Below are 46,525 nucleotides of genomic sequence, written 5' to 3' on the forward strand. Positions count from 1 at the left end.
CAGCGCCTCCACCCCGCTGTACTTCGCCCAGGCCATCGGGCGGTTCGTGCGTTCGCGGCGCCCGGGGGAGACCGCCTCGGTGTTCCTGCCGTCGGTGCCTGTGTTGCTGAAGCTCGCCTCGGAGATGGAGGCCCAGCGCGATCACGTGCTGGGTAAGCCGCATCGGGAGGAGGGGCTGGAGGACCAGCTGCTCGCCCAGGCGAACCAACAGCAGGACGAGAACACGGAGGACGAAGAGGACCGCGGCTACATCTCCCTGGGCGCGGACGCCGAGCTCGACCAGATCGTGTACGAGGGGTCTTCGTACGGCACCGCGACATTCGCCGGCAGTGAGGAGGAGGCCGACTACATCGGGCTCCCCGGCCTGCTGGGAGCGGACGACGTGAAGGCCCTTCTGCGGCAGCGGGAGAAGGAGCAGTTGAGGGATCGTTCCTCCGCGCAGGCCTCCGGGCCCGGGGCGGTGTCCGTGGTGGGCGCCGACCCCGCCGTGTCGGGAGCGACTCTGCCGGGCAACGCCGCGGGCCCCGGCGCCCACGCCGGCGCCGCCGCCGAGCGGGTCGCCTCGGCCGCCGAGCTCAAGGATCTGCGGCGCCAGCTCAACACCCTGGTCTCCGTGTACTCGGGCCGCCTGGGCAAGTCCCACGGGGCGATCCACTCCCAGCTGCGCAACGCCTGCGGTGGTCCGCCCGTGCCGATGGCCTCGACCGAGCAGATCCGCGAGAGGATCTCGACCCTGCGCAGCTGGTAGGTCCGCCGACCGGCCTCACCAAATCCAAGAAATCCGCTACTCGGATGCCCGATCCGCTACCTGCCTGCGGGTAGCGGATCGTGCGGGGGAGTAGCGGATCTCTCCGGGGCGGGTCAGTCCAGGTAGTCGCGCAGGACCTGCGAGCGCGACGGGTGCCGCAGCTTCGACATGGTCTTCGACTCGATCTGGCGGATCCGCTCGCGGGTCACGCCGTAGACCTGGCCGATCTCGTCGAGGGTCCGGGGGAGGCCGTCGGTGAGGCCGAAGCGAAGCCGGACCACGCCGGCCTCACGCTCGGAGAGCGTGTCGAGCACGGACCGCAGCTGGTCCTGCAGAAGCGTGAAGCTCACCGCGTCCACCGCGACCACGGCCTCGGAGTCCTCGATGAAGTCGCCGAGCTGCGAGTCACCCTCGTCGCCGATGGTCTGGTCGAGCGAGATGGGCTCCCGGGCGTACTGCTGGATCTCCAGCACCTTCTCCGGGGTGATGTCCATCTCCTTGGCGAGCTCCTCCGGGGTGGGCTCGCGGCCCAGATCCTGGAGCAGCTCACGCTGGATGCGACCGAGCTTGTTGATGACCTCGACCATGTGCACCGGGATACGGATAGTGCGGGCCTGGTCGGCCATGGCGCGGGTGATGGCCTGGCGGATCCACCAGGTGGCGTATGTGGAGAACTTGTAGCCCTTGGTGTAGTCGAACTTCTCGACCGCGCGGATCAGACCGAGGTTGCCCTCCTGGATGAGGTCCAGGAACGCCATGCCACGCCCGGTGTAGCGCTTGGCCAGGGAGACGACCAGCCGGAGGTTGGCCTCGAGCAGATGGTTCTTCGCGCGGACGCCGTCCCGCTCGATCCACTTGTAGTCGCGCCGCTGAGCGGTGGTGAGCTTCTCGCCGCGCTCGGCGACCTGCGCCATCCACCACGTGGAGTACAGGCCCGCCTCGATGCGCTTGGCGAGCTCCACCTCCTCCTCGGCGTTGAGGAGGGCGACCTTGCCGATCTGCTTGAGGTAGGCACGCACGGAGTCCGCGGACGCGGTGAGCTCGGCGTCCTTGCGGGCCTGCCGCAGAGCCTCGGACTCATCCTCGTCCCAGACGAAGTCACCGGAGGCCTTGTCCTTGGCGGAGGGCTCCTCCTTGGTTTCCTCGTCGGCCTCTTCGTCGTCCTCGACATCCTCGACCTCGACGTCTTCCAGCTCGGAGGTGTCGGGCTCGGCCTCGAGGTTCTCCGCCGACTCGTCGATCTGATCCTCGTCGACCTCGGACGTCGCCGGGGAGGTGGTCTTCTTGGCCGCCGTCTTCTTGGCGGCGGTCTTCTTCGCCGCCGTCTTTTTTGCCGCGGTCTTCTTGGCGGGGGCCTTCCTGGCCGCGGCCTTCTTCGCGGGCGCCTTCTTGGCGGCGGTCTTCTTGGCGGGGGCTGCGCCCGTGACCTCGGTGCCTGACGGATCGCCGCTCTCTGCGGGATCCGAACTGGTGGTCTTCGTGGCTGCCACAAACGCCCCTTCACAACCGGTTGCTAGATAGGAATCGGGGATCGGTGCCGCGTGCTCTGCAGACACTCGAGCCGTCCGCCTTGCGGTACCGGGCCCGTCCCCGGCCGGTACATGAGTCCGGCCTGCGCCATTGTAACGAGGAACCGGCGCGAGGGTCGCATCCGGCGGGGTTAACCGGGTCGGTCCTCGGTGACGGAGAGCGCCTCTCCGAGGTCGATGGCGCCGGAGTGCGCCGCGGCATAGAGGGCGGCACCGATGATCCCGGCGTCGTTGAGACGCACGGCCGCGCGAACGGGGGTGCGGTTCTCCAGAAGCGGGAACCACTCGTCGGCGGCCTCGCTGACCCCGCCCCCCAGCACGAATGCACGAGGCCACAGCAGGTCCTCGATCGCGCGAAGCACGTTGGACAGGTGCGGGGCCCATTCGGCGAAGGACATCTCCTCGCGCGCCCGGACGGCGCCCGACGCGAGGTGTTCGGCCTCATCGAAGCCCCGGCCGGCGATGTCCTCAATCATCAGATGGCCGAACTCGCTGTTGGGGATGAGCCGCCCGTTCATGAGCAGCGCGGAGCCGATCCCGGTTCCGATCGTGAGAAGGATCACGAGCCCGTCGACGCCCTCGCCCGCCCCGTAGTGCACTTCGGTCAGCCCGGCGGCATCGGCGTCGTTGAGCATGACAACCGTGCGCCCGGGCAGATGGCGGTCGAACAGGTCCACCACGTCGCAACCGATCCACGACTCGTCGATGTTGGGCGCGATCCTTGCGATCCCCTCGTGGATGACGGTCGGGACGGCCACCCCCACCGACCCGTCCCAGTCGAAATCGTCGACCATCTCCCGGATCGTCGCGGCGATCGCGTCGGGGGTGGCAGGCTGCGGGGTCGGCCTGAGCAGCCGGTCGCCGATCAACTCGCCGTCGGTCAGGTTCACCCGCCCGACCTTGATGCCGGTGCCGCCCACGTCCACCCCCAGGCCGACGGGGGCGGTGTCGGAGGAGTCAGAGGTGGTGTCGGCCAAGGAGGGCTCCCGGGTACGGGCCGCGATACACGGCGGGGATGGATCCGGCCCCGCGGGACGGGGCACGATGGGCGGTGGTCGCCCGCCCGACAGGCTATCCGCGGGGCCGGTCGGAGCGGGCCGATTGGACGACGACAACGACGACGAGGATGAGGATCGCATGACTGGAGACACGGCATCGGCGAGGTCGGACGACGGTCGTCCCGGGTTCATCGACGAGTTGCGGGAGCTGGCTGACCGGCTGGCTACCTCCGGGGGCGAGGTGGCGCGGCGGATGCTCGCCGAATTCGAGGGCCAGGGGCTGGGTGCTCGGTCAAAGAGTTCGGCGACGGACCCGGTCACGGTCATCGACACGTCGGTGGAGAGTCACCTACGCGGGGAGATCACCGCGCACCGGCCCGGCGACGCGGTGTTGGGTGAGGAGACCGGCGAGGCCCCCGGCTCGGGTGCAGCCAGCCGGGTGCGGTGGGTGGTCGACCCGGTGGACGGGACGGTGAACCTGCTCTACGGCATCCCGTTCACCGCGGTATCGGTCGCGGCTGAACTCGACGGTGTCGTCGTCGTCGGCGCCGTTCACAACATCGTCACCCGGGAGACCTGGACGGCCGCGCTCGACCGCGGGGCCACCCTCCGGGCAGCGGACGGTCAGGTCACCACGCTCGGTGTATCCGGCTGCGACGACCTGTCTCTCGCCCTGGTCGGCACCGGGTTCTCCTACGACGCGAAGCTGCGGGCCGAACAGGGCAGAGCGGTCGCGGCACTCCTGCCCGCGGTCCGCGACATCCGACGGTGCGGATCCGCGGCGCTCGACCTGTGCATGCTCGCCACCGGCCGTCTCGACGCCTATTACGAGCGCTGCCTCAAGCCCTGGGACTATGCGGCAGGGGGCCTCATCGCGGCGGAGTCTGGAGCGATCGTCTCGACCTCCCGCGACGACGCCGTGCCCACCGTCGCCGCGGGCCCGGGCGTCTCGGAGGCGTTCCGGCAGGCGCTACGGGATTGCGGGGCCCTCTAGGGTCGTCGGGCCGGCCGGAGACCAACCGGCGGCTTCAGACCCCGGAAGGGGTCAGCAGCTGACGGAACGGGCGGCCGCGAGCTCGGTGGAGATCGGCTGGCGCCCCACCTTCAGCTCGTCGAGCGCCCCCACCGAGGACACCGAATCGGACAGTCTCGAGAAGGTGGTGCCCAGCACGAGATCCACGGACGCGTCGTCCCGGCCATCGGTGACCAGCTGCATGCACGGCGCCGTCAGGGAGAGCGAACGGGCATTGGCCTCGCCCGCCTCGCCGTAGCGGATCTGCCCGTGGCACTCGAGCGCCTGGCCGTAGATCGGGTCGTTGCCGGTCGCGTCGGTGCCCGCGGGTTGGAAACCGCTCTCCGCGAGCTGAGCGGCGACGGCGCCCGCCTGACCGCTCTGCCCGTTGGCGTTGAGCACCCGCACACGGGTGTCGTCCAGGAACGCCGGCTCGACCTCGTCCAGAGCGTTGGCCGACTGCGACTCCAGGCCGGCCCCCTCCGCAGCCTCCGGGATCGGACAGGCGACGGCCTGGGTCGCGGCGTCATTTCCACGGAGCGCGAACGCCCACACGAGGCCTCCGAGGACCAGCACCGCGACCACGAACAGCACGTAGGGGGCCCGCAGGCGCGCCATCCCCCGAGCGGGGGACGGGGTCGGAGTGCTCTGTGTGCTCAGGTGGGCGACCATCGATGGCCTTCCTGCAGGTGGGCGGCGTGACGGCCCGGCAGGGCCCTTCGGCAACACTGTAAACGCCGACGCAGTCGCGCCGCCGCCGGGACACGGAAGGAACCCGTGGATGAAATTCCGTGGGGATTCCGTTAATATGCGTGCGCCGGTCGGACCACGACCGATGCGCGAACCCCTCGACTCGGACCCGCAGAAAAGAGACTCATGGCAACCGACTACGACGCACCCCGCCGGACAGAGGCGGACGAGCTCGCCGGCGATTCGCTGGAAGAGCTCAAGGCCCGACGCGCCGAGGGCGCCACGGGCGAGGTCGACGTGGACGAGACCGACACCGCCGAATCCTATGAACTGCCGGGCGCAGATCTCTCCGGTGAGGAACTGACGGTCCGTGTGGTGCCGGAGCAGGACAACGAGTTCACGTGCGGCGAGTGCTTCCTCGTTCATCACCGGAGCCGCTTCGCCGAGGAGCGCGACGGCCTGCAGATCTGCGTGGACTGCGCGGGCTGAGACACCGCTGACCGGCCACCGGGTGATCCCGGCGGCCGGTCGGGCGATGCCCCTGCAGAGCACTGATCCCGGGCCCGACGGGCCCGGGATCAGCGCATCAGGTGTGGTGTCAGCAGTAGTGGTTGTCCGGCAGCGCCGCGGCGAGTCCCTCCGGGTCCCGGGTGCTGATCAGCCAGTACGGCGTGGGATCCAGCGGGTCGTCCAACACCACGATCACCATCGTGGGGATGTAGCCGCGATGAACCACGAAGGCCTCGGGATCCAGCTGCCGGCCCATGGCGGCCTGCTTGGCGGTGGCGGGGACCACGGCCGTGCGGGAGATGGCGTCGAAGGGAAGCCGGGCGCGGCCAGCGTAGAGGGTCCCGCCGCCCTGCCCGTCCGACTCGACCTCGATCTTCTCGCGGCTGACAGTGACGAAAAGCCAGGCCATGAGCGCCGGGATGACCACGATCAGCAGCCACATCCACCATCGGGCCCCGAGCGCGGCCGCCAGGGCCGCTGCTGCAGCGGTGATGGCGACCAGGGCGATCCACCACCACACGGGCACCCGGAGAGACTCCGAGTGAACCGGACGAGGAGCACGGTCGCGGGGTGGGCGGAGATCGTCTTCGGTCACGTGAACCAGACTAGCTACTATCCGGCGCGACGCCGTAGGAGGGCACAGACACCATGAACTACGACCATGACACGAGCGGATCGGGTCAGATGCTCCGTCTGCAGCGACTCGATGCCGGTCTTCCGCTGCCGGTACGGGCCCACCCGACCGATGCCGGAATCGATCTCCACGCCGCGCACGAGTGCGAGTTGGCGCCCGGTCATCGATCCCTGGTCGGTACGGGCGTCGCGATCGCCCTGCCGGCGGGCTACGTGGGGCTCGTGCACCCCCGCTCGGGACTGGCCGCGCGCGCGGGGCTGTCCATCGTCAACGCCCCCGGCACCGTGGACGCCGGTTACCGGGGCGAGATCAAGGTGAACCTGATCAACCTGGACCCCGCCGAGACGGTGCACATCGTCCGCGGTGACCGGATCGCTCAGCTGATCATCCAGCAGGTCGAATTGTGGGATGTGGTGGAGGTCGAGACCCTCGAGGACTCCGAACGAGGTGCCGGTGGCCACGGATCCACGGGTGGGCACGCCCGCCTGACCTGACCGGGGAGGCGGCTGTTGGGTAGCGTCGACCGAGACGGTCCTGTCCGGGACCGGGGCGCACGGGGAGAGGATTTCCACCATGTTCGGACGTAAGAAGGCGGCGACCGGGGCCCGCGAGTCCGCGGCAGCGGACGCGGCCGCTGCCTCGACCCCGCCGGCCGAGGGGCCCCACGACCGTTCGTTCATCGGTGATGTCCGCGAGTACTACACCGACCTCGGTTACGGGCATATCGACCTCGGCTCCCTGGTCATCGGTGTCCCGCCGGGTCGTGACCTGAACGTCGCCCTGGACCCCAACGGGCAGCCCGAGTTCCACGTCGTCACCCAGGTGTCGCGGGTCATCCCGCGCGCGTTCGCCGCGCCCAAGTCGGCGGGACAGTGGCGGACCATGGTCTCCGACATGCGTGAGCAGCTCGAGCAGCAGGGAGCGGACGTATCAGTCGTGGACGGCCCGTGGGGTCGGGAACTGGTGGCAGAGCTCCCCGGCGCGGTGTTCCGCGCGATCGGAGTGGACGGGAACCGTTGGACGGCCGAGGTCCGGGTCATGGCCACCCCGGAGCTCGCGGAGCAGGCGGCTGACGAGGGCCGCGAGGTCTTCCGTCATCTGGTGATCAACCGAGGTGACGGCCCGATGCCCGTGAAGGAGCAACTCGCGCTGACCATCCCCGAGGAGATCCAGTCGGCCCTGACCCAGGCGCGTTCACAGCTCGCCGCGCAACAGCAGGCCCAGGCGTTCCAGCAGCAGATGGCAGCCGGCGGCGCGGACCGGCAGGCGACGCAGGGCGACTCCGGACAGCAGGCACGAGCCGCCACAGCGCCGACGCCAGCGCAGCAGCAGGCTGCTCCGAACCCGGCTACTCAGAACCAGTCTGCCCAGAACCAGGCTGCTCCGGCTCAGGATGCACCGTCCGGCCCGGCTCGGAACGAGGGGCGTCCGGCCGCGCCGCGGCGCGACGGTAGCGCGATGGACCGGCTCCGTGACGGCGACGATCTGTAACCCGCCCGGCTATGGCGAGTAGCTGATGTCCACGTTGGCGCGAGCGCTGCGAAAGATCTCTGCGCGCCTGACCGACCCGGTCGAGGTACTCGACGCGGCCGAACTGGCGGGTCGGGTCACAGGCTCCGGATCACTGTGTGTCGTGGACGCGTCCCGGGGCGACCGGGCGAGCCTGACCGGTCGCATTCGCACAGTCGTCTCCGGTGGGGGCGATCACCATCTCGGCGTCACCGCCGAGGTCTTCGACGGAACGGGCGCGATCGAGGTCTGCTGGCTGGGGCGACGGTCCATTCCCGGAATCGACACGGGCAGGTATATCCGTGTCACCGGTCGTGTCGGACAACGGCACGGCCGCAAGATCATGTTCAACCCGCGCTATGAACTGCTCGCAGGGCGGCCGGGCCACACCGTGGAGGAATCAGATGACCGAGCCTGAGCAGCGGGCAGGCCGGACCTCCGGCCCCCGATCGGCGTTCGGCGACCCCGACGCGTCGCTGATCGACCAGATGGGCGGGATACGCGGATTGGTGTTCTCCTCGATCCCGATCCTCGCGTTCGTACCCATCAATGCGATCTGGGGACTGACCGCGGCGATCTGGGCCGCTTTGGGTGTGGCGGTCGCGATGCTCGGCTGGTCGCTGGTTCGGCGTGAGAACCCGCAGCCGGCGATCTCCGGGTTCATCGGTGTCGCCATCTGTGTCTTCATCGCGTGGCGGACCGGAAGCGCGAAAGGGTACTTCCTGTACGGGATCATCACCCAGGCCGTGTACGGCGGAGCGTTCGCGATCTCCGCGTTGATCCGGTGGCCCCTGGCCGGTGTGATCTGGGGCTTCCTGGACGGTAGGGGGATGGCCTGGCGTCGCAATCCCCAGGCAAGGCGCTGGTACGCGGTCGCGACCTGGGTCTGGGCGGCGCTTTTCGCGATCCGCGCCGTCCTCCAGTACGTGTTGTACCTCAACGACGAGGTCAACTGGCTGGGCGCGGCCCGCATCGGGATGGGATGGCCGCTGGCGTTGGTGGCGTTCGTGGTCACGGTGTGGGCCATACGCCGTGCGATGACGCATGAAGAACCCGTGGAGACGGATGACACCGTCGGGGAATCGCAGGAGGCGACGGGGCAGGGAATTGAAGCCCGTGGTGAGCCCGTCGCGAGTAAGGTGGACGACTCGCCGGAGAATGACACGACGGTGGGCGGGCAGGAGCGCTGACTGTTTCGGCGACGAGTGATACCGCAAAGCCCCGGTGGCCAGGATGGCCACCGGGGCTTCTGAGTCCCCTCGGAAGGGTGCTGGATGTGGTCAGACGGCGCTGGCCGCGGTACGGGAGAAGTCGCTCGGTCCGGTGATGGCTCGGTAGGCGACCGTGGAGGCCAGTGCCGTGATCGGGATTGCGACGAAGAGGCCGACGAGCAGGGCGATGAACCCGACGATGATGATCAGGACGTTCAGGATCGCCAGCAGGAAGAGATTTCCGCCATCAGACTTGATGGCGTTGAAGCTCGACTTGATCGCATCGCCCGGGCCCATGTTGCGGTCGATCACGAAGTGGAACGTCCAGTACAGGAAGAACATGATCGCGATACCCGGGATGATGAGCAGGACCAGCCCGATCGTCGTGGCGATTCCGACGATGATGCCGGCGACGACGAACGACCCGAAGTTGGTGAGCTTGAAGAAGCTGCCGATGTCCGGCTTGTATCCGTCGACTTCAAGCAGGGAGCCCCGGATGGAGAAGGCCTGGATCAGGAACCCGACAACGATGGTCAGGATCGAGCCGATAAGGGAGACGCCCACCGATTCGGAATTCGAGAAGTAGCTGGTGATGGCGTTGGCGAGGAACGACACGAGGGTGATGAGCACCCACGGCAGCGGGTTGTTCTTGAACAGTTGCCAGGCCGCGCCGATGGCCTCGGTGGCGGACGGCCTCCCGATCGCTACACCGCCTCCGCCTGCTCCTGCGTGCGGGTAGGCGGCGCCGTAACCGGGCGCTCCGTACTGCTGCCCGTAATCCTGCTGGCCATAACCCTGGCCGGGGTACGGCTCCTGCGGTGACTGACCGTAGCCCTGATGACCGTAACCTTGCTGATCGTAGCCCTGGTGACCATAACCCTGGTCAGGGTAGGGGTCCTGGCCCTGCTGGCCGTAGCCCTGCCCGTAGTTCGAGTCGCCCTGCTGCTCCCAGCCCTGCTGGCCCGACCCGGTGTTGTACGGGTCGTTGTGCGAACCGTCTCCGGTCGGGGAGCCTCCGCCTCCGGTGGTCATGTCGTCTCCATATCGTCAGAGTGGCCGCAGATACCTTCCACGACACCTCCTACGAACCTAGTGCCGACGGGGGCTTCTGGGGAGGTCCAACCCGCCGTGGAGCGCGAGCCCGATCCCGGGAAATACGAGATAGCCCCACTGACCGATCGTCAGCGGGGCTATCCCGATCACCGTGAGGTGAGGTCAGATGTTGGCGTCGATCTCGACGGCCTGTGCGACACCGGCGACCGTGGCGGCGACCTTGACGGCCTCCCACGCCTGCTCCTTGGTGAGGCCCTCCTTGCGGATGACCGCGTCATGAGCGGCGGTGCAGTTCTCGCAGCCGTTGATTGTGGACACGGCCATCGACCACAGCTCGAAATCAGCCTTCTCGACACCCGGGTTGGCGATGATGTTCATCCGAAGGCCCATACGGACCTGGGTGTAGTCCTCGCCCAGGAACTCCTTGGCACGGTAGGACACATTGTTCATCGCCATGATCGAGGCGGCGCCGAGGGCGGCGTTGAACGCCTCGTCCGAGAGGTGCCCGCGGGCCTCATCCGCGATCTCCGACAGCACGGTGGCCGAGCGGGTGGCCGCGGCGGTCGCGAGGAAGGTGCCCCACAGCTGCTGCTCGTTGAGCTCCGTGGAGCGAGCGAGCGAGCTGAGGTTCAGCTTGAGATCCTTCGCGAACTCGGGGAGTCCGGACTTCAGGTTCTCGATGCTCACTTGATGCCCTCCTGCAGCATCTCCATCTTGTCGATGTTCTTGGTGGGGTCGTTCTTCTGCCAGTTGCAGGCGCAGACCTCGGAGGACTGGAGGGCGTCCAGCACTCGCAGGACCTCGTCGACGTTGCGGCCCACGGCGTCGGGGGTGACCGAGACGAACTGGATGACGTTGTCCGGGTCGACGATGAAGGTGGCGCGATCGGCCACGCCGCCGGCGTTCTCGACACCCAGGGCCCGGATCAGCTCATGCTTGATGTCCGACAGGAGCGGGAAGGGGACGCCCTTGAGCTCGTCGTTGGTCGCGCGCCAGTTGAAGTGCGCGAACTCGTTGTCGATGGAGCCGCCGAGGACCTGCGTGTCGCGGTCCTGGAAGTCCTCGTCGAGCTTGCCGAACGCGGCGATCTCGGTGGGGCAGACGAAGGTGAAGTCCTTCGGGTAGAAGAAGATCACGCGCCACTTGCCGGCGTAGGACTGGTTCGAGATGGTCTCGAAGTAGTCCTCGGGCTGCTGCGCGTTGACCTCGCGGAGGTCGCCGCCCTTCAGAGCGGTCAGCTCGAAGTCGGGGAACTGGTCGCCGATGGTGAGAAGTGCCATGTGATCCTCCTGAGGATTGGGCCGTTGTGGGACGGACAACGACCACTATGCATGAGCCTCTTCAACAGGTAAAGCCTAATGAGACAGAGATCACTCATAGTTTAAGCCGAATAGTCATCGACTTCGGGCTATCGATCGGCCTAGGCTGATCGGCATGGTTGATCAACGGTTCGTTCCGAGCGTGATGCAGCTCAGGGTGTTCCTCGCGATCGCGGAGAGGCTCCACTTCCGGAGCGCCGCGGAGGAACTGGACATGAGTCAACCTTCGTTGTCGCAGGCGCTCGCGACGCTGGAGGAGGGGCTGGGCCTTCATCTCGTCGAGCGCAGTACGCGGTCAGTGCTCGTCACGCCCGCGGGGCAGCAACTGCTGCCGTTTGCGCGCGCCGCGGTGGCCGCGATGGACGCGGTCGCCGATGCCGCGGCAGGCAGCGGCGGACCGCTCGTGGGCCAGCTTCGAATCGGCGTCATCCCCACGGCCGCACCGTACCTCCTCCCCGGGCTGTTGCCCGCGCTCGCCGAGAGGTTCCCGAGCCTCAGGCCGCGGATCGTGGAGGACCAGACCGCTAGACTGGTCGAGGCGCTGCGCAGCGGTGCTGTCGATCTGGCGCTGATGGCGGTTCCGACGGATGCGGCAGGGGTGGTGGCCATCCCGCTGTACACCGAGCGGTTCGCCCTGCTCGTCCCGGCCGGACATGATCTGGACGGCGTTGACGGGATATCGCCGGAAGCTCTGGCCGACGAGCCGCTGTTGCTGCTGGACGAGGGGCACTGCCTACGGGAACAGACCGTCGAGCTGTGTCGACGTGTCTCGGTTCCGGTCCTGGGCCGGGAAGAGTCTCGTGCGGCGTCGCTTGCCACGGCCGTCCAATGCGTCGCCGGTGGTCTCGGGGTGACGATCGTCCCCGAATCCGCGGTCGGGCCCGAGACGCGGGATCCCGGGATCGGGGTCGCGACGTTCGCCGATCCTTCGCCGGGGCGGACGATGGCGTTGTTCTTGCGGACCGCGGCCGCCGCGGACGACGCGTACAGGGAGTTCGGCCACGTCGTCACGGAGGTCGCCGCGGAGGTCTTCGGCGCACGGGCCGTATAACGTTCAGCCCGCGTCGTCCGGGGTCGCTGCCGGGCCGGTGGGGGCGGTGGACGACATCCTTTCGAGCCGGTCCGTCGCCCGCACGAAGCGTGCACGCAGGGACCCTGTCCGGACGATCCACCCGCGTTGAAAAGCGACGAACTCGGCTCGGCCTCGCGCGGTCTCCACCGGAATCGGCTTCAGCCCCCATTCCGACAGGTCGTAGGGAGACGACCTCATGTCGACCTCTCGTGCGTCGAACGCTGCGAAGAGGGCGTCCAACAGGAGTTCGCCGGGTGCGCCGGCTTCCAGCAACGCTGTGTACGAGTAGATGTCCATCCCGGCGTGTAGGCACGCGGGTTGCTCGTTCGCGATCTGCCCGTCCCGGGAGAGGGCCGGCTCGTTGAGTGGGGCGGCGGCCTCGGTGAAGAAACGGTAGGCGTCGAAGTGGGTGCAACGCAGGCGGGAGCCGCGCACGACGTCATCGATCGCGTCGGGCGAAATCCGCAGGGGCACCTGTCCGTGCCGCGCCCCGTCGGCCCCTGAGCGGTAGAGCATCGCCCATTCGTGAAGGCCGAAGCAGCCGGTCGCCCCGGGTCGGGTGGCGGTTGACTCGACCACGCTCCGCGCGCGTCGAATCCGGTCCCCGCGTCGAGCCATCACCGAATCCGGGTCGACGACCAATCCGCAACGTCCGTAGAGGGAGTCCCGACGATAGTGGCGCCATTCCGCTCTGTCATCGTGGTGTGCGTTCTCGAGGATCACGCCCGGCCCGGGATGCCATCGGCGAACGGTACCGACGCTGGTGCGGTAGTAGGTGAAGAGGAAGTCGACGACCGGGTGCTCGGCGCCGCGCCGTCGACGATCCAGGTGGTCGCCGGTCATCGCGTCGACGAGCTGGTGATGACGGCGCTCCCTGGCTCGCCAGAGTGATTCCGGCAGCAGAACGGGGGAGCGGGTCGGCGCCCGCCTCGGTTCCCGCGCCACCGTCACAACCGCTTTTTCCTCTTGGGACGGTGGACCCGCGATCGGGCTGGACGCCGGGTGGCGGGCTTGGGCGCGGGTTCGCGCCGCCGACGGGGGACCTCGATCTCGGGCCCGAACACTGCGTCGAGCCTGGCCTGCGCGCCGGTGGCGTCGGCATCGACCCGGTCGATGCTCATGCCGGCTTTCCTCGCCTGCTCGATCACCCGCATGGCCTCTCCGGGCCGCACGACCGCGGCCACCGTGCCGGCCGCATTGCCGCCGCGGCCGGTCCGACCGGAACGGTGGACGAGGTCCTGGATGGAATGGGGAGGCCCGACGTGGACGATCTGCCCGATGTCCTCGAGGTCCAGGCCCCGTCCGGCGAGGTCAGTGGTGACGAGCACCCTGACGGCGCCGCTGGCGAGTTCTCCGAATGCGGTCGCGCGGCGGTGAGGAGAGGCGGAACCCGACACGCCGGCCGCGGGGACGCCGACGTCGGCGATCGACGCGCGGAGCGGTTCGACAGCGTCCCTTCGGGCGACGAAGAACAGTGCGCGTCTGCATCGTGCGGACAGCGAGGTCGCGCATCGCTCGGGATCGTCGGCGGTGAGGACGATCAGGTGACGGGGCTGGCTGCTGTCCGCGGGTACGGCGGCCTTCGGCGATGTGGCGGGTGGTTGGCCCCGGTGGTCCGGGACGGCGACAACGGCTGCCGGCTCGGGCGCGCCGAGCTCGCCAGCGCCCGGGACCTGGTCGCCACCGCCTTCGATGCGGTGGATCCGGAGGTCGGGGTGACGACGACGAGCCGCGGCTTCGACGTCGGCATCAGCTGTGGCGGTGGTCGCCATCAAGGTGGCACCGGCGCATCGGGCCAGTAGCGCGGCGGTCTGCTCCCCGAACGAGGCATCCAACAACCGGTCGACTTCGTCCAGGACGACGATCCGGATATCAGCGGGGTCGAGGGCCCCGCTGCGCATGAGGTCGACGAGGCGTCCAGGCGTGCCCACCGCGATGTCGACGGGAGCGATCAACGCGCGTTTGTCCTTGGCGAGGGGTTGCCCGCCCACGAAGCTGGCGGTCCGGAGCCCGGCTCCGGCACCGACCTCGGCCAGGACCTCATCGTTCTGCAGCGCCAGTTCCCGGGTCGGGGCGACCACGATCGCCCGCGGTCTACCCGGGACGCTCGGTGCGCCGGAGATCCGGTGGACGACGCCGATGGCGAAGACGAGCGTCTTGCCGGAACCGGTCGGTGCGACGGCGAGGAGATTCTCGCCGTTGACGGCGTCGCTCAACGCGGCTGCCTGGATTGCGCTCACCGGTCCCGAGACGATCCCGGAGACCGCATGGCGGATGGGGACCGCGACCCCGAGCTCGGTGAGCAGGCGATCCAGGCCGGGGCGTGCGTCGCCGGTCAGGCCCGCACCTCCGAACGATCGCCGCTCCACAGGGTGTGGTAGCTGCCTTCACTGTCGGTGCGCAGGTAGGTGTGGGCACCGAAGAAGTCACGCTGGCCCTGGATGAGGGCGGCGGGAAGACGCTCGGTGCGGAGACCGTCGTAGTAGGCCAGTGCCGCCGAGAACCCGGGCGCCGGGATTCCGGCGCCCACCGCCGTGGTCACCACACGACGCCAGCTGTCGACACAGTCGGCGAGAGCCTCGGCGAAGTACGGAGCCGCGAGAAGGGTGGGCAGGTCCGGGGTCTGCGCGTAGGCCTCACGGATCCGGTCGAGGAAGGTGGCCCGGATGATGCATCCACCGCGCCAGATGGTCGCCAGATCGCCTCGTGCCACGTCCCACCCGTGCTCGGCGCTCGCGGCGGTGATCTGATCGAAACCCTGCGCGTAGGCGATGATCTTCGACGCGTAGAGCGCCCGCCTGACGTCCTCCACGAAATCGGCACCGGGCTCCGACGGGATGGACAGACTGCCTGAGGGGAGTCCCTGACCGGCTTCACGCTGGGGGACAGAGCTCGAGAGCGCGCGTGCGAAGACGGCCTCGGCGATACCGGTGACCGGCACGCCGAGGTCGAGTGCCGACTTGACCGTCCAGCGCCCGGTGCCCTTCTGACCTGCCCGATCCACGATCACGTCGATCAGGGGCCCGCCGGTCGCCGCGTCGACCTGGGCGAGCACCTCTGCGGTGATCTCGATGAGGTAGGAGTCGAGCTCGCCGGTGTTCCAATCCCGGAACACCTCGGCCATGGGGCCGGGCTCGATTCCCGCGACCCCGCGGAGCAGGTGGTAGGCCTCGCCGATCAGCTGCATGTCGGAGTACTCGATGCCGTTGTGGACCATCTTCACGAAGTGGCCCGAACCGTCCTCACCGATGTGGGTGCAGCAGGGTGTGCCGTCGACCTTTGCGGAGATGGACTCGAGCATCGGCCCCACGACCTCATAGCTGGAGGCCGGGCCGCCGGGCATGATCGACGGTCCCTCGAGGGCGCCCTCCTCGCCGCCGGAGATGCCGGCGCCGATGAATCGGATACCGCGCTCGGCCATGGCCTTCTCGCGGCGGATCGTGTCGGTGTACAGCGCGTTGCCGCCATCGATGATGATGTCGCCCTCGTCGAAGGCGTCGGCGAGAGCGTCGATCACGGCATCCGTGGGCGCGCCCGCCTGGACCATCACCAGGGCCCGACGCGGGGAGCTCAGCGCCGCGGCGAACTCTTCGATCGTCTCGGTGCGGATGAAGCTGCCCTCGGAGCCGTGCTCGTCGAGCAGGAGGTCGGTCTTGCCCGCAGACCGGTTGTGTACGGCGACCGTGTAACCCCGGCGGGCGAAGTTTCGGGCGATGTTGGAGCCCATCACGGCAAGTCCGGTGACCCCGATATCGGCGGTTCCGGTCGTGGCGGTCGCGGTCTGCGCGTCCTCGCGCTCAGTACTCATGGGGACAAGGGTAGTCGACGCCGGTCGACACGGCGGACCTGCGGTGATGGAGGATCCGGTGGGGACTCGTTACTGAGAGGGTTCTATGAACTATCTGACAGATCACTGTTGCACTCAGTGCAGAGTTTGCCGGAACCGACCGGAAATCCTTGGAGTTGCGTGGCGATGTGTTGTAACACTTAGTACCGGGCCGGGTGACGGGCGCCACTGCGGGACGGGGGGATCGGACCGCGTGGTGCGCCATCCCGAGGGGTGCCGGCCACTGTCAAGTGGGGATATACACAGGGGGAAGACCAGATATGACCAGCTCCGTTCTGCCTGAGCAGATGGTTGGTATGAGCACGGTGTTCGAGGACACGACCGAGAAGCTCGGCACGTTCCGGGCCGGATACCCGAAGTTCTATTCGATGGCGGACCTCGGGACCCAGTCCCGTCGCCGCTGGGTCCCGCTCGAGGACGCCGTGGACGGCGGTCGGGTGGAGTTGATGTTCCGCAACTACTTCGCGGACTCCGGCGATATGCGATTTTCCACCTATCTCGTGGCGGAGGCGTTCACCCATGGAGTTCTCGGCCGTGCGGTCGCGAGTTTCGTGACCATCGGACGGGTCTGGGACACCGGCGCCGAGAACATGGCTGTGCGGACGGACATCGAGGGGGGCCTCGACTGGGCGGGCGTTCGCGACACGACGCTGCGGGTCCTTCCGGGCGACCCGTGCGCCGGTTCGCCCGGCACGGTCGTGCTGCCGTGCGAGCAGGCGCTCGCCCAGTGGCTGGCCTGCCGCGCGCGGGGCACGCTGTCGACCGTGTTCGCCGGACTCGCCGAGGTGAGCAACTGTAGCCAGGAGACGCTGTGGTCGGTGGCCGGCGAGAGCGTTCTGGGTGCCGCAACAATCGTCCCGACTTTCGCGGGGACCAGCCCCGAGGTCGGGTACCGACGCGGGCAGCTCGTGCTGCAGGCGTTGCACGACTCCGGTCTGGCGGTGCGAAAGCGGAGCCGCCTGCCCCGTACGCCGGGCGCCGGTCCGATCCCGGTCCGCGACCGCGGGTGGCGTTCGGTCCGCTGACATCTCCTGACGCGCCTCTCCATGTCGAGCGCGCGGGTAGCCTCTGGACGGTCGCCCGGGCACTCCGGGCCGGACGGTCGCCCGGAGTGTCCGGGCCGGGAGAAGAGGTCAGATGTCGGAGATGAACAGCGATGTGATCAGGCAGGTCCGCGAGCATGAGGACGTGGGCTTCGGCGGGGTGATCGGTCTGGAGTACCGCGACGTGACCCCGGATCGAGTCGTCGTGACCGTTCCGGTCGGCCCGCACCTCCATCAGCCGCACGGGATCGTCCACGGCGGCGTGTACTGCGCGATCGCGGAGACGGTCGCGAGCGTGGCGGGCTCCGTGTGGCTGGGCGGCGAGGGTCGGGTCGTGGGCGTCAACAACTCCACCGATTTCCTGCGCGCGGTCACCGAGGGGACACTCACCGCGACCGGGACCCCGGTGCACCGCGGGCGGTCTCAGCAGCTCTGGCGGGTTGAGATCGCTGACGATCGGGACCGGGTCGTCGCGGTCGGTCAGGTTCGTCTCGCCAATCTCCAGTAGCACCGGGCACGCATCATCGCACGATCCGAGAAACCCCCGGCGGGACACTTCCCGCCGGGGGTTTCTCGCATCCACCCGCGGCCAGCTGTCGAAGTCCGGAGCGGGCGGGCGGCCTCGTCGGCTAATGCACGGACTCGGCGTCCTGTCCTGCGCGGTCGGAATTGCTATCGGTCGCCGCCGAGTCGCGCCGGGCCTGCTCCGCAGTGCGCAGCGCCGCGGCTTCGTCGGCGGCGACCCGCTCGATCGCCTGTCGCGCGTACACCCACTGCTTGGTCGAGGTCAGCTGGGAGCGATGGTCGCCACCCATGTGCATTCCCCAGGAGAACATGGTGGTGATGCGGTTCTTGAAGCCGATCAGGTACGCCAGGTGGACGATCAGCCACATCACCCAGGCGATGAAGCCGGAGATCTCGATCTTTCCCATCTTCACCACGGCGCTGTACCGGGAGACCGTGGCCATGGAGCCCTTGTCGAAGTACTTGAACGGAGGCCGGTCGGCCGGCGTCTTGCCCTTCTCGACCTCGTTGATGATCTGCTTGGCGGCGTACTTTCCGCCCTGGATCGCGACCTGGGCGACGCCGGGAAGATTGTCCAGACTCATCATGTCGCCCACCACGAAGATCTCGGGGTGCCCGGGCAGCGAGAGGTCCTTACGGACGAGGACGCGGCCGGCTCGATCGATCTCCGCGTCCGTCTGGTCGGCGAGCATCCGTCCGAGCGGGCTCGCCTTCACACCGGCGGACCAGATCTTGCAGGAGGCATCGATTCGCCGAACCGAACCGTCGGGATCCTTCACTTCGATGCCGTTGTAATCGACATCGGTGACCATCGCGTTGAGCTGGATCTCGACGCCCATCTTTTCCAGACGGGCACGGGCCGCATTGCCGAGATTGTTGCCGAAGGGAGGAAGCACGGCCGGCGCGGCGTCCAGCAGGATGACGCGGGCCGAAGCGGGATCGATACGCCGGAAACTGTCCTTGAGGGTGTGCTGGGCCAGCTCGGCCACCTGGCCGGCCATCTCGACGCCCGTGGGGCCGGCGCCGACGATGATGAAGGTCAGGAGCCGGCGGCGCTCGTCCTCGTCGTCGATGACCTCGGCCTGCTCGAAGCAGCCCAGGATGCGACTGCGCAGCTCGAGGGCGTCGTCGACCGTCTTCATGCCGGGCGCCCAGCGCTCGAAGTGGTCGTTACCGAAGTAGGACTGGTTGGCGCCGGCGGCCACGACCAGGCTGTCGTACTCCAGGTCGAAGGCGATGTGACCGGCGGTGGCGTGAACACGCTTGCCGGCGACATCGATCTTGTTCACATCGCCCAGGACCACGGTCGCGTTCTTCTGGTCGCGCAGGATCAACCGCGTCGGCGGGGCGATCTCACCGACGGACAGGATCCCGGTCGCCACCTGGTACAGCAGGGGCTGGAAGAGGTGGTGTCCGGTCTTGGCGATCAGCGTCACGTCGACGTCGGCTTTCTCCAACTGCTGCGCAGCGAACAGGCCGCCGAAGCCGGAGCCGATGATGACGACACGGTGCCGGCGGGGCACCGGCGTGGCTGCGGTGACCTGGTCGGATGCGGGCTCGGTCATGGTGGCTCCTGTGAGGCTCGGTGTAGGTCGGGGCGCAGTGGCCTCATCGCTGTTCAGGGCTCGCGGAAATCGCGCGGGCACGGGTTCCAAGGATAGTGGTCGCGCGCACAGCGCGCACGAGGAGGCGGGAGGATCACAGTCCGGCGCCCCCGACGCGCCTGCCCGTCCCCGTCGACCGGCGGCGGTACGGTCCAGGTTCAGGCGAGCCCCGTGAGGAGGGAACCGGTGGTCAGAGTCGAACCGCAGACCGTCGACCTGGAACGCTGGCCTGCCCTGGCCCCGCCCGCCGGTGTCGGGGGGAGTCCAGCCGGTCTCGTCGCCCAGTCGTTGCGCCGCGCCGCACGTGATCTCGGCATACGCATCGACTACCCGGACTCGTCGGCCGCAGGTGATTACGACGCGGACGTGCGGGTGGTCTTGAGGGACCCTGACCACTTCTGGGCGCGACTGGCCGCCGCCGGAGTCGTGGGGCTCGGCGAGTCCTTCATGGCGGGCGAGTGGGCGACCGCGGAGCTCGGCGCGGCTATCGCCGCTCTCGCGCCGTGGATCGCCGACAATCCGGACTGTGCCGACCCGGGGGAGCGCGCGTTCGGTCGCGACGGGCGGGGGCACTCCGGAGCCGGGAGGCGCCGCGATCGAGCGCAGCAGGTACCGCTGGAGGACTCTGTCCCGGGTGCGCTCACGTCGCTGTACACCGATGAGACCATGTCGACCTCCGGCGCGGTCTTCGCCTCAGGCGCTCGGACACGAACCCGTCTCGATGACGGGTCAGATGTCGTCCACCTCGAGGCCCCGGCCTCCCCGCCGCGACGCAATGACCTCGGCGACGCCCAGCGACGATCCGCGGACATGCTCCTGACCCTCGCGGCGGTGGGTGAGGGGGCCCGGGTGCTCGTCGCGACACCCGGCTGGGGTGAATTGCCGATGCGTGCGGCCGAGCGAGGTGCGCACGTGCGGACCATGACGGGGTCCACGGAGAGACTCGCTGCGCTGGGATCGCGGTTCGCGGCCGCGGGCCTGGAGGACAGCGTCTCCCTCTTCCTGGGGGAGCCGTCGGAGGCCGGAGGCGCCCTCGACGCGGTGGTGGCGACCGACCCCGGGGTCGAATCCGGATTGGCCGGCATCGGCGGGGTCGTCGGCGTGGCGGAGCGCCTTCTGGAACCGGGCGGCCGGATGGCATTCCAGGCGTTGGTGTGCCCGGGGCGGCCTGAACGCGCCCACGTGGAACTCGCGGCGTGGGGATCGAAGTACGTGGCCGAAGCGGGGCCGGCGCCGTCGTGGTCGGACCTCGTCGAAGTGATCGCCCGTTCGTCCCGGCTGCGGTTGCGCGGACGGATCGAGATGACCGCGCATCACGCGGAAACGGTCCGTCTCTGGTCGGAGTCGTTCGCGCTCAGAGGAAGAGATGCCGCGGCGCTCGGCTTCGACGCGGTCTATCGTCGGATGTGGGCGTTCCACCTGGCCGCGATGGAGGCGGGGATGCGCCACGGCTGGGTGGAGTCCGTCCAGGTGTTGGCGGACGTCCCCGACACCGTCGTCTAGCCCATGAGGCAGCCGGGGCAATAGGCTCTGCCCATGAGCAATATTCTCACCCCGGTCGCGATCTGGTTGGGGCGGCAGGACGCGACCCGAGAGAACTCCTCTCTCGTGGTGACGGTCGACACCTGGATGTCCCGCGTTTCCGGGGGGCGCCTGCCCCTACTGCGGGTCGCCGGACTCCCTACTCTCACTCTCCACGTGCCGGGCCGTAGGAGTGGCGCGATGCGCAGCACACCGCTTCTGTGCGCGTCGTGGAACAACGGGTTGATCATCATCGGCTCCAACTGGGGTGGAGAGAAGACCCCGGCATGGGTCTACAACCTCCGCGCGGCGGCCGACGGGCTCGTCGAGATGAGCGTCTACGGGGCCCGGCTGCCCGTGGACGTCCGCGAACTCTCGGACGCTGATCGGGACTCGGCGTGGGCCGCGGCGGTCCGGGTGTGGCCGAACTACGAGCACTACGCCGCGCGCACGACCCGACTACTGCCGATCTTCCATCTCACGCCGCAGTTGTGAGTTGAGCCGGTCCGCCCGTAGCCGGTGCCGCCAACCGCGGTCAGCAGGGACCGGCTTGAGGGTCTCAACGTCGCCGGGCGACCATGTTCATCGCGGTCGCGGTGAGAATCGGCTCCGCGTCCTGGTTGACCAGCGTGACGTCCGTGGTGAGGATCCCGCGGTCCGGCTTGGTCCGAGACGGACGCACTCCCGTGGTCTCGCAGATGAGGGTGAGCCGGTCGCCCGGGCGCAGGGGCCGGACCCATCGGAGCTCGTCCACGCCGGGTGAGGCCAGGCTGGCCACGCTGGTGAGGTAGTTGTCCGCGAACAGCCGCATCATCAGCGCGGCGGTCTGCCACCCGCTGGCGATGAGCCCGCCGAACGGGCCGCCCGCCGCGGCTTCCGGGTCGGTGTGGATGCTCTGGGGGTCGTACCTGTGGGCGAACGCCACGATCTCGTCGGCGTCCACCGATTCCTCGCCGAAGCGGTAGCGGCCCCCCTCGGTGTAGTCCTCGAGGTACCTGTCGTCGATCGGTGCGGTGAACTCGTCGAAGGTCTCGTCGTTCATGTCTTCTCCTCGCGTAGCGCGTGTAGGGTTTGAGTTAATCACGATTCACCGACTGGAGGGCGGGGATGGCCTACTTCGAACGACTCGGTGCGGCCCGGTTCCGCCCGACCGAGCACGTCAGCGGCGCGTGGGACGAGTCGACCCAGCACATCGGCCCCGCCCTGGGGCTGCTCGTCCACGCGGTTGAGTCGGACTTCACCGCCCGTCGCGACGATCCCATGGTCATCTCCCGTCTGTCCTACGAACTCCTGGGGGTAGTCCCCATGGACGCGGTCGACGTGGCGGTCGAGGTGATCCGGCCGGGACGGACAATCGAACTGGTCGAGGCCACCTACTCGCACGACGGTCGTACCGGCATCCGGATGCGGGCGTGGCTGCAGCAGCCCCGCGATACCGCCGCTATCGCCGGGGACGGCTTCGACCCCATTCCGCCCCCGGATCAGATGGAGCCCTGGGATCCCACCACGGTCTGGCGGGGCGGATACCTCGCGTCAGCTCAGGTCCGCCGCATCTCCGACGGCCCGGGGCTGTCGCGCTACTGGGTGCGCACCGACGTGCCGCTGCTGGCGGGCGAGGAGGTCAGCGCGACCGCGCGGATGGCTGCGCTGTTCGACATCGCCAACGGTATGGCGATCCGCGCGGACCCGACCGCTGTGCACTACCCGAACATCGACCTGTCGGCGCACCTGGTCCGCCCGCCGCAGGGGGAGTGGCTGGGTTACGACACCCGGGTCACCTTCGGTCCCGGTGGCCTGGGGCTGACCGCGAGCGTGATCCACGACGAGTCCGGCCCGCTCGGCACCATCGCGCAGTCACTCACCGTTCGGCCGTGATCGGCCGCCTCCTCTACAGCTGACGTAGATAACAGCGCATCCCGGACCCGGACTCCGGGTCGACGTCGGAGAACCCGTGTCGGGCGTAGAACCTGCGAGCGTCGATGTCGTCGGAGTCGACGTTGATGTGCAGCTCCTCACCTCCCCGGATCCGGACCTCGGCGAGGACCCGGTCGAGTATCGCGCTCCCGACGCCGGCCGATCGGTGTGCCGGACGGACGTAGAGGTCCTCGAGTTGGGCCAATGGCCCGTCCCAGTAGGGCGTGGGCCTGAAGGTGAGGAGTGCGAAGCCGATGTCCTCGGGGTCGCCCGCGCAGCCGTCGCCGTGCGCGGACGTCGTGGAGGAACGACCGGCGACGACGACGAGGACGTCCTTCCGCCGCAGCAGGGCATCGAATCGACGTTCCCCCTCCGCCGGGGTCGGGGAGGGGCAGTCGAACTCTGTGTTGAACTCGTGGAGCAGCAGCGCGATCCCGGCCGCGTCTGCCGGGGACGCGATCCTGATCTCGGCCGTTGTGGCCCCGCCCCCGGCTGCTCTGGTGGCGCCGCTGACCGGCGATCTCTCGAGGAGACGCCTGAGACGGCCGAGATCAGCGGCCACCATCGCGCAGTCGCGTTCGAAATCCTCGTCGTCGTCGTCTTCGAGTTGTCGGATCGAGAACACGACCTCGGCGCCGGCCGGGTGGGGGAGGACGCGCATCGGGTTGTGGACGCGCGTCCCGTCGGGCAGCGTCACCTCATGGTCGAGGACACCCAGCGGGTTGCGATCGACGAAACGCACGCGGACGCGTCCCATCGGGGACTCGACCACGAACTCGTCGTCGTGGATTGTCGCCTCGCCGGTCGCCAGGCCCGCAGCCCATTCCGGTAGGCGGGTCGGGTCCCCGGCGAGGCCATAGACCTCATCGACGGGGCGGTGGACGACGACACTGAGGTGGCGGCTCCGCATGGCCTGCAGATCCTACGGCCACAACGCGGGTGGGGGCACCGTTGGACGACGTCGCGGACTCACGCCGACACGGCCACGACCGCGCCCAGGAGGGCCGTCGCGCATACGACGGCGGTGGCCAGCATCCGGGTCGCCGCACCGGGAAGGCGTGATCGGCCGGCCATGACCACGCCCACCGCCAACGCGATGCGCGGTGGCGAGACGATGATGGCATACGACCCCGCGACGTTCTGACCAGCGAGGGCGGTGAGGGGATCTGCCCCCAGGCTCGCGGCCGCGCCGGTCGTGGCGGCGGAGAACATCGCGGCCGCGCCGGTGTTGGACCCGGTGAGGTACCCGCCGAGAGCGCCGATCGCCGGGATCAGGCCCACGAAGACGTCGCCCGCGCCGGTCGCCAGGGACGCGAGGTGGCCGGCCATCCCGGTCGCGGCCATCACCACTCCGATCAGCATGAACACCACCGCGTTGCCGGCGACGGTCGCCCATGTCCGCAGCGCCTCGCGGACCAACGGGACGACGGCGGGTCGAGGAACACCCGACGTGCTGATCGCGATCAGCGCCGCGACGTTGATCCACACCGCGGGACCGGCGATCCACTCGAGCCCCGGCGGGGAGCCGGCCAACCCGATCACCGCGCTCGTGCCGAGGATGCCGGTGAGCAGGACGAGATAGGGGACCACGGCCCGCACGAGGGCACGATCGACCGCCGGGAGCGCGCCGTGACGGGCCCGCGAGATACCGAGAAGAAGCACGGTGACCGCGAGAGAGGCGATGATCCCTGCGGGCGGTGCCCCGACGAACAGATTGGCACCGACCAGCGCGATCCACTGGGTGAGGATGACCGCCGCGGCCAGACCAACCAGCCACACGGCGGGGCGGCGGCCGAGCACCACGAGGACGCCGATCATGCTCACGACGAGCACCGGCAGGGTCAGCAGTGCTGACCGGTAGCCCAGCTCCGCGAAGCCCTGCCCACCGAGTTCGGCGGCCACCAGGGTGCCCGGGGCAAGTGAGCCCCACGGGACGAGGACCAGTCCGAGCAGGCCGGTGACGACCGCCTTGACCGGTCCGAGCCCCATACGGACGAGCAGCGGTGCGGTGATCACCACGCCCAGTCCGAAGCCGGTGACGGACTCCATGAACGGTGTCAGTCCGAAGACCAGCAGAAGGATCGTCACGATCCGGTCGGGCCCTGGCTCGACGCTTTCCAGCCATCCGGCGATGCGTTCCTGCGCTCCGGCCCGCGACATGACCACGGAGAGCACGACGCCGCCGAGCAGGATGAGGGCGACCTCCAGGACGGTCGGTCCCATCTGGCCGAAGGATATGGAGATCTGGTCGGCGGTCGGGCGGAACACCGCGACGGCGGCCAGGACCGTGCCGCCGAGTCCGGCCGCCCCGGCGACGAGGGAGGGCACCCGGAGGGCCAACAGCGCCAACACCAGGGCAATGGGGGCGAGTGCGGCCGCGGAATCGAAGTGCTGACTCACCGCGGCCACCCGGGTCGGTGGTCGGCCCCGGCGTCCGAGGGCGGTGGGAACGTGCGGCCGGCCGGGCCGACTATCGGCCCGACCGACCTGTCAGTGCCGGTCAGCGGTTGACGAGCTTGAAGAAGGTGCTGCCCTCGCCGTCGGACTTGTGGTCCTGGTAGAGCAGCGCGAGATTCTGGGACTCGAACTTGTCGAACCACTCGGCCCAGCTGATCTGCTCAAGCGACTCGTCACCGGCCCCGCCGGGGAAGTCGAACCGCAGGACACCGGGGTCATCCCCGCCCCCGGTGTCCCGGACGCAGGCGGGCTTGCCGTTGTTGCGTTCGACCCAGTTGCGGATCTCGTCGTGGTCCGTCGTGGTGGTCGACTCTGACGCCATGGCCTGGAAACTCCTTCGGGTTGAGACCTACCGTAGTCCGTGGATCAGGGTGTGGGCATGCCGCCGTTGACGTGCAACGTCTCGCCGATCACGTAGCTCGACTCCGGCGAGGCGAGGAAGACATACGCCGGTGCGAGCTCGGTCGGCTGGCCCGCACGGCCCATGGGGGAGACCTGGTCGAACTTCGGCAGATCCTCCTTCTCCTGTCCGTCCGACACCTGTAGTGGGGTCCAGATGGGTCCGGGCGCGACCGCGTTGACCCGGATGCCCTTGGTCGCGAGCTGCTGGGCCAGCCCCTTGGTGAAGTTGTTGATGGCCGCCTTGGTGGACGCGTAGTCGAGCAGGTTGGGTGCCGGCTGATAGGCCTCGATCGAGGTCGTGTTGATGATCGTGGAACCGGGTGTCAGGTGCGCGAGCGCCGCCTTGGTGATCCGGAACATCGCCAGGATGTTGACCGTGTACGTATCGGTCAGTTGCTCGTCAGGCAACTCCTCAAGGCTTGGCGCGACGACCTGTTTGCCGGCGTTGTTGACGAGGATGTCCAGACCGCCGAGACCGTCGACGGCGTCGCTGACGACCGAGGAGCACAGCGCCTTATCGGTCAGGTCGCCCGGCAGGAGCACGGCCTTGCGGCCCTCTCGTTCGATGATCTCGCGGATCCTGTCCGCGTCGGCTTGTTCGTCGGGGAGGTAGTTGAGTGCCACGTCCGCGCCCTCGCGGGCGAAGGCGATGGCGACTGCCGCTCCGATACCCGAGTCTCCGCCGGTGATGAGCGCTTTACGTCCGGTGAGTCGTCCGGTTCCGCGGTAGGAGGACTCGCCGTGATCGGCCTTCGGCTCCAGTTCGGCATCCAGTCCGGGCTCCGGCTGGTGCTGGATCGGCGGTTCCACCGTCGGATAACGCGTGACGGGGTTCTGGAACGTCAGTTGATCACTGTCGGCTGCGGTGTTCGTTCGCGTCATCGCTGCTCCTCTCGGTGCTGCACCGACGGTCGAAGGCCCGCTCGGTGCTTCTACCAAACCGACCCTACGGTGGTTCGATCCCGTTGCAACTGGTCGAGCAGCACTACGCTGAACGGGCGCCCGGGGGTCATATTGGACGGATCGCGCGATCCCGGTGGTCGTTCACCGGCCCGTGTGGCTGCCGAAGTATGCAGGGGAGAGGAAGAGGCTATGACACTCATCCGCAGGGAACACCGCGACGACGTCGTTGCCATCAGGGATGTCACCGCGGCGGCGTTTCGCGCTGCCGAACACAGCGCGCCGCCGGTCGAGCCGGGCGGGCCGCCGGGTGAGGTGAACCTCATCGACCGACTGCGCGAGGACGGGGGCTAAATCCCGGAACTGTCACTGGTGGCGGAGACGGCGGGGCGCGTCGTGGGCCATGTGGTCGGGTCGAGGGCGTTCGTCGGTGACGTGCCCGCGATCGGTCTGGGGCCGCTGAGTGTCGAGCCGGAACTGCAACGGTCCGGAATCGGTGCTGCGCTCGTGCACGCGGTCCTTGGCGCGGCGGATGCGCTCGGCGAGCCGCTGGTCGGGTTGCTCGGCGATCCGGCCTACTACGGGCGTTTCGGCTTCGCGCCGGCCGTCGCCTTCGGCGTCGAGTCGCCGGACCCGGCTTGGGGCGACTATTTCCAGGTTCGTGCCCTCACCACCTACCGCGGCCACTCCGGGCTGTTCCGCTACGCGGCGCCGTTCGACGCGGTCTGAACGAGTCGCGGCCCTGGTGACGCCGGTTGGTGCGGTGTCATACTGGCGCCATGCCACTTCACGGGGAGTACGAGCCGAGTCCGAGCGCGTGGGCCGCTGATCAGGCCGAACTGATCGAGACGTCCGGCGGTACCGAGGGCACCAGCCTCCAGGGGCGGCCCGTTGTTCTTCTGACCACCAGGGGGGCCAAGAGCGGCAAGCTCCGCAAGAGCCCGCTGATGCGCGTCGAGCACGACGGCCAGTATGCGATCGTCGCGTCCATGGGTGGAGCGCCCAATCACCCGGTCTGGTACTTCAACGTCAAGGCAGAGCCACACGTCGAGCTCCAGGACGGCCCCGTGAGGCAGGACATGCGTGCCCGCGAGGTGACAGGGGAGGAGAAGGCCCGCTGGTGGGAGCGGGCGGTGAAGGCGTTCCCCGACTACGCGGACTACCAGGCCAAGACCGATCGTGAGATCCCGGTGTTTGTGCTCTCGCCGATGTGACACTCAGAGAGCCCCGGCTCCGTCGGTGGATCAACCGCATCGCACAGTACCGGGGAAGGCCTGCGCTCGCCCATGAACTCGGCGCCCGGCCGAGGGCGACTGAACGCGCGGCGTCCACAGCGAGCATGTCAAACCTCAGTGGGCTGGTCGACCAGACGCGGTCTGAGCCGGGCAGGCGAGGGGTCGACGCCTCGCCGAAGCTCGGCAGTGAGCTCGTCGGCGTAGGAGATGAGTCCGGTCGCATCGATTCCGTGAGGTGCGGGGCCATCGCTGTGTCGGATGCGCTCGGCCGCGCGTTCGAGCAGCGTCAATGCGCCCTTGGCGTTGCCGCGCTGAATGTGGGTGATGCCGACGGCCAGTTGGGCCAGACCCTGCCAGAGCAAGCGTTCGTCGTCGGGGCAGCTTTTCCAGGCGCCTTCGAGTACTTCGTGCGCATTGAAGGCGAGGCCCCGGTCCAACAGGTCCTGCGCCCACACCAACGATTCGGCGGGCGTCAGATCGAGATCCTCGGGGATACGCTCGACCCCGACGCTTCCTGGCGGTAGCGGGCGGCCGAGCTCGTCGCGGGGACGTGAGTTACGTGCGCGACCGTCGGCGTCACGATCGCGCTCGATTCCACCCGGGGTCAGCATGCCCACATCGTCCCATCCATGACTGGCCGCTTGCCACTTCCGAATTTTCTGACCGAGCGCAGTGATCTCCTGACGACGTGATCCGCCGCTGACGCTGGGCGAGTCAACCCGTTGCCCTCAGAGGCAACGGCCTTACATCGTGTTGACGACCAGCCCGATATGCGAATAGAAATTGAGGGCGGCGAAGAGTAACCAGATGGTGCCCGTAACGGCCCAGCACCAGCCGATAATGCTGGTCACGACGCCGCCATCGAGGCCTCGAGCGAGGCGCCCGGTGGCAAAGGGTGTGAGGAGTGCACCGACACCGATTGCCGTGTAGAGCGCCGATATGAAAATCGCCTCGATAATCGCCCACTCACCGAAGAACCCGGAGATCGGTTCCTGCGGGGGTGCCGCGAACAGCTGATAGACCACGCCGGCGAGGGCGATTGCGAACATTGCCAATCCGAGCCCCACCACGAAAATCGTCATCGGTCGTGAGTCTCTCGCCACCTCACGTACTGTGACACCGACTTCCCGCTTAGACCAGAGATACACAGCCGCAGCCAGCAGGAGCACGCCTAAAGCGAGACTGGGCTCGCCGAAGATGATGTTGTCGAACGCAAACCCGCCGGCGGCGAGAGGCCAGGTGAGCGTCATGTGCAGACCCGTGACGGTGAGGATCAGGCCGAGTACACCGAAGTTGAGGGACCAGCCGGTAACGCTGACCTCTGCGGGGTCTGCATGCAATGCCCGGAAGAAGAAGACCAGTCCCACAAGGGCTGCGCCGACGGCTAGCGCCATAACCGTGTTGTACGTCGGCATCGTCGTCCAGTCGATCATGCCGGGTGTTTCGACACCCCGGTAGAAATCGCCTATCGAATCCTGGGTTTCCATGAGATTCCTTTCGTCAACCGAGGTTCTGCGGCAGTCGCTGTGAGAGACGATACGACGGGGTGCCGACTCGCGCGAAGGGTTGGGGCGAGGACCAGCCGCGGGCGGAGCGCATCCGGCGCCGTCTCGCGGCCGCCGCCGGGAGGGGCGGGCTGGGTTTACTTTACATAATGTAGATTATCGGCACTCGGGGCGAGTGTCTGACCTGGAGCTACGCGGGTCGCGTTCCCGCGCTCCGAATGGCCCGGCTCACCGCGTCCAAGGCCATCAGCCGGACCGTGTCGACGTCCGCCGGTACCTCGCCAGTTGCCGCAGCGATGAATGCGTCACCGTCGTACCGCGTGTGCGGCGGCGTGAGCGCGCGTGACAGTCCGTCGTGCGCACCCTGCGCCATGACGTAGCACGCCGTCTTGTCGAGCCGGGCGTTCGTCACCACCGCGCCGATGGTCGTGTGAGTTCGCTCGCTGCCGAAGTCGAATGGTGGCGCCAGGTCGGCTACGGCCGACAGGTCGACCTCGGCGTCACCGCCGTGGTCGATGTCCCCGAACGCGTTGACCGCGCACCATGCGCCCACCACGACCTCTCCGAGCGCGGTCTCCGCATACCGGAGCCCGCCCGGGCGGGCCGCGTCGCGGCCACGCCACCAGGACGTCAACGCGCCGGTACCTGCGCCGATCTGGCCGACTTCGAACTCCGGACCCGAGGCCGCCTGGGCGGCCGTTAACGCGTTGGCCGCGCCCGGCCGCACGGAGGCATCTCCGATACCGAGGTCGAACAAACCCAGGGTCGGAACGATGGGCACGCGGCCGCCGGGCGTCGGCACACCGCGGCCGGCGGCCTCGAGGAATCGCATCACCCCGTCGGCTGCGGCCAGTCCGAATGCCGATCCACCCGTGAGTACGACGGCGTCGGTCGAAGTCACTGCCTTGTCCGGAGCCAGCGCGTCGAGGTCCCGGGTGGCCGGCGCGCCGCCTCGGACCTCGCGGGACGCGACTGTCCCTTCCGGAAGGATCAGAACGGTGCACCCGGTTCGGGCGGCGTGGTCCGACCAATGTCCGACCGAGACGCCCCGCAGTCCGGTGCTCTGAAGCTTGACGCTGTCGGAATGGCTCACGGCGCTACGGTATCCGGCTGTCAGGTTCGGCGATGGCGAATTGGCCATGGTGCCCCGGGTTGTAACGTCTGCTCCTCGGGCCGTGCTCGAAACGTCACTGTGACGGTTTGGCCGGCTGGCGGAGGATGGTGCGAAGGCGATCCGGTGGTGTCTTCCGCGGGTCGGACAGGTAGATCTCGTGATGACGCCCGGTGGCGACCATGCCGTGCTCCGGCAGGACCTCATCGTGTATCCGCGCGATGGTCGGGCCCTCCGCGTCGTAGGGGCCCACATGCAGCGTCTGGACCGCCGGCCCTTCAACGAGTGCCGCGTACCGTACGAGATCCTTGATACCCGGAATCTTCTTCGCGCCAACCGTGTCCAACGCAGACGCTGCCACGTCCGGGGTGATCCACTCGGGCTGCCAGATCATCATGGTCCAGGACCATGCGCCCTTGTCCCGTGCGGTGAACACGCCGAGATCGTCCGCGTACCAGAGGCCCTCGAGTGGCCCGACGGTGTGCACACGTCCTAATCGCGACCGTGCTTCCGCCCGGATCGCATAGGCCGTTATATACAGGGCCTCGACGGCACGGCGATAGTCGTCTGCGAGGTTCGGATCGCCGTGGCCGTCCGCCATGAGGAAACTCATCTCGGGCACGTCCACCACATCGAACCGGCCCGCTCGTCCGCTGTACAGGTCCCGGCGGTCCTTCTTGACGTCGTAGTTCGCGGTGGGCCGACTCGAGGCCCTGGGTTCACCTGACATACACAGACCCTAGCGCTACCTCCGTATCACGAGCGTTGGCCAATCGCTGAGATCGCGAAGCAGTTGCCGGTCGTGCGTAGCTACGGCGACGGCACACGACGCAGTCCTCAGGGCGGCCGTGAGGGCGTCGACCAGGGAGAATGACAGATGATTGGTCGGCTCGTCGAGTATCAGCAGATCTGGCTTCTCCGCGAGGCACAGTGCCAGGTGGAGCCGCCGCTGCTGTCCCTGCGACATGCGCGACACGGGGGTGCCCACCGTGTCGGAGCCGAGTAGGCCGGTGGTCACCAGGCCGGGCGCGGACGTCACTCCGAGCCGGTCCACGTGGTCGCGATAGATCTCCGCCCCGGTCCGGTGCGGATCCCACCCCGGCACCTCCTGGCTGAGGAGCGACACCCGGGCGTCCGGGCGTCGATCCACTCGGCCCGAGTCGGGTTCGATCTCTCCGGCCAGAAGATTCAGCAGGGTGGACTTCCCCACGCCGTTCGGACCGGTCAGCAGCATTCGGTCGCCGGTATCGAGCGACAGGGAGACCGCGGCGGTGAGTCGGCCGCTGACCCGCGGCTCATCGCAGGAGAGCACGGCACGTCCGGCGGGCACCGACCATTCCGGCCACAGGAACCGCGCGGGCGGCGGTGGCACGGTCACCCGGTGGCGATCCAGTGCTTCACGTCGCCGGTTGAACGCCTGTACGGCACCGGCGGCCCGTGTCGCCCTCTCGTGCCGACCGTGCCCCTTGACGGGACGCCACGAATCATGGAGTCTCCCACGCGCGTCTTCTGCCGCACGACTGAGTCGGTCGTGCTCGTCCACCTGTGCTGCATGAGTCTGTTCCCATCGCACTCTCTCTCGGCGTCGGCCTTCGACCCAGCCCTCGTAGCCGCCCCCGTAGAGTCGCGGTACGCCATCCTGGCTCGGGTCCAGGTCCAGAAAGTGGGTCGCGACGTCGCGCAACAGGGCCCTGTCGTGGCTGGCCAGGCCAATCGCGCCGGGGTGTTCCCGCAGTCGTTCCGTCAGGAACGCCAGTCCGGACGCGTCGAGGTGGTTGGTCGGCTCGTCCAGCAGGAGTATGTCGTGCCGGGCGCCGAGGACGCATGCCAGTCGCACCCGGTACCGCTGCCCCACCGACAGCGATGACAGCGGTTGTGCCCGATCCGTGCAGGCGGACAGTCCCTCCAGTGCCACGTCCACGCGGCGGTCGGCGTCCCATGCGTCCAGCAGCATGGCGCGGTCCAGCGCGGTGGCGTACGCGTCGTCGGCGCCGGGCCGCCCTTCGACCATCGCGGTGGTGGCACTGTCCAACGCCTGGAGAGCGTTGATGCTGTCGGCGATCTCCAGGTTCACGGCATCTCCGACGGTGCGGCCCTCGGAGATGTCGAGATGCTGTTCCACGGTGCCGACGCTCCCGCGGCGTGTGATGGTGCCGGCATCGGGGCGCCGGGCTCCCGCCAGAACCTCGAGCAGGGTGGTCTTGCCCCGCCCGTTCTCCCCCACCACCGCCAGTGCGGTGCCGGCGGACAGGGTCACATCGACCCCGGTGAGGACGGGCCGGCCCCCCAGGGCCACTGAGGCGCCGGTCAGACGGATGTGGGCGTGGGTGCCCGCAGGAAGATGATTGTTCGGTGTGTCAGGCATCGTGCTCTCTGCAGAGTTCGTCGCGGAGCCGGACAGCACGAATACGCCGTCCGGCCGGTGGGCCGTCGACGGCGTGCAGAGATCAGAGGTGAAGTGTGGACCCTGCCGCCGTCAGCGGCGGGACCAGGGCTTCAGGGAGTACGCACCGGGATTCATGGCGGCCAACATACATCAGTCGGCGCGCCCGTGTCCACGGAGTTCATCAAACTGCGCCTGCAGTTGGTCGATATCACGCTGGTACAGGCCGGTGAGTCTGTCGATGTACTCACGGTCCCACCGTGGCGTGATGTGCTTGCTGCAGTTGGCGTCCGAGGCGACGAGTTCCACGACGATCGCCCGCTCCACGTGGCCTGTGTACGTCTTCTCCCCCATCGTGCGCAGTCGCTCGATCAGCGCGGGATCCTGCTCCGGCTCGACGGTCCGCGCGTGGCCGAACACCTTGAGCCGGCTGCGGGTGGGGTAGTCCACGAAGAACAGGCAGACCCGCCCGTCGGAGTCGATGTCGCCGGTGGACACGTACTGTTGGTTGCCGCGGAACTCCACCCAGGACAGCGTGGTGTCACCGTCGACATGGACGAATCCCGCGGGCCCGCCGCGATGTTGCACATAGGGCCACCCCGATTCGGTGACCGTGGACAGGAAGAAGTGGTCGGCCCGCCTGATCTGGGCGATGTCCGTGCCCTCGAGCGCGAATTCGCCGGTCTGCTCGGGTCGGTTGACGCCCACGGCCTCCTGCCTGGCGCGTGCGGCGGGGCCGAATGCGATCTCCGGATAGCGGTTGGCGGTCATGGCATCGACACTAACGGCGTCGGCACCGGTCTAGGTACGCGCCGCGTCGCCCCATCTCGTCAATTAAGGTTGACGAGGGGGTGGGGTCAACGTAGATTGACGTCGGGGGTGGTTACGGTGGAAACCGCACTGGGATACGACGACGACGAGGGCGGGCCGGTCGCCCGACTGGCCGCGATCGCGGGAGCCAAGGCAGATCTCGCGCGTGAGGAGGCGGCAGCCGTCCGTCACGCCCGTATTCATGGGATGAGCTGGGCGGAGATCGGACTCGTGCTGGGCGTGAGCAAGCAAGCGCTGCACAAGCGCTTCGGGAAGGTGGGCTGATCACTGTCGAGGACGACGAGGCCGGCGGCGGAGTTCCTCCGGCAACTGGTGACGCTCGCACCGAGCCCGCCGCGGTTGCGGAACGCGATCAAGGCGGGACTGACGGTTCTCCTGTGTCTGTCGGTCCCCACCCTGCTCGGACGGCCGGACCTCGGACTGCTGACGGTCACGGGGACCTTCGCGGTCCTGTACGCCCCGGCTGCTCCCCTGCGCCGACGCGCGGTCACGGTGGCGGGGATCGGCCTGGGGCTGATCGGTGCGACGGCCTTGGGGGCGTTCACCGCGGGGTCCGTCGCGTTCTTTGCCGTCTCTGCGATCCTCCTCGCCATGGTGACCGCCGGGCTGTGTCTTGCGCTCCGGGTCGGGCCACCCGGCTCCTACTTCCTCGTCTTGTGCGCGGGAATCGCCTATCTGCTCGTCGGTGAGCACGGAACCGCGCCCTGGCTCGTGCCGGCGATGACCGCGGTCGGTGCGACCGTCGCGTGGGCGGTGACGATGGCCGAGCTCATCCCCGACCCGCGACGGCCCGAGCGCCTCGCGGTGAAGGCTGCCGCCGATGCGGTGACCGCGTACGCAGCTTCCGAACCGGGGCCGGACGGCCGCCCGCTGCACCGGGCAGCCGCCCATGCCCTCGCGTCCGCGGAGGAAGCAGTCGCCGAAGGGATGTGGACCGCCGACCGGTCGCTCGCCGCCGCGCTGGAGGGTGCGCACCGCGAATACGCCGAGCGCAGTGCTCGGGCGAAGCTGCACGTCGTTCCAGGGGAGGAACTCGGGTGGGATCCCCGCAATCCCGACGCCGGTCGGTGGATCGAGGACGATGCGGGGCATGCGGACGTCGAGATGCCGACGGCGGAGGCCGCCGGACGTGTCGAGAACGCACTCTCCGACGATGAGTTGCGCAGCACGGGCTCGCTGCGACGTCGGCTGGCGGACGGACTGCGGTGGCCGGGTGAGCCGTGGTCGGTGGCGCTCTCCGTAGGAGTGGCCACGGCGATTTCGATACTCGTACTGCTGGCCATCAGTGGACCAGATCAGCCGCACCTGTACTGGGTGGTGGCCTTCTCGGCGCTCGTGCTCCACCAGGGCGGTCCCCGTGTCGCCCGGACCCACCGCGCTCTCCACCGGTTGACGGGGACGGTGCTCGGGCTGGGTCTGTTCCTGTTGCTGACGCTGGTCCATCCCTCGGGGTGGTGGCTGATCGTCCTCATCGTCACGCTGCAGTTCGCCATCGAGCTGCTCGTCACCCGCAACTACGGGCTGGCGGTCACGCTCATCACCCCGCTCGCCCTCCTCGTCGCGACCGGCGGGCAGATGCCGGAGGACCCGTTGGCGCTGACCGGTGAGCGGCTGCTCGACACGGTGATCGGCGTCGTCGTCGCCATCGTCGTCCTGTGGACACTCGGACGTCGAGCGCCCCACCGGGCGGTCCGCGGCGATACCCGTCGCGCTCTCGCAGAGCTCGCGGAGTTCGCCCGCGGCGACGCACAGACCCCGACGGAACCGACTCTGGCCTCCGCGCTGCGCGACCTCAACACCAGCACGACCCTCCTGATCGCGGACGGGCACGGCGATTCGGCCGAGGCCCGCACCGCCGAGGCGGTCACCTACGCGGGCTACCTCATGCTCGGCACGCTCCATCGGCAGACCGTCCGCATGTCCGCACCGCGCTGGGTCGCGCTCGCCTCGGCCGAGCTGCCCTCCGGGGTGCGGTCGGTGGGCGCCGAGCACCCGGCGGACGTGGCGATCCGCCACGAGTGCCGGCGGGCCGGCGCGGCGATCGACTGAGGCTCCGCAGCAACCGGAGGTGACTGGCCGCGGTCCGTGACAGGTCAGGACCGCGACGGCGCCTTCCCCACGTATTTGGCCAGGTGCTCGCCGGTCACTGTCGAGGGGTCGGTGATGAGGTCGGTGGGTGTCCCCTCGAACACGACGCGCCCGCCGTCGTGGCCGGCACCGGGACCGAGATCGATGATCCAGTCCGCGTGCGCCATCACGGCCTGGTGGTGCTCGATCACGATCACGGACTTGCCCGAATCGACCAGCCGGTCGAGCATCCCCAACAAGTTCTGTACGTCGGCGAGGTGCAGACCGGTGGTGGGCTCGTCGAGGACGTACACCTCGGCCTTGTCCGCCATCTGGGCGGCCAGCTTGAGCCGCTGCCGCTCGCCGCCGGACAGTGTCGTGAGGGGCTGGCCGATCGTCACGTACCCCAGCCCCACATCGCGCAGCCGGACGAGGATCTTGTGGGCGGCCCGGATGCGCCCCTCCCCCTGCCCGAAGAACTCCTCGGCGGTGGCCACCGACATACCCAGGACGTCGGCGATGTTCCGACCGCCGAACTCGTAGTCCAGCACCTCCGACTGGAAGCGTTTGCCCTCGCAGTCCTCGCACGTGGTGGCGACACCCGCCATCATCCCGAGATCTGAATAGACCACCCCGGCGCCCTTGCAGGTGGGACACGCGCCGTCCGAGTTGGGGCTGAACAGGGCGGGTTTGACGCCGTTGGCTTTGGCGAAGGCCTTGCGGATCGGCTCGAGCAGCCCGGTGTAGGTGGCGGGGTTACTCCGGCGGGAGCCGCGGATCGCTGTCTGGTCGATCGCCACCACCCCGTCGCGGGGCGAGACCGAGCCGTGGATCAACGAACTCTTGCCCGACCCCGCGACTCCCGTCACCACGCACAGCACGCCGAGCGGGATGTCCACGTCCACCCCGCGGACGTTGTGCGCGGTGGCGCCCCGCACCTCCAGCACACCGGAGGCCGGGCGCACGGCGTCCTTGAGTCTCGCGCGGTCATCGAGGTGCCGACCGGTGACGGTCTCGCTCGCGCGCAGTCCTTCGACGGAGCCCTCGAAGCAGATCTCACCACCCTCGGAGCCGGCGCCGGGTCCGAGGTCCACCACGTGGTCCGCGATCGCGATGGTCTCCGGCTTGTGCTCCACCACCAGGAGCGTGTTGCCCTTGTCCCGCAGCCGCAGCAACAGGTTGTTCATCCGCTGGATGTCGTGCGGGTGCAGGCCGATCGTCGGCTCGTCGAAGACGTAGGTGACGTCGGTGAGGGCCGACCCGAGGTGGCGGATCATCTTGACCCGCTGCGCCTCGCCACCCGAGAGCGACCCCGCCGGCCGGTCTAACGAGAGGTAGCCGAGACCGATCTCGACGAACGAGTCGAGCGTGTGCTGCAACGACTTCAGCAGCGGGGCGACCGACGGCTCGTCCAGGCCTCGCAGCCACTCCGCGAGGTCGGTGATCTGCATCGACGAGACGTCGGCGATGTTCATCGCGCCGATGCGCGAGGACCGGGCGCCCTCGTTGAGGCGGGTGCCGCCGCAATCCGGGCAGGTGGTGAACACGACCGCGCGCTCGACGAAGGCGCGGATGTGGGGCTGCATCGCCTCGACGTCCTTGGCGAGCATCGACTTCTGGATCTTGGGGATCAGCCCCTCGAAGGTCACGTTGATGCCTTCGGCCTTGATCCTGGTGGGCTCGAGCCGCAGGAGACGGTGCATTTCCTCGTCCGAGAAGTCCTTCACCGGTTTGTCCATGTCGAAGTATCCGGAGCCGGCATAGATGCGGCCGTACCAGCCGTCCATCGAGTACCCCGGCACGGTGATCGCGCCCTCGGCGAGCGACTTGGATCGGTCCACCAGGGCGTCGATGTCGAAGTCGGACACGCTGCCCCGGCCCTCACAGCGCACGCACATACCACCGGTGATCGAGAACTCCGCCTTCTCCCGCGTCCCGTCGGCCTTCTTGAGCACCCCCGAGCCGGTGGCCGACGCCACGTTGAACGAGTACGCCTTGGGCCCGCCCAGGTGGGGCTCGGCCAGGCGGCTGAAGAGGATCCGCAGCATCGCGCCCGTGTCCGTGGCGGTCCCCACGGTCGACCTGGGGTCGGACCCCATCCGCTCCTGGTCCACGACGATCGCCGTGGTCAACCCCTCGAGGACGTCCACGTCGGGCCGGGCGAGCGTCGGCATGAAGCCCTGGAGGAAGGCGCTGTAGGTCTCGTTGATCATCCGCTGGGACTCGGCCGCGATGGTGGCGAACACCAGCGAGCTCTTCCCGGAGCCGGACACGCCGGTGAACACGGTCAGGCGTCGCTTGGGCAGCTCGACATCAACCGACCTGAGATTGTTCTCCCGCGCACCGAGGACGCGGATGATGTCGTGGCTGTCTGCGGTGTGGATGCTCATCGCGGTTCTCCTCGTCGGGCCGGTACCCCCGATACGCTAGACCCGGCCGGGCGAGAAGTGGAACAGCCACGCGACCGCAGTCCTGCCATCGCACGACGCGTCGGACCTCATCCGCGCGCCTGGGTCTCCATCGCCAGGTCGTGAAGCCGGGCGAAGCGACGGAACTCGTCGTCGTCCCAACCTTCTCGGCCGGTGGCCGCCGCCCACCCGTCGAGGATCTGGTGATCGTAGAGATGCCCGTATCCCTGCGATCCTCCGATCGCATTGCCCAGGTCCGCGGTCACCTGGAAGAAGGTGAGGACGGGCATGTAGAACATCCCGGGGTGGCGGCCCTTCCCCGGAGGTTCGGCTAGCCATGCCGGGCGCTCGAACAGCATGTTCGGGGTCCACCACACGACCGGGTCGGTCGCGTGCTGGACGTACAGCACGTGCGGCGGTATCCACGGGGTGTCATCGCTCCGGAACTCGGCCGGATCCTCCGAGAACCGGACCAGAAGCCCGTCCGCGTAGACCGGTTCGGTGACGGGCGACCCCGGGTCCCGTCGTTCGACGAGAGATTTCCAGATGCGGTTGGAGTTGGGCGGCCCCATCCACAGCACGCCGTCGACCGTGTTCCGGATGTCCCGGATCCCGGAGAACGCGGCCTCTCCCGCCTGGGTGCCCAGACTCTCGCCGTAGACGTACAGGTTCGGACGATGTGCATCCGGCGGCAGTGACTCCCGCCAGTTCACCACGGCCTCGATGAGCGACAGGCCCGCGGCCTCGGCCTTCTCCCTGTCGGCGAGGAACGAGATCCAGCTCGGTAGGTACGAGTACTGGGTTCCGACGATGGCCACATCGCCCGCGCTGAGCAGTTCGATCGCCTGGGCCGCGTGGGGATTGATCCAGCCGGTTCCGGTGGTCGGGACGATCACCACGGAATCGCGCTCCCAGGCCCGCGTGCGGTTGAGCTCCTCCACCACCAGGGCGGAGCGCTCGTCGTCGGTCGCGGCGGACTCCAGGCCCGCGTACAGGCGGATCGGCTCGAGAGCGTCCTCGCCCAGCAGGTCGGTCAACGCCGCCTGGTCGAGCCCACCACTGATGAAACGCCGGCCCTGCATGCCGAGATCGTCGAAATCCACGACCGATCCCGGCCCCCCGGATCGCTCGGGCGTCGTCGGACGCGTCGCGTCCGGTACGCGTTCGTCGTTCTGGACCCCGGAGACCCGGTTGGCCGCCTCGAAGAACAGCCGGGGCACCACTCCGTCGACCACGCCGAAGAGCAGTGCCGCGATCACGACGAAACCGGTGAGTCGGGCGGTGTACTCCCCCAGGTTGAACCGACGGCGGATCGTGCGGACGAACGCCCGGTATGCGGCCCGGATGCCGCGGGCGAGTACGAGCAGCCCCACGAACACCGCGAGGGCGATCCAGGGGATGCGCATGTAGTCGGCCCACGGGGGCCGGGGTGACTCCACCAGGTCCGAGACCTGATCCTGCCAGCGTATCGCGGTCGCGGTGGCCGTGATGAGGTACACGACCAGCACATACGGCGCTGACAGGCGGGCGAAGGCCAGTAGGCGATTGCCGAGTGCGTCGAGATCGCGGTGGACCCTGATGCGGGGAGCTGCCAGCCGCTGCCAGAGGGTCCGCAGAGCCACGCCGACGCCGTAGCCCACCGCCATGGAGACCCCGGTGACGATCCCCTGGTAGTGCCATGCGCGGGGCAACAGCGACGGCATGAGCGAGACCCATGCGGCCAGGGCCGCCATCACGAGCCCGGTGACCGAGGGGTGCCACCGGGTCCACCACCCCCGGAGAACTGTGACGATCGTGTTCACCGCAGCCGTTCGGCCCTTCTCGCGGCGGCCACCAGATCGGCGGACATCCGGGCCACCTCGGCCGGGTCCTCACCCTCGGCGATCGCGGTATCCAGGTCCTCACAGGCGCAGCGCAACTGGAACATCCGGTCCATCAGGTCGGCTGACTCCGTCTCGGTGAGCACGATGGTGCCCTCCGGGAGATCCTGCATCAGCAGGGACCGACGCTGCTCATATGCTCGCTGTCGGCACGATCGCCGGCAGTACCGACGGCGGCGCCCGGTGCTGCCCTCGTCCACCGGGCGACCGCACCACGCACACGAGGCCTCGCCCCGCCTGGGCGGGGCCTGCTCTGCCCTGACGTCGGTTTCCACGCATGTCAGGCTACCCACGAGGCCCCCGGGGTAGCACGGGACACGGGGGCGTGGGAACATTTCGGGGTTCTCTTGGCGTTGACAGGAGCAGGTACCACGCAGCGTCTGTGTCGATCCGCGGATATCGACCGAAGACGCGACACGGCAGAAGGAGTTCGCATGGCAGATCGAGTGCTCAGGGGCAGCCGCCTCGGTGCGGTGAGCTACGAGACGGACCGGGACCACGACCTCGCCCCCCGCCGGATGGCCAAGTACCAGACCCCCAACGGGGAGGTGTACGAGGTCCCGTTCGCTGATGACGCGGAGATCCCCGGCGCCTGGATGTGCAAGAACGGCCAGGAGGGCCAGCTCATCGACGGCCCGGCCGTCGAGGTGAAGAAGGGCAAGCCGCCACGCACCCACTGGGACATGCTGCTCGAGCGCAGGTCCCTCGAGGATCTCGAGGACCTGCTCAAGGAGCGCATGGACCTGCTCAAGAAGCGTCGTCGCGCCGGGTCGCGCTGACGCTCCCGTCGCGCCGAGCCGGAACTCCCCGTCCCTGAAGCCCAGGGACGGGGAGTTCTCTTTTCGGGCTCGCGGGGCGGGCCCGGGCGTCAGGCCGTCAGCGGCCGAGGAGTTCCCTGAGCTGCCGCCGCCGTTTCTGCCAGCCCCAGCGGGCGACGTTGACCGCGGCCTCGCGGAAGATCGACTCACTCATCTTGGAGTGCCCGACGGTGCGCTCGGTGAAGGTGATGGGCACCTCGACGACCTTGCGGCCGTTGCCCAGCAGACGCCAGGTCATGTCGATCTGGAAGCAGTACCCCTTGGACTCGATCGAATCCATGTCGAGCTCGGCGAGGGCGCCGGCGCGGTAGGCCCGGTAACCGGCCGTGATGTCCTTGATGCCCACCCCGAGCATGATGCGGGAGTAGACATTGCCTCCGCGCGAGATGACGTGCCGCTGCCACGGCCAGTTCACGACCCTGCCACCGGGCACGTACCGCGATCCGATGGCCAGGTCGGCGCCGGCGTCGACCGCCTCGAGCATGGCGGGGAGCCGCTCCGGCGGGTGGCTGCCGTCGGCGTCCATTTCGACCAGGACCGTGTAGTCGCGGGCCAGGCCCCAACGGAAACCCGCGATGTACGCGGCCCCGAGCCCCTCTTTGCCCTTGCGGTGCAGAACGGCGATGCGGCCGCGCGGGTCCTCGGCGGCCAGCCGGTCGGCGACCTCGCCGGTGCCGTCGGGGCTGTTGTCGTCGGCGATGAGGACCGACACGTCGGGCGCCGCGGCGAGCAGCCGCTCGACCACGACCGGCAGGGTGTCCCGCTCGTCGTAGGTCGGGATGATCACCAGAGTGCGCTCCGATGGCGCGGTGCTGCCCGGCATCGACGGATCGGTCACTTAGCTCTCCTCGTGGTCGTGTACGGGCCGGCGTCGGGAGTGGATGACCGCCCAGGCCAGTCCGACGAGCCCGATGAGGCAACACGCCACCTGCGGGATGCTGCCCGATCGGGTTGCCACTGTACCGGCCGAACCGATCTCCACCTGCGCCACCAACGCCGCGGGTTCGAAGATCTCCGTCTCCTGCTGAACGGCGCCGTCCGGTCCGATCACGGCGCTGACCCCACTGGTGGCGGCGATGAGTACAGGGACGTGATGCTCGACCGCACGCACCCGCGACATCGCCAACTGCTGGTATGTCATCGGTGACCGGCCGAACGTGGCGTTGTTCGTGGGGATGGTGAGCAACTGCGCGCCGTGGGCGACAGGCCCGCGCGCGGCGGAATCGAACGCCACCTCGAAGCAGATGGCCACCCCCATGTCCACCCCGGCGGCGGTCACCACGCCGTCGCCGTCGCCGGGCACGAAATGCCCGGCGGTGCGGGCGATCGGGAACAGCGCCTCGAGAGGCGCGCGCAGCGGTAGCCATTCGCCGAACGGCTGGATGTACTTCTTGTCGTGGCGGTCCGCGACCGGGTCCTCGCCGCGGTCGGCTGACTGTCCGTCCCACACCAGGTAGGAGTTCGTCGCCTCCCGCCCCTCGCCGGTCGGCAGCACGGTGCCGACGAGAATCGGCGCCCCGAGGCGGCGGGACAGTGCCGAGATCTGGTCGGCGGCTCGTTGATCGGCCAGCGGCGAGATGTCGGAGGCGTTCTCCGGCCACATGACCACATCCGGCCTCGGTACCTCACCGGCGTCGACGCGGTCGGCGAGTTCGCCGGTCACGCGCAGGTGATTGTTGAGGACGGCGCGTCGCTGGGCGTTGAAGTCCAGCCCGAGGCGCGGAACGTTGCCCTGGATGACCGCCACGTCGAGTGTCTGTGTGGGGTGTTCGTCACCGGGGTCGATCGCGGTGGCGGCGACCAGCCCGGCCGTGACCAGCGGGACCGCGAGGAGCCCGGTGGCGGTCCGCACCGGCCGGTCGCGTCGGAGAAGCAGGACGACGGCGAACCCGAGTGCCGTGCCGAGGGCCGCCACGACGAAGCCCATCAGCGGTGTCCCCCCGAGCGAGGCGAGCGGCAACAGGGGGCCGTCGGCCTGGCCGAACGCCAGCCTCCCCCACGGGAAACCACCCCACGGCCACGACGAGCGGATCCACTCCCACAGCGACCACCATCCCGCGACGCCGAGCAGAGCAGCAGCTGCGCGCCGGCCGTCGTGGCCGCCGGGGGTCAGCCCTGCGCGCAGGATGACCGCCGCGCCGGCGCCGAACGCCGCCAGGTACAGGGCCTCGACCACGGACAGGCCCCAGGCGGCGTAGGCGCCCACGTACAGGCCGACCCACGGCACGAGGAGCAGGAAGAACACCAGGCCGGCGAGAAACCCGACGAGTGCTCCGGTGCGCGCCCGGGGCGCGGTGCCCCGGACAGGAGAGAGGACGACGACGAGAACGGCGATCGCCGGCAGTGCCGTCCACCAGAGGCCAACCGGAGGGAACGAGGCGGCCAGCAGCGCACCGGAAGCGGCGGCTCCGACCAGCCGGAGCAGAAGCGGGATCACTCCGCCCGGCCGGCGGGCTCGCCGTCCACGACGAGGGCCCGCAAAACGGGGTCCGGGCCGGTGAGATCGGGCATCGGGGGCACCCCGGAGCGCGGATCGGTGGACCAGCGCTGGACGGCGTCGTCGGCCGCGACCACGGCGAGATCACCGGTCTGCCATCGGGCGAAGGAGGCCGGGGCCCCCGGCGCGAGCGTCCCGGACAGCCCGTCCCGGGCGCCGGCCGCGCGGCGGGCGCCGCGGGTGGTGGCGGTGAACGCGGCCCGGGGCGACAGCCCCCGCCCACCGGGGACGCTGGTCAGGGCACGCAGAGCGTCCCACGGGCGTGCTTCGCTGCCGGCGCGGACGGAGGCGGCCAGCGCCACGCCCGAGGCCGCGATCCGGACCAGGTCGAGACCGGTGAGGTCATCGACGAGCGGGCGCAGCAGCAGGACCGTGCCGACGGCCGAGAGCGCCGCCAGGTCGTCGTCACCGATCTCGGCCGCGCCGATCAGGATCGGCGTGCACCGCGCCACGGCCGGACCGCCCAGCTCGTCGGCGAGCCGCGTCAGCTCCCCGGCGAGCCGAGTGGGGTCGGTCCCGGGTTCGAGGACGACCCGCTCCCCCTCGCGCGCCCGGTCCGCGACGGCGTCCGGTCCGTGGGCTGCGGCCAGCCCCGTCAGTACGACGCCCGAGGCTGCCGCGGTGGCCGCGTCAATGGTGGTATCCGTATCGACCCTGCCAACGACACACTCGACGAACGGCGGAGCGACCCAGTCCCCCGCCAGATCGAGGTGGTGGGCCCCGGGGAACAGCGCGGGACCGGGCGCATCGGCTCCGGCCCAGACGACCTGCCCCTCCTCCCACGCCAGCGCGGTGGCGTCTCGCGAGGCGGGGGTGAGGACGCGGCCTCCGGTGACGAGAGTTGCAGGCATGATCCGAGTATCCCCGAGCCTCGCCCGCTGCGCGGAACCCGGCCACCCGTAGGGCTGAACTAGGCTCGGCAGTCATGACGGCCCCCGACTCCCCCACCGGCTCCGCCGACCGCTGTCCGGGAGTCCGGCGGGTGCACGCCGCCGCGGATGGCGGACTGGCCCGCCTCCGGTTCCCCGGCGGCCGACTGGAGCCCACGGACTGGGCCGCGCTCGCCCGGATCGCGGCAGACCACGGCAGCGATCTTCACCTCACCTCGCGGGGCAACGTGCAGATCCGGGGCGTGCGGGACGAGGCGCTCCTGCACGAGCGTGTCGCGCAGGCGGGGCTCCTGCCGAGCGCCGCCCACGACCGGGTACGCAACATCCTGGCCTCCCCGATGGCCGGCCGACTCGCCGGACATCATCGCCTCGGCGATCTGCCGGAGCGGCTCGACGCGGAGCTCCTGTCGAGGCAGGACGTGACGGCGCTCAGCGGGCGCTTCCTGTTCGGGTTCGACGACGGCTCGGGGGACGTCCTGGCCCACCGGCCCGACCTGGCGGCCGTCGCCGGGCACCCCGACGGGTTCCTCCGCCTGCACGTCCGTGGCCGTGACACCGGGATCGGCACCGCGATGGCGGACGCGGCGACCGTCCTCGCGGACGCCGCCGCCGCTTTCGACCGGAGCGCGGAACGGCAGTGGCGCGTCCCGCCGGTCGGGGAGCTGAACGACCTCGTCGTCGTCGCACTGTCCGAGCACCCACTGACCACCGGCCAGGCGGGCACCACCGGCGAGTCCAACTCGGGAGGTCCCGTCGATGGGGCCGTCGACCCCGCCGGCGGTGGCGCCCACACCGCGGCGGTGGAGGTGCCGCCGGTCGGCTGGATCGACACCGACGACGGCCTGGTCACCCTCCTGGCCGTGGTGCCCTTCGGCGTGGTCCCCGTCCGCCTGGCCGAGTTCCTCGGCGCGATCGAGCGGCCCAGCACCATCTCGGCGGAACGCGTGATCGGCCTACACGGTCTGACCGAGCACATGGCCGAGCAGGTCGTTCGGGTCCTCGCCCCGATGGGCATGGTCTTCGACGCGGCGTCACCGTGGGTGGAGGTGACCGCCTGCACCGGCCTGCCCGGGTGTTCCCGCTCGCACACCGACGTGCGCGCCGACGTCGCCGAATCGGTGCGCGCCGGCACGCTACCCGTGCTCGGCAGACAGCACTGGGTGGGTTGCGAACGGGCCTGCGGTGACACCGGGGCGGGTGAGCGCGTCACGGCGTCGCCGAGCGGCTACCACGTGGGTCGGTAAACGCGGGTCAGCGCGAGCCGAAGCGGTCGACGAGCCAGCGGGCCGCATCCTCGATCCGGTGAACGGTCTCGGGGGCGGGCGGGGCGTCGGCGGTCGTGGTGGGGCTGCGCGGCCGGTCGACCATCACCACCGGGATGCGCAGGGCCCGCGCCGCCTCCAGCTTGGCCGCAGACGCGCGGCCGCCGCTGTTTCGGGTGACCAGCACGTCGATCCGGTGCCGCGACATGAGCGTGCGCTCGGACTCGACGCCGAACGGCCCGCGGTCCAGGACGAGCAGATAGCGGTCCGGCAGCGGGCCGGGCGGTGGTTCGGAGCACCTGATGAGATACGAACCGCGGGCGTCGTCGGCGAACGCCGATGCCCCGAGCTTGCCGACAGTGAGCATGGGGCGCCGGAACCGCTCCCGCACCACCGCGACCGCGCCCTGCACGTCCGCGACGTGGATCCACTCGTCGCCCCCGGTCTCCGACCATTCAGGACGCTCCAACCGCAGCAGCGGGACCCCGGTCGCCGCGGCGGCGTGGAGAGCGTCGACCGAGATCTGCTCCGCGAACGGGTCGGTCGCATCGATCACCGCGCTCACGGAGTTCTCCCGCAGCCAGTGCGCTAGTCCCTCTGCGCCGCCGAACTCGCCGATCCGTACCTCGCCCCGGGGAAGCCGGGGGCGGGCCACCTTCCCGGCCAGGGCGGTCACCACCTCCAGCCCCGCGGTGACGAGCAGTTCCGCGAGATCGCGGGCCTCACCGGTGCCGCCCAGCACGAGGATGAGGCCGGGCCCGCCGACGGGCAGCCCCGACGCGGCAGCTGCACCGGCCGGCCGGGCGGCCCTCGTATCGTCGCCGGCCGCGTCTACGCGCGATGCCTCGAGGAGCGTGGGGAAACCGGGATGCGGGACCCCGGGCACGACCTCCCAGGAGACCCCGGCGGTGTCCAGAGCATCCGTCAGCTGCGAGGCCTCGTCATGCTGATCGGGAGTTCCGGCGAACAGGCACGCGACGCGGTCACCGCGCTCGAGAGCGGTCCGGATCTCGTCGAGCGCCCGGGTGTCCGAGAGTCCGGAACAGTCCACGACCCTCGCGGTGGGCGGCATCAGGGACATGGCCTCCCGGGGCACGAGGCCGTGGGCGTGGAGGCAGGTCCCGCTCATCGCGATCAGGC

The 46,525-nt window shown here is 69.2% G+C and carries 49 protein-coding genes (1 of these 49 running past the window's edge); 20 read left to right on the forward strand and 29 right to left on the reverse strand.

The window, feature by feature from the left end; genetic code table 11:
* Nucleotides 1-748: the final stretch of a DEAD/DEAH box helicase gene (locus ACWIE7_RS00280; protein ID WP_454058192.1), read on the forward strand. Its footprint begins 1,055 nt before the window's first position; the window shows 748 of its 1,803 coding nt (coding positions 1,056-1,803); its start codon lies beyond the left edge, outside the window; the stop codon is at nt 746-748.
* 113 nt (nt 749-861) lie between these two features.
* Here the strand turns inward: ACWIE7_RS00280 and ACWIE7_RS00285 are convergent, their stop codons facing one another.
* On the reverse strand, nt 862-2,304 hold the full coding sequence (locus ACWIE7_RS00285) for an RNA polymerase sigma factor (protein ID WP_452098788.1): 1,443 nt from the start codon (nt 2,302-2,304) through the stop codon (nt 862-864).
* A gap of 104 nt (nt 2,305-2,408) precedes the next feature.
* Complete coding sequence (gene ppgK, locus ACWIE7_RS00290) at nt 2,409-3,254, reverse strand: polyphosphate--glucose phosphotransferase (protein WP_454068310.1); 846 nt, start codon at nt 3,252-3,254, stop codon at nt 2,409-2,411.
* A 160-nt stretch (nt 3,255-3,414) separates the two neighbouring features.
* Between ppgK and ACWIE7_RS00295 the strand changes: the two genes are divergently transcribed.
* Nucleotides 3,415-4,269 carry an inositol monophosphatase family protein gene (locus ACWIE7_RS00295; protein WP_454068311.1) on the forward strand — a complete coding sequence of 285 codons (855 nt, stop codon included), beginning with the start codon at nt 3,415-3,417 and terminating at the stop codon, nt 4,267-4,269.
* A 51-nt stretch (nt 4,270-4,320) separates the two neighbouring features.
* Here ACWIE7_RS00295 and cei read toward each other — a convergent pair whose 3' ends face one another.
* A complete protein-coding gene (gene cei, locus ACWIE7_RS00300) occupies nt 4,321-4,959 on the reverse strand; it encodes an envelope integrity protein Cei (RefSeq protein ID WP_454068312.1) in 639 nt (212 codons plus the stop codon).
* 204 nt (nt 4,960-5,163) lie between these two features.
* Between cei and ACWIE7_RS00305 the strand changes: the two genes are divergently transcribed.
* Nucleotides 5,164-5,466, forward strand: coding sequence for a DUF4193 domain-containing protein (locus tag ACWIE7_RS00305; protein WP_230929015.1), 303 nt, complete (start codon nt 5,164-5,166; stop codon nt 5,464-5,466).
* A gap of 109 nt (nt 5,467-5,575) precedes the next feature.
* Here the strand turns inward: ACWIE7_RS00305 and ACWIE7_RS00310 are convergent, their stop codons facing one another.
* Complete coding sequence (locus ACWIE7_RS00310) at nt 5,576-6,082, reverse strand: DUF3093 domain-containing protein (RefSeq protein WP_452098793.1); 507 nt, start codon at nt 6,080-6,082, stop codon at nt 5,576-5,578.
* Between the two features lie 53 nt (nt 6,083-6,135).
* Between ACWIE7_RS00310 and dut the strand changes: the two genes are divergently transcribed.
* From dut to ACWIE7_RS00330, 4 genes are all read left to right on the forward strand, one after another.
* Nucleotides 6,136-6,615, forward strand: coding sequence for a dUTP diphosphatase (dut, locus tag ACWIE7_RS00315; protein ID WP_454068313.1), 480 nt, complete (start codon nt 6,136-6,138; stop codon nt 6,613-6,615).
* 79 nt (nt 6,616-6,694) lie between these two features.
* Nucleotides 6,695-7,612, forward strand: coding sequence for a DUF3710 domain-containing protein (locus ACWIE7_RS00320; RefSeq protein WP_454058153.1), 918 nt, complete (start codon nt 6,695-6,697; stop codon nt 7,610-7,612).
* Nucleotides 7,613-7,637: 25 nt separating this feature from the next.
* The gene (locus ACWIE7_RS00325) at nt 7,638-8,048 is read left to right on the forward strand and encodes a single stranded DNA-binding domain-containing protein (protein WP_230929011.1); all 411 of its coding nucleotides are present in this window, start codon (nt 7,638-7,640) and stop codon (nt 8,046-8,048) included.
* Nucleotides 8,035-8,820 carry a DUF3159 domain-containing protein gene (locus ACWIE7_RS00330; protein ID WP_452098796.1) on the forward strand — a complete coding sequence of 262 codons (786 nt, stop codon included), beginning with the start codon at nt 8,035-8,037 and terminating at the stop codon, nt 8,818-8,820. Before ACWIE7_RS00325 ends, ACWIE7_RS00330 begins: the two co-directional genes overlap by 14 nt.
* 90 nt (nt 8,821-8,910) lie before the next feature.
* Here ACWIE7_RS00330 and ACWIE7_RS00335 read toward each other — a convergent pair whose 3' ends face one another.
* The 3 genes from ACWIE7_RS00335 to ACWIE7_RS00345 all read right to left on the reverse strand — a co-directional run bounded on the left by ACWIE7_RS00335 (nt 8,911) and on the right by ACWIE7_RS00345 (nt 11,174).
* Nucleotides 8,911-9,873, reverse strand: coding sequence for a hypothetical protein (locus ACWIE7_RS00335; RefSeq protein ID WP_454058154.1), 963 nt, complete (start codon nt 9,871-9,873; stop codon nt 8,911-8,913).
* Nucleotides 9,874-10,056: 183 nt separating this feature from the next.
* Nucleotides 10,057-10,581, reverse strand: coding sequence for a carboxymuconolactone decarboxylase family protein (locus tag ACWIE7_RS00340; RefSeq protein ID WP_230929009.1), 525 nt, complete (start codon nt 10,579-10,581; stop codon nt 10,057-10,059).
* Nucleotides 10,578-11,174 (reverse strand): peroxiredoxin, encoded by a 597-nt coding sequence (locus ACWIE7_RS00345; protein WP_230929008.1) that lies wholly within the window; start codon nt 11,172-11,174, stop codon nt 10,578-10,580. Before ACWIE7_RS00345 ends, ACWIE7_RS00340 begins: the two co-directional genes overlap by 4 nt.
* A gap of 154 nt (nt 11,175-11,328) precedes the next feature.
* On the opposite strand from ACWIE7_RS00345, the gene ACWIE7_RS00350 reads away from it, so the two are divergent.
* Complete coding sequence (locus tag ACWIE7_RS00350; RefSeq protein WP_454068314.1) at nt 11,329-12,264, forward strand: hydrogen peroxide-inducible genes activator; 936 nt, start codon at nt 11,329-11,331, stop codon at nt 12,262-12,264.
* Nucleotides 12,265-12,267: 3 nt separating this feature from the next.
* On the opposite strand, the gene ACWIE7_RS00355 is transcribed toward ACWIE7_RS00350, so the two are convergent.
* From ACWIE7_RS00355 to gndA, 3 genes are read right to left on the reverse strand one after another with little or no spacing between them, the layout of a single operon-like run.
* Entirely contained in the window at nt 12,268-13,236 is a 969-nt protein-coding gene (locus ACWIE7_RS00355) for a hypothetical protein (protein ID WP_454068315.1), read from the reverse strand.
* Complete coding sequence (locus tag ACWIE7_RS00360) at nt 13,233-14,654, reverse strand: DEAD/DEAH box helicase (protein ID WP_454058156.1); 1,422 nt, start codon at nt 14,652-14,654, stop codon at nt 13,233-13,235. The genes ACWIE7_RS00355 and ACWIE7_RS00360 overlap by 4 nt, the downstream gene beginning before the upstream one ends.
* Complete coding sequence (gndA, locus tag ACWIE7_RS00365) at nt 14,621-16,093, reverse strand: NADP-dependent phosphogluconate dehydrogenase (RefSeq protein ID WP_452098801.1); 1,473 nt, start codon at nt 16,091-16,093, stop codon at nt 14,621-14,623. Before gndA ends, ACWIE7_RS00360 begins: the two co-directional genes overlap by 34 nt.
* A gap of 299 nt (nt 16,094-16,392) precedes the next feature.
* Between gndA and ACWIE7_RS00370 the strand changes: the two genes are divergently transcribed.
* Nucleotides 16,393-17,157 (forward strand): hypothetical protein, encoded by a 765-nt coding sequence (locus ACWIE7_RS00370; RefSeq protein ID WP_452098802.1) that lies wholly within the window; start codon nt 16,393-16,395, stop codon nt 17,155-17,157.
* A 112-nt stretch (nt 17,158-17,269) separates the two neighbouring features.
* Nucleotides 17,270-17,683: a PaaI family thioesterase gene (locus tag ACWIE7_RS00375; RefSeq protein WP_452098803.1), complete on the forward strand. Its 414-nt coding sequence runs from the start codon at nt 17,270-17,272 to the stop codon at nt 17,681-17,683.
* 121 nt (nt 17,684-17,804) lie between these two features.
* Here the strand turns inward: ACWIE7_RS00375 and ACWIE7_RS00380 are convergent, their stop codons facing one another.
* Nucleotides 17,805-19,265 (reverse strand): NAD(P)/FAD-dependent oxidoreductase, encoded by a 1,461-nt coding sequence (locus ACWIE7_RS00380; protein WP_452098804.1) that lies wholly within the window; start codon nt 19,263-19,265, stop codon nt 17,805-17,807.
* A 225-nt stretch (nt 19,266-19,490) separates the two neighbouring features.
* On the opposite strand from ACWIE7_RS00380, the gene ACWIE7_RS00385 reads away from it, so the two are divergent.
* Nucleotides 19,491-20,807, forward strand: coding sequence for a class I SAM-dependent methyltransferase (locus tag ACWIE7_RS00385; RefSeq protein WP_454068316.1), 1,317 nt, complete (start codon nt 19,491-19,493; stop codon nt 20,805-20,807).
* Between the two features lie 33 nt (nt 20,808-20,840).
* Nucleotides 20,841-21,320 carry a nitroreductase family deazaflavin-dependent oxidoreductase gene (locus tag ACWIE7_RS00390; protein ID WP_454068317.1) on the forward strand — a complete coding sequence of 160 codons (480 nt, stop codon included), beginning with the start codon at nt 20,841-20,843 and terminating at the stop codon, nt 21,318-21,320.
* A 64-nt stretch (nt 21,321-21,384) separates the two neighbouring features.
* Here ACWIE7_RS00390 and ACWIE7_RS00395 read toward each other — a convergent pair whose 3' ends face one another.
* Nucleotides 21,385-21,867, reverse strand: a complete 483-nt coding sequence (locus tag ACWIE7_RS00395; protein WP_452098807.1) for a MaoC family dehydratase — start codon at nt 21,865-21,867, stop codon at nt 21,385-21,387.
* A 65-nt stretch (nt 21,868-21,932) separates the two neighbouring features.
* On the opposite strand from ACWIE7_RS00395, the gene ACWIE7_RS00400 reads away from it, so the two are divergent.
* Nucleotides 21,933-22,700, forward strand: a complete 768-nt coding sequence (locus tag ACWIE7_RS00400) for a thioesterase family protein (RefSeq protein ID WP_454068318.1) — start codon at nt 21,933-21,935, stop codon at nt 22,698-22,700.
* Between the two features lie 13 nt (nt 22,701-22,713).
* Here ACWIE7_RS00400 and ACWIE7_RS00405 read toward each other — a convergent pair whose 3' ends face one another.
* The 4 genes from ACWIE7_RS00405 to ACWIE7_RS00420 form a co-directional block, all read right to left on the reverse strand.
* Entirely contained in the window at nt 22,714-23,205 is a 492-nt protein-coding gene (locus tag ACWIE7_RS00405) for a GNAT family N-acetyltransferase (protein ID WP_454068382.1), read from the reverse strand.
* A gap of 503 nt (nt 23,206-23,708) precedes the next feature.
* The gene (locus tag ACWIE7_RS00410) at nt 23,709-25,139 is read right to left on the reverse strand and encodes an L-lactate permease (protein ID WP_454068319.1); all 1,431 of its coding nucleotides are present in this window, start codon (nt 25,137-25,139) and stop codon (nt 23,709-23,711) included.
* 100 nt (nt 25,140-25,239) lie between these two features.
* Nucleotides 25,240-25,518 carry a hypothetical protein gene (locus ACWIE7_RS00415; RefSeq protein WP_452098810.1) on the reverse strand — a complete coding sequence of 93 codons (279 nt, stop codon included), beginning with the start codon at nt 25,516-25,518 and terminating at the stop codon, nt 25,240-25,242.
* Nucleotides 25,519-25,562: 44 nt separating this feature from the next.
* Nucleotides 25,563-26,480 carry an SDR family oxidoreductase gene (locus ACWIE7_RS00420; protein ID WP_454058159.1) on the reverse strand — a complete coding sequence of 306 codons (918 nt, stop codon included), beginning with the start codon at nt 26,478-26,480 and terminating at the stop codon, nt 25,563-25,565.
* A 210-nt stretch (nt 26,481-26,690) separates the two neighbouring features.
* Between ACWIE7_RS00420 and ACWIE7_RS00425 the strand changes: the two genes are divergently transcribed.
* Genes ACWIE7_RS00425 through ACWIE7_RS00435 form a run of 3 tightly spaced genes read left to right on the forward strand, consistent with a single transcriptional unit; the run spans nt 26,691 to nt 27,712 of the window.
* Entirely contained in the window at nt 26,691-26,852 is a 162-nt protein-coding gene (locus ACWIE7_RS00425; RefSeq protein ID WP_454068320.1) for a hypothetical protein, read from the forward strand.
* Nucleotides 26,853-26,870: 18 nt separating this feature from the next.
* A complete protein-coding gene (locus ACWIE7_RS00430) occupies nt 26,871-27,227 on the forward strand; it encodes a GNAT family N-acetyltransferase (RefSeq protein ID WP_454068321.1) in 357 nt (118 codons plus the stop codon).
* Nucleotides 27,228-27,277: 50 nt separating this feature from the next.
* The gene (locus ACWIE7_RS00435) at nt 27,278-27,712 is read left to right on the forward strand and encodes a nitroreductase family deazaflavin-dependent oxidoreductase (protein ID WP_454058160.1); all 435 of its coding nucleotides are present in this window, start codon (nt 27,278-27,280) and stop codon (nt 27,710-27,712) included.
* A 128-nt stretch (nt 27,713-27,840) separates the two neighbouring features.
* Here the strand turns inward: ACWIE7_RS00435 and ACWIE7_RS00440 are convergent, their stop codons facing one another.
* From ACWIE7_RS00440 to ACWIE7_RS00465, 6 genes are all read right to left on the reverse strand, one after another.
* Nucleotides 27,841-28,344 (reverse strand): DUF309 domain-containing protein, encoded by a 504-nt coding sequence (locus tag ACWIE7_RS00440; protein WP_452098814.1) that lies wholly within the window; start codon nt 28,342-28,344, stop codon nt 27,841-27,843.
* 132 nt (nt 28,345-28,476) lie between these two features.
* Entirely contained in the window at nt 28,477-29,220 is a 744-nt protein-coding gene (locus ACWIE7_RS00445; RefSeq protein WP_454068322.1) for a DUF981 family protein, read from the reverse strand.
* A gap of 208 nt (nt 29,221-29,428) precedes the next feature.
* The gene (locus tag ACWIE7_RS00450) at nt 29,429-30,331 is read right to left on the reverse strand and encodes a P1 family peptidase (protein WP_454068323.1); all 903 of its coding nucleotides are present in this window, start codon (nt 30,329-30,331) and stop codon (nt 29,429-29,431) included.
* A gap of 94 nt (nt 30,332-30,425) precedes the next feature.
* Complete coding sequence (locus tag ACWIE7_RS00455) at nt 30,426-31,079, reverse strand: GyrI-like domain-containing protein (RefSeq protein ID WP_454068324.1); 654 nt, start codon at nt 31,077-31,079, stop codon at nt 30,426-30,428.
* A gap of 15 nt (nt 31,080-31,094) precedes the next feature.
* Nucleotides 31,095-32,714 (reverse strand): ABC-F family ATP-binding cassette domain-containing protein, encoded by a 1,620-nt coding sequence (locus tag ACWIE7_RS00460; RefSeq protein ID WP_454068325.1) that lies wholly within the window; start codon nt 32,712-32,714, stop codon nt 31,095-31,097.
* A 171-nt stretch (nt 32,715-32,885) separates the two neighbouring features.
* Nucleotides 32,886-33,503, reverse strand: coding sequence for a pyridoxamine 5'-phosphate oxidase family protein (locus tag ACWIE7_RS00465; RefSeq protein WP_454068326.1), 618 nt, complete (start codon nt 33,501-33,503; stop codon nt 32,886-32,888).
* Nucleotides 33,504-33,620: 117 nt separating this feature from the next.
* Between ACWIE7_RS00465 and ACWIE7_RS00470 the strand changes: the two genes are divergently transcribed.
* Entirely contained in the window at nt 33,621-33,827 is a 207-nt protein-coding gene (locus tag ACWIE7_RS00470; RefSeq protein ID WP_230928985.1) for a hypothetical protein, read from the forward strand.
* A 48-nt stretch (nt 33,828-33,875) separates the two neighbouring features.
* Nucleotides 33,876-35,612, forward strand: a complete 1,737-nt coding sequence (locus ACWIE7_RS00475) for an FUSC family protein (protein WP_454068327.1) — start codon at nt 33,876-33,878, stop codon at nt 35,610-35,612.
* Between the two features lie 44 nt (nt 35,613-35,656).
* Here ACWIE7_RS00475 and ACWIE7_RS00480 read toward each other — a convergent pair whose 3' ends face one another.
* From ACWIE7_RS00480 to ACWIE7_RS00490, 3 genes are all read right to left on the reverse strand, one after another.
* On the reverse strand, nt 35,657-38,020 hold the full coding sequence (locus ACWIE7_RS00480) for an ATP-binding cassette domain-containing protein (protein ID WP_454068328.1): 2,364 nt from the start codon (nt 38,018-38,020) through the stop codon (nt 35,657-35,659).
* A 107-nt stretch (nt 38,021-38,127) separates the two neighbouring features.
* Nucleotides 38,128-39,840, reverse strand: a complete 1,713-nt coding sequence (locus ACWIE7_RS00485) for an alpha/beta hydrolase (RefSeq protein ID WP_454068329.1) — start codon at nt 39,838-39,840, stop codon at nt 38,128-38,130.
* Nucleotides 39,837-40,253 carry a hypothetical protein gene (locus ACWIE7_RS00490; RefSeq protein WP_344996058.1) on the reverse strand — a complete coding sequence of 139 codons (417 nt, stop codon included), beginning with the start codon at nt 40,251-40,253 and terminating at the stop codon, nt 39,837-39,839. The genes ACWIE7_RS00485 and ACWIE7_RS00490 overlap by 4 nt, the downstream gene beginning before the upstream one ends.
* A gap of 99 nt (nt 40,254-40,352) precedes the next feature.
* On the opposite strand from ACWIE7_RS00490, the gene ACWIE7_RS00495 reads away from it, so the two are divergent.
* A complete protein-coding gene (locus ACWIE7_RS00495; RefSeq protein WP_230928980.1) occupies nt 40,353-40,697 on the forward strand; it encodes an RNA polymerase-binding protein RbpA in 345 nt (114 codons plus the stop codon).
* 97 nt (nt 40,698-40,794) lie between these two features.
* On the opposite strand, the gene ACWIE7_RS00500 is transcribed toward ACWIE7_RS00495, so the two are convergent.
* From ACWIE7_RS00500 to ACWIE7_RS00510, 3 genes are read right to left on the reverse strand one after another with little or no spacing between them, the layout of a single operon-like run.
* A complete protein-coding gene (locus ACWIE7_RS00500; protein WP_454068383.1) occupies nt 40,795-41,559 on the reverse strand; it encodes a polyprenol monophosphomannose synthase in 765 nt (254 codons plus the stop codon).
* A gap of 15 nt (nt 41,560-41,574) precedes the next feature.
* A complete protein-coding gene (gene lnt / locus ACWIE7_RS00505; protein ID WP_454058166.1) occupies nt 41,575-43,173 on the reverse strand; it encodes an apolipoprotein N-acyltransferase in 1,599 nt (532 codons plus the stop codon).
* Nucleotides 43,170-44,084 carry an amidohydrolase gene (locus ACWIE7_RS00510; RefSeq protein ID WP_454068330.1) on the reverse strand — a complete coding sequence of 305 codons (915 nt, stop codon included), beginning with the start codon at nt 44,082-44,084 and terminating at the stop codon, nt 43,170-43,172. Before ACWIE7_RS00510 ends, lnt begins: the two co-directional genes overlap by 4 nt.
* A 74-nt stretch (nt 44,085-44,158) precedes the next feature.
* On the opposite strand from ACWIE7_RS00510, the gene ACWIE7_RS00515 reads away from it, so the two are divergent.
* On the forward strand, nt 44,159-45,367 hold the full coding sequence (locus tag ACWIE7_RS00515; RefSeq protein ID WP_454068331.1) for a precorrin-3B synthase: 1,209 nt from the start codon (nt 44,159-44,161) through the stop codon (nt 45,365-45,367).
* Between the two features lie 7 nt (nt 45,368-45,374).
* Here the strand turns inward: ACWIE7_RS00515 and ACWIE7_RS00520 are convergent.
* The coding region (locus ACWIE7_RS00520) for a cobalt-precorrin-6A reductase (protein WP_454068332.1) at nt 45,375-46,525 on the reverse strand (1,151 nt) is incomplete at its 5' end.

It is taken from the genome of Dietzia sp. NPDC055343 (assembly GCF_053645265.1).

Excerpts from the sequence above, each read along its gene's own strand:
- ACWIE7_RS00295 (WP_454068311.1), top strand. The coding sequence starts at position 3,415 with ATGACTGGAGACACGGCATCGGCGAGGTCGGACGACGGTCGTCCCGGG.
- cei (WP_454068312.1), bottom strand. The coding sequence starts at position 4,959 with ATGGTCGCCCACCTGAGCACACAGAGCACTCCGACCCCGTCCCCCGCT.
- ACWIE7_RS00305 (WP_230929015.1), top strand. The coding sequence starts at position 5,164 with ATGGCAACCGACTACGACGCACCCCGCCGGACAGAGGCGGACGAGCTC.
- dut (WP_454068313.1), top strand. The coding sequence starts at position 6,136 with ATGAACTACGACCATGACACGAGCGGATCGGGTCAGATGCTCCGTCTG.
- ACWIE7_RS00320 (WP_454058153.1), top strand. The coding sequence starts at position 6,695 with ATGTTCGGACGTAAGAAGGCGGCGACCGGGGCCCGCGAGTCCGCGGCA.
- ACWIE7_RS00325 (WP_230929011.1), top strand. The coding sequence starts at position 7,638 with ATGTCCACGTTGGCGCGAGCGCTGCGAAAGATCTCTGCGCGCCTGACC.
- ACWIE7_RS00330 (WP_452098796.1), top strand. The coding sequence starts at position 8,035 with ATGACCGAGCCTGAGCAGCGGGCAGGCCGGACCTCCGGCCCCCGATCG.
- ACWIE7_RS00335 (WP_454058154.1), bottom strand. The coding sequence starts at position 9,873 with ATGACCACCGGAGGCGGAGGCTCCCCGACCGGAGACGGTTCGCACAAC.
- ACWIE7_RS00345 (WP_230929008.1), bottom strand. The coding sequence starts at position 11,174 with ATGGCACTTCTCACCATCGGCGACCAGTTCCCCGACTTCGAGCTGACC.
- ACWIE7_RS00350 (WP_454068314.1), top strand. The coding sequence starts at position 11,329 with ATGGTTGATCAACGGTTCGTTCCGAGCGTGATGCAGCTCAGGGTGTTC.
- gndA (WP_452098801.1), bottom strand. The coding sequence starts at position 16,093 with ATGAGTACTGAGCGCGAGGACGCGCAGACCGCGACCGCCACGACCGGA.
- ACWIE7_RS00370 (WP_452098802.1), top strand. The coding sequence starts at position 16,393 with ATGACCAGCTCCGTTCTGCCTGAGCAGATGGTTGGTATGAGCACGGTG.
- ACWIE7_RS00375 (WP_452098803.1), top strand. The coding sequence starts at position 17,270 with ATGTCGGAGATGAACAGCGATGTGATCAGGCAGGTCCGCGAGCATGAG.
- ACWIE7_RS00380 (WP_452098804.1), bottom strand. The coding sequence starts at position 19,265 with ATGACCGAGCCCGCATCCGACCAGGTCACCGCAGCCACGCCGGTGCCC.
- ACWIE7_RS00390 (WP_454068317.1), top strand. The coding sequence starts at position 20,841 with ATGAGCAATATTCTCACCCCGGTCGCGATCTGGTTGGGGCGGCAGGAC.
- ACWIE7_RS00395 (WP_452098807.1), bottom strand. The coding sequence starts at position 21,867 with ATGAACGACGAGACCTTCGACGAGTTCACCGCACCGATCGACGACAGG.
- ACWIE7_RS00400 (WP_454068318.1), top strand. The coding sequence starts at position 21,933 with ATGGCCTACTTCGAACGACTCGGTGCGGCCCGGTTCCGCCCGACCGAG.
- ACWIE7_RS00415 (WP_452098810.1), bottom strand. The coding sequence starts at position 25,518 with ATGGCGTCAGAGTCGACCACCACGACGGACCACGACGAGATCCGCAAC.
- ACWIE7_RS00420 (WP_454058159.1), bottom strand. The coding sequence starts at position 26,480 with ATGACGCGAACGAACACCGCAGCCGACAGTGATCAACTGACGTTCCAG.
- ACWIE7_RS00425 (WP_454068320.1), top strand. The coding sequence starts at position 26,691 with ATGACACTCATCCGCAGGGAACACCGCGACGACGTCGTTGCCATCAGG.
- ACWIE7_RS00435 (WP_454058160.1), top strand. The coding sequence starts at position 27,278 with ATGCCACTTCACGGGGAGTACGAGCCGAGTCCGAGCGCGTGGGCCGCT.
- ACWIE7_RS00440 (WP_452098814.1), bottom strand. The coding sequence starts at position 28,344 with ATGCTGACCCCGGGTGGAATCGAGCGCGATCGTGACGCCGACGGTCGC.
- ACWIE7_RS00445 (WP_454068322.1), bottom strand. The coding sequence starts at position 29,220 with ATGGAAACCCAGGATTCGATAGGCGATTTCTACCGGGGTGTCGAAACA.
- ACWIE7_RS00455 (WP_454068324.1), bottom strand. The coding sequence starts at position 31,079 with ATGTCAGGTGAACCCAGGGCCTCGAGTCGGCCCACCGCGAACTACGAC.
- ACWIE7_RS00460 (WP_454068325.1), bottom strand. The coding sequence starts at position 32,714 with ATGCCTGACACACCGAACAATCATCTTCCTGCGGGCACCCACGCCCAC.
- ACWIE7_RS00465 (WP_454068326.1), bottom strand. The coding sequence starts at position 33,503 with ATGACCGCCAACCGCTATCCGGAGATCGCATTCGGCCCCGCCGCACGC.
- ACWIE7_RS00480 (WP_454068328.1), bottom strand. The coding sequence starts at position 38,020 with ATGAGCATCCACACCGCAGACAGCCACGACATCATCCGCGTCCTCGGT.
- ACWIE7_RS00490 (WP_344996058.1), bottom strand. The coding sequence starts at position 40,253 with ATGTTCCCACGCCCCCGTGTCCCGTGCTACCCCGGGGGCCTCGTGGGT.
- ACWIE7_RS00495 (WP_230928980.1), top strand. The coding sequence starts at position 40,353 with ATGGCAGATCGAGTGCTCAGGGGCAGCCGCCTCGGTGCGGTGAGCTAC.
- ACWIE7_RS00500 (WP_454068383.1), bottom strand. The coding sequence starts at position 41,559 with ATGCCGGGCAGCACCGCGCCATCGGAGCGCACTCTGGTGATCATCCCG.
- ACWIE7_RS00510 (WP_454068330.1), bottom strand. The coding sequence starts at position 44,084 with ATGCCTGCAACTCTCGTCACCGGAGGCCGCGTCCTCACCCCCGCCTCG.
- ACWIE7_RS00515 (WP_454068331.1), top strand. The coding sequence starts at position 44,159 with ATGACGGCCCCCGACTCCCCCACCGGCTCCGCCGACCGCTGTCCGGGA.